At 64.5% G+C, this 55953-nt stretch carries 54 protein-coding genes, 3 tRNA genes and 1 pseudogene (1 of these 58 only partly in view); 34 read left to right on the top strand and 24 right to left on the bottom strand.

Annotation, left to right across the window (positions count from 1 at the left end; genetic code table 11):
• From ACRECS_RS17360 to ACRECS_RS17350, 3 genes and pseudogenes are all read left to right on the top strand, one after another.
• Nucleotides 1-818: the 3' portion of a Gfo/Idh/MocA family protein gene (locus ACRECS_RS17360; RefSeq protein ID WP_431584198.1), read on the top strand. It extends 337 nt beyond the left edge of the window; only the last 818 of its 1155 coding nucleotides appear in the window; its start codon lies off the left edge, out of view; it ends in the stop codon at nt 816-818.
• 837 nt (nt 819-1655) lie between these two features.
• Nucleotides 1656-1884: pseudogene (locus ACRECS_RS17355) on the top strand (DUF899 family protein); the annotation flags it as partial.
• Between the two features lie 40 nt (nt 1885-1924).
• The gene (locus tag ACRECS_RS17350; protein WP_431584210.1) at nt 1925-2071 is read left to right on the top strand and encodes a hypothetical protein; all 147 of its coding nucleotides are present in this window, start codon (nt 1925-1927) and stop codon (nt 2069-2071) included.
• A 575-nt stretch (nt 2072-2646) separates the two neighbouring features.
• Here ACRECS_RS17350 and ACRECS_RS17345 read toward each other — a convergent pair.
• The 5 genes from ACRECS_RS17345 to ACRECS_RS17325 all read right to left on the bottom strand — a co-directional run bounded on the left by ACRECS_RS17345 (nt 2647) and on the right by ACRECS_RS17325 (nt 5644).
• Nucleotides 2647-2722 (bottom strand) — tRNA-Thr (locus tag ACRECS_RS17345).
• A 49-nt stretch (nt 2723-2771) separates the two neighbouring features.
• Nucleotides 2772-3638: a hypothetical protein gene (locus ACRECS_RS17340; protein ID WP_431584197.1), complete on the bottom strand. Its 867-nt coding sequence runs from the start codon at nt 3636-3638 to the stop codon at nt 2772-2774.
• Complete coding sequence (locus ACRECS_RS17335) at nt 3622-3972, bottom strand: hypothetical protein (protein WP_431584196.1); 351 nt, start codon at nt 3970-3972, stop codon at nt 3622-3624. Before ACRECS_RS17335 ends, ACRECS_RS17340 begins: the two co-directional genes overlap by 17 nt.
• Nucleotides 3969-4319, bottom strand: coding sequence for an MmcQ/YjbR family DNA-binding protein (locus ACRECS_RS17330; protein WP_431584195.1), 351 nt, complete (start codon nt 4317-4319; stop codon nt 3969-3971). Before ACRECS_RS17330 ends, ACRECS_RS17335 begins: the two co-directional genes overlap by 4 nt.
• Nucleotides 4316-5644: a replication-associated recombination protein A gene (locus ACRECS_RS17325; protein WP_431584194.1), complete on the bottom strand. Its 1329-nt coding sequence runs from the start codon at nt 5642-5644 to the stop codon at nt 4316-4318. The genes ACRECS_RS17330 and ACRECS_RS17325 overlap by 4 nt, the downstream gene beginning before the upstream one ends.
• Before the next feature lie 270 nt (nt 5645-5914).
• Here ACRECS_RS17325 and ACRECS_RS17320 point away from each other — a divergent pair, with 270 nt between their 5' ends.
• Both ACRECS_RS17320 and ACRECS_RS17315 read left to right on the top strand, forming a co-directional pair.
• Complete coding sequence (locus tag ACRECS_RS17320; RefSeq protein ID WP_431584209.1) at nt 5915-6517, top strand: PadR family transcriptional regulator; 603 nt, start codon at nt 5915-5917, stop codon at nt 6515-6517.
• Nucleotides 6514-6831 carry a DUF2218 domain-containing protein gene (locus tag ACRECS_RS17315; RefSeq protein WP_431584193.1) on the top strand — a complete coding sequence of 106 codons (318 nt, stop codon included), beginning with the start codon at nt 6514-6516 and terminating at the stop codon, nt 6829-6831. The genes ACRECS_RS17320 and ACRECS_RS17315 overlap by 4 nt, the downstream gene beginning before the upstream one ends.
• Nucleotides 6832-6852: 21 nt before the next feature.
• Here the strand turns inward: ACRECS_RS17315 and ACRECS_RS17310 are convergent, their stop codons facing one another.
• Nucleotides 6853-8001 carry a glycosyltransferase family 4 protein gene (locus tag ACRECS_RS17310; protein WP_431584192.1) on the bottom strand — a complete coding sequence of 383 codons (1149 nt, stop codon included), beginning with the start codon at nt 7999-8001 and terminating at the stop codon, nt 6853-6855.
• A gap of 60 nt (nt 8002-8061) precedes the next feature.
• Here ACRECS_RS17310 and ACRECS_RS17305 point away from each other — a divergent pair, with 60 nt between their 5' ends.
• A complete protein-coding gene (locus tag ACRECS_RS17305) occupies nt 8062-8769 on the top strand; it encodes a glutathione S-transferase N-terminal domain-containing protein (protein ID WP_431584191.1) in 708 nt (235 codons plus the stop codon).
• Between the two features lie 3 nt (nt 8770-8772).
• On the opposite strand, the gene ACRECS_RS17300 is transcribed toward ACRECS_RS17305, so the two are convergent.
• Nucleotides 8773-9147, bottom strand: a complete 375-nt coding sequence (locus ACRECS_RS17300; protein WP_431584190.1) for a glyoxalase — start codon at nt 9145-9147, stop codon at nt 8773-8775.
• Nucleotides 9148-9188: 41 nt separating this feature from the next.
• Here ACRECS_RS17300 and radA point away from each other — a divergent pair, with 41 nt between their 5' ends.
• The 7 genes from radA (at nt 9189) to ACRECS_RS17265 (ending at nt 14731) form a co-directional block, all read left to right on the top strand.
• Nucleotides 9189-10562 (top strand): DNA repair protein RadA, encoded by a 1374-nt coding sequence (gene radA, locus ACRECS_RS17295; RefSeq protein ID WP_431584189.1) that lies wholly within the window; start codon nt 9189-9191, stop codon nt 10560-10562.
• A gap of 164 nt (nt 10563-10726) precedes the next feature.
• A complete protein-coding gene (locus ACRECS_RS17290) occupies nt 10727-11299 on the top strand; it encodes a CvpA family protein (protein ID WP_431584188.1) in 573 nt (190 codons plus the stop codon).
• Entirely contained in the window at nt 11296-11727 is a 432-nt protein-coding gene (locus ACRECS_RS17285; RefSeq protein WP_431584187.1) for an iron-sulfur cluster assembly scaffold protein, read from the top strand. The genes ACRECS_RS17290 and ACRECS_RS17285 overlap by 4 nt, the downstream gene beginning before the upstream one ends.
• Nucleotides 11727-13493, top strand: coding sequence for a cation:proton antiporter (locus tag ACRECS_RS17280; RefSeq protein ID WP_431584186.1), 1767 nt, complete (start codon nt 11727-11729; stop codon nt 13491-13493). The genes ACRECS_RS17285 and ACRECS_RS17280 overlap by 1 nt, the downstream gene beginning before the upstream one ends.
• A 13-nt stretch (nt 13494-13506) precedes the next feature.
• The gene (locus ACRECS_RS17275; protein WP_431584185.1) at nt 13507-13890 is read left to right on the top strand and encodes a diacylglycerol kinase; all 384 of its coding nucleotides are present in this window, start codon (nt 13507-13509) and stop codon (nt 13888-13890) included.
• Complete coding sequence (locus tag ACRECS_RS17270; RefSeq protein WP_431584184.1) at nt 13881-14393, top strand: hypothetical protein; 513 nt, start codon at nt 13881-13883, stop codon at nt 14391-14393. Before ACRECS_RS17275 ends, ACRECS_RS17270 begins: the two co-directional genes overlap by 10 nt.
• The gene (locus ACRECS_RS17265) at nt 14390-14731 is read left to right on the top strand and encodes a DUF423 domain-containing protein (protein WP_431584183.1); all 342 of its coding nucleotides are present in this window, start codon (nt 14390-14392) and stop codon (nt 14729-14731) included. The genes ACRECS_RS17270 and ACRECS_RS17265 overlap by 4 nt, the downstream gene beginning before the upstream one ends.
• 8 nt (nt 14732-14739) lie before the next feature.
• On the opposite strand, the gene aroB is transcribed toward ACRECS_RS17265, so the two are convergent.
• Nucleotides 14740-15852 (bottom strand): 3-dehydroquinate synthase, encoded by a 1113-nt coding sequence (gene aroB, locus ACRECS_RS17260; RefSeq protein ID WP_431584182.1) that lies wholly within the window; start codon nt 15850-15852, stop codon nt 14740-14742.
• Nucleotides 15849-16388 (bottom strand): shikimate kinase, encoded by a 540-nt coding sequence (locus ACRECS_RS17255; RefSeq protein WP_431584181.1) that lies wholly within the window; start codon nt 16386-16388, stop codon nt 15849-15851. Before ACRECS_RS17255 ends, aroB begins: the two co-directional genes overlap by 4 nt.
• 85 nt (nt 16389-16473) lie before the next feature.
• On the opposite strand from ACRECS_RS17255, the gene ACRECS_RS17250 reads away from it, so the two are divergent.
• From ACRECS_RS17250 to ACRECS_RS17235, 4 genes are read left to right on the top strand one after another with little or no spacing between them, the layout of a single operon-like run.
• Complete coding sequence (locus ACRECS_RS17250; protein ID WP_200887416.1) at nt 16474-16611, top strand: hypothetical protein; 138 nt, start codon at nt 16474-16476, stop codon at nt 16609-16611.
• Nucleotides 16592-18430: a hypothetical protein gene (locus ACRECS_RS17245; RefSeq protein ID WP_431584180.1), complete on the top strand. Its 1839-nt coding sequence runs from the start codon at nt 16592-16594 to the stop codon at nt 18428-18430. The genes ACRECS_RS17250 and ACRECS_RS17245 overlap by 20 nt, the downstream gene beginning before the upstream one ends.
• 20 nt (nt 18431-18450) lie before the next feature.
• The gene (locus ACRECS_RS17240; protein ID WP_431584179.1) at nt 18451-19383 is read left to right on the top strand and encodes a tyrosine recombinase; all 933 of its coding nucleotides are present in this window, start codon (nt 18451-18453) and stop codon (nt 19381-19383) included.
• Between the two features lie 13 nt (nt 19384-19396).
• On the top strand, nt 19397-20344 hold the full coding sequence (locus tag ACRECS_RS17235; RefSeq protein WP_431584178.1) for an acetyl-CoA carboxylase carboxyltransferase subunit alpha: 948 nt from the start codon (nt 19397-19399) through the stop codon (nt 20342-20344).
• A gap of 102 nt (nt 20345-20446) precedes the next feature.
• On the opposite strand, the gene ACRECS_RS17230 is transcribed toward ACRECS_RS17235, so the two are convergent.
• The gene (locus tag ACRECS_RS17230; RefSeq protein WP_034158221.1) at nt 20447-20614 is read right to left on the bottom strand and encodes a Flp family type IVb pilin; all 168 of its coding nucleotides are present in this window, start codon (nt 20612-20614) and stop codon (nt 20447-20449) included.
• Nucleotides 20615-20758: 144 nt separating this feature from the next.
• Nucleotides 20759-20941 (bottom strand): Flp family type IVb pilin, encoded by a 183-nt coding sequence (locus tag ACRECS_RS17225; protein WP_431584177.1) that lies wholly within the window; start codon nt 20939-20941, stop codon nt 20759-20761.
• 55 nt (nt 20942-20996) lie between these two features.
• Between ACRECS_RS17225 and ACRECS_RS17220 the strand changes: the two genes are divergently transcribed.
• Complete coding sequence (locus tag ACRECS_RS17220) at nt 20997-21425, top strand: (deoxy)nucleoside triphosphate pyrophosphohydrolase (protein WP_431584176.1); 429 nt, start codon at nt 20997-20999, stop codon at nt 21423-21425.
• 62 nt (nt 21426-21487) lie between these two features.
• Nucleotides 21488-22642, top strand: coding sequence for a sterol desaturase family protein (locus ACRECS_RS17215; protein ID WP_431584175.1), 1155 nt, complete (start codon nt 21488-21490; stop codon nt 22640-22642).
• Here ACRECS_RS17215 and ACRECS_RS17210 read toward each other — a convergent pair.
• Nucleotides 22639-23664, bottom strand: a complete 1026-nt coding sequence (locus ACRECS_RS17210; RefSeq protein WP_431584174.1) for a serine hydrolase domain-containing protein — start codon at nt 23662-23664, stop codon at nt 22639-22641. The two genes, ACRECS_RS17215 and ACRECS_RS17210, sit on opposite strands and share 4 nt — an antisense overlap.
• 97 nt (nt 23665-23761) lie before the next feature.
• Between ACRECS_RS17210 and ACRECS_RS17205 the strand changes: the two genes are divergently transcribed.
• The 3 genes from ACRECS_RS17205 to ACRECS_RS17195 all read left to right on the top strand — a co-directional run bounded on the left by ACRECS_RS17205 (nt 23762) and on the right by ACRECS_RS17195 (nt 28160).
• Nucleotides 23762-24484 carry a GntR family transcriptional regulator gene (locus ACRECS_RS17205; RefSeq protein ID WP_431584173.1) on the top strand — a complete coding sequence of 241 codons (723 nt, stop codon included), beginning with the start codon at nt 23762-23764 and terminating at the stop codon, nt 24482-24484.
• A gap of 6 nt (nt 24485-24490) precedes the next feature.
• Complete coding sequence (locus ACRECS_RS17200) at nt 24491-25813, top strand: hypothetical protein (protein ID WP_431584172.1); 1323 nt, start codon at nt 24491-24493, stop codon at nt 25811-25813.
• 94 nt (nt 25814-25907) lie between these two features.
• Nucleotides 25908-28160, top strand: coding sequence for a TonB-dependent receptor (locus ACRECS_RS17195; protein ID WP_431584171.1), 2253 nt, complete (start codon nt 25908-25910; stop codon nt 28158-28160).
• A gap of 108 nt (nt 28161-28268) precedes the next feature.
• On the opposite strand, the gene ACRECS_RS17190 is transcribed toward ACRECS_RS17195, so the two are convergent.
• Nucleotides 28269-28342, bottom strand: a tRNA-Cys gene (locus tag ACRECS_RS17190).
• Nucleotides 28343-28528: 186 nt separating this feature from the next.
• On the opposite strand from ACRECS_RS17190, the gene ACRECS_RS17185 reads away from it, so the two are divergent.
• The 10 genes from ACRECS_RS17185 (at nt 28529) to ACRECS_RS17140 (ending at nt 42921) form a co-directional block, all read left to right on the top strand.
• Nucleotides 28529-29197: a protein-L-isoaspartate O-methyltransferase family protein gene (locus ACRECS_RS17185; protein WP_431584170.1), complete on the top strand. Its 669-nt coding sequence runs from the start codon at nt 28529-28531 to the stop codon at nt 29195-29197.
• A gap of 15 nt (nt 29198-29212) precedes the next feature.
• Nucleotides 29213-30727 (top strand): TolC family outer membrane protein, encoded by a 1515-nt coding sequence (locus tag ACRECS_RS17180; protein ID WP_431584169.1) that lies wholly within the window; start codon nt 29213-29215, stop codon nt 30725-30727.
• 41 nt (nt 30728-30768) lie between these two features.
• The gene (locus ACRECS_RS17175; protein WP_431584168.1) at nt 30769-31251 is read left to right on the top strand and encodes a DUF2497 domain-containing protein; all 483 of its coding nucleotides are present in this window, start codon (nt 30769-30771) and stop codon (nt 31249-31251) included.
• A 730-nt stretch (nt 31252-31981) separates the two neighbouring features.
• On the top strand, nt 31982-34030 hold the full coding sequence (locus tag ACRECS_RS17170) for a prolyl oligopeptidase family serine peptidase (RefSeq protein WP_431584167.1): 2049 nt from the start codon (nt 31982-31984) through the stop codon (nt 34028-34030).
• A gap of 136 nt (nt 34031-34166) precedes the next feature.
• A complete protein-coding gene (locus tag ACRECS_RS17165; protein WP_431584166.1) occupies nt 34167-36842 on the top strand; it encodes a valine--tRNA ligase in 2676 nt (891 codons plus the stop codon).
• A 299-nt stretch (nt 36843-37141) separates the two neighbouring features.
• Entirely contained in the window at nt 37142-38599 is a 1458-nt protein-coding gene (locus ACRECS_RS17160) for an MATE family efflux transporter (protein WP_431584165.1), read from the top strand.
• Nucleotides 38600-38643: 44 nt separating this feature from the next.
• Complete coding sequence (gene hemB / locus ACRECS_RS17155; RefSeq protein WP_431584164.1) at nt 38644-39636, top strand: porphobilinogen synthase; 993 nt, start codon at nt 38644-38646, stop codon at nt 39634-39636.
• Nucleotides 39633-40169 (top strand): GNAT family N-acetyltransferase, encoded by a 537-nt coding sequence (locus tag ACRECS_RS17150; RefSeq protein ID WP_431584163.1) that lies wholly within the window; start codon nt 39633-39635, stop codon nt 40167-40169. The genes hemB and ACRECS_RS17150 overlap by 4 nt, the downstream gene beginning before the upstream one ends.
• Nucleotides 40166-40696 (top strand): GNAT family N-acetyltransferase, encoded by a 531-nt coding sequence (locus ACRECS_RS17145; RefSeq protein ID WP_431584162.1) that lies wholly within the window; start codon nt 40166-40168, stop codon nt 40694-40696. Before ACRECS_RS17150 ends, ACRECS_RS17145 begins: the two co-directional genes overlap by 4 nt.
• On the top strand, nt 40696-42921 hold the full coding sequence (locus ACRECS_RS17140) for a spermidine synthase (protein WP_431584161.1): 2226 nt from the start codon (nt 40696-40698) through the stop codon (nt 42919-42921). Before ACRECS_RS17145 ends, ACRECS_RS17140 begins: the two co-directional genes overlap by 1 nt.
• A gap of 1 nt (nt 42922) precedes the next feature.
• Here ACRECS_RS17140 and ACRECS_RS17135 read toward each other — a convergent pair whose 3' ends face one another.
• Nucleotides 42923-43453: a hypothetical protein gene (locus ACRECS_RS17135; protein ID WP_431584160.1), complete on the bottom strand. Its 531-nt coding sequence runs from the start codon at nt 43451-43453 to the stop codon at nt 42923-42925.
• An 85-nt stretch (nt 43454-43538) separates the two neighbouring features.
• Here ACRECS_RS17135 and ACRECS_RS17130 point away from each other — a divergent pair.
• Together ACRECS_RS17130 and ACRECS_RS17125 are read left to right on the top strand one after the other, a co-directional pair.
• Nucleotides 43539-43615, top strand: a tRNA-Arg gene (locus ACRECS_RS17130).
• A gap of 411 nt (nt 43616-44026) precedes the next feature.
• Nucleotides 44027-44545 (top strand): DUF3617 domain-containing protein, encoded by a 519-nt coding sequence (locus tag ACRECS_RS17125; RefSeq protein WP_431584159.1) that lies wholly within the window; start codon nt 44027-44029, stop codon nt 44543-44545.
• A 68-nt stretch (nt 44546-44613) separates the two neighbouring features.
• Here the strand turns inward: ACRECS_RS17125 and ACRECS_RS17120 are convergent, their stop codons facing one another.
• From ACRECS_RS17120 to ACRECS_RS17075, 10 genes are all read right to left on the bottom strand, one after another.
• Nucleotides 44614-46278: an FAD-dependent oxidoreductase gene (locus tag ACRECS_RS17120; RefSeq protein ID WP_431584158.1), complete on the bottom strand. Its 1665-nt coding sequence runs from the start codon at nt 46276-46278 to the stop codon at nt 44614-44616.
• Entirely contained in the window at nt 46269-47237 is a 969-nt protein-coding gene (gene corA / locus ACRECS_RS17115) for a magnesium/cobalt transporter CorA (RefSeq protein ID WP_431584157.1), read from the bottom strand. Before corA ends, ACRECS_RS17120 begins: the two co-directional genes overlap by 10 nt.
• Nucleotides 47238-47311: 74 nt before the next feature.
• On the bottom strand, nt 47312-48073 hold the full coding sequence (locus ACRECS_RS17110; RefSeq protein WP_431584156.1) for a 3'(2'),5'-bisphosphate nucleotidase CysQ: 762 nt from the start codon (nt 48071-48073) through the stop codon (nt 47312-47314).
• Entirely contained in the window at nt 48070-49992 is a 1923-nt protein-coding gene (gene cysN, locus ACRECS_RS17105; protein WP_431584155.1) for a sulfate adenylyltransferase subunit CysN, read from the bottom strand. Before cysN ends, ACRECS_RS17110 begins: the two co-directional genes overlap by 4 nt.
• Entirely contained in the window at nt 49992-50894 is a 903-nt protein-coding gene (cysD, locus tag ACRECS_RS17100) for a sulfate adenylyltransferase subunit CysD (protein WP_431584154.1), read from the bottom strand. The genes cysN and cysD overlap by 1 nt, the downstream gene beginning before the upstream one ends.
• A gap of 69 nt (nt 50895-50963) precedes the next feature.
• Nucleotides 50964-51182 (bottom strand): hypothetical protein, encoded by a 219-nt coding sequence (locus tag ACRECS_RS17095; RefSeq protein ID WP_431584153.1) that lies wholly within the window; start codon nt 51180-51182, stop codon nt 50964-50966.
• 75 nt (nt 51183-51257) lie between these two features.
• Nucleotides 51258-52514 carry an N-succinylarginine dihydrolase gene (locus ACRECS_RS17090; RefSeq protein ID WP_431584152.1) on the bottom strand — a complete coding sequence of 419 codons (1257 nt, stop codon included), beginning with the start codon at nt 52512-52514 and terminating at the stop codon, nt 51258-51260.
• Nucleotides 52514-53533: an arginine N-succinyltransferase gene (locus ACRECS_RS17085; RefSeq protein ID WP_431584151.1), complete on the bottom strand. Its 1020-nt coding sequence runs from the start codon at nt 53531-53533 to the stop codon at nt 52514-52516. The genes ACRECS_RS17090 and ACRECS_RS17085 overlap by 1 nt, the downstream gene beginning before the upstream one ends.
• Entirely contained in the window at nt 53530-54738 is a 1209-nt protein-coding gene (locus ACRECS_RS17080) for a hydrolase (protein ID WP_431584150.1), read from the bottom strand. The genes ACRECS_RS17085 and ACRECS_RS17080 overlap by 4 nt, the downstream gene beginning before the upstream one ends.
• A gap of 52 nt (nt 54739-54790) precedes the next feature.
• Entirely contained in the window at nt 54791-55732 is a 942-nt protein-coding gene (locus ACRECS_RS17075) for a DUF481 domain-containing protein (protein ID WP_431584149.1), read from the bottom strand.
• Between the last annotated feature and the right edge of the window lie 221 nt (nt 55733-55953).

Below are 55953 nucleotides of genomic sequence, written 5' to 3'. Positions count from 1 at the left end.
CAATCAAGCTGGTGTGTAGTGCCGCCATCCCGAGTCTGCGCGCGCCGCTTGGCATCCGCGTGATGCGCGCGGGCAAGGACTATCTGAGCGACAAGGCGGCGGTGACGACGTTGAAGCAGCTCGCCGATGTCCGCCGCGCGATCAAGGAAACGGGCCGCACGTTCGCGATCATGTATTCCGAGCGGCTCGAGGTGCCCGCGGCCGTCATGGCAGGCCAATTGGTCCATGATGGCGCGATCGGGCGGGTGATCCAGACGGTGAACCTCGCGCCGCACCGGTTGTCTGCACCGAGCCGCCCCGACTGGTTCTGGGATCCGGCGCGCAACGGCGGCATCCTGTCCGATGTCGGCAGCCATCAGGCGGACCAGTTCGTCTATCTGACGGGCAGCAAGCGGGCGCAGGTGCTGGCCTCGCAGACCGGCAATTTCGGCAATCCCGACCATCCCAAGTTCGAGGATTTCGGTGACATGATGCTGAGCGGCGATGGCGGTGCGGGCTATGTCCGGGTCGACTGGTTCACGCCCGACGGACTGCCGACTTGGGGTGACGGCCGCCTGTTCATCCTCGGCACCGAGGGCTATATCGAGCTGCGCAAATATGTCGACATTGCGGGGCGACCCGGCGGCAACCATCTGCTGATCGCGGACCGTAAGGGCACGCGATATCTCGATTGTTCGAAGGTTCCGCTGCCGTTCGGGCCGCAGTTCGTCACCGATATCGTCGAACGCACATCAGTGGCACAGGACCAAGACGGCGCATTACTCGCCGCCGAATTGGTGCTGACCGCCGAGGCGCGCGCGACACGTGCGGTGAGATGACATAAGAGCTTACATTGAACCTTATGGGTTTCAGAGATCGAGATGCCGGTCAGAGGCGATTGATGCTTTCACATGCGGCGTCGCAGACGCCCTAGTCGGCCGATTTCAGCCAATAGACACTGCCCGTATTGGCATCGACATCGGTAGGGGCGCCGCCATAAATGAGGTCGGTCGCGTCGTCGATCGGCGTGACGTTGACTCGTTCGATGTCTTTTCCCGGCGCGAGCGCGGTGGTTACCCAGGGCGTGGTGGCGGTGCGGACCGCGCACTGCAGGCCGCCCGAATCGGTGGCAAAATAGATGCGGACGCGGGTCGCGGTGCGCGTGAGGCCCAGGCCGGCGGCACGTCATTGTTCGCGGTATAGATCTTTTCCTTGTCGATCCAGGCACTGCCGTTCCAGCGGATACGCCAAACATCGAAATTCTTGAGGCCGCTGCCGTCGGTGGGACGGTAACGATAAGCAATCGTCGGCCGGTTGTTCGGATCGAGCGCGAGCTCACACTCTGCACGTCCTGCAAGGTCTGGTCTGTCGTGAAGGTCTCACCCGGCTGCAGCGGCAAGAAGAACAGCTTCGGGCTCGACGTCAGGCTGACGGGAACGGTGGCGGCAGTGCCGTCCATATAGGAGCAGCTATTGATCGCCGGATTGTAGCGCAGATAGCTGCCATAATGACGTAGTGCACGGGGTATTGTTTTCGCCCACTCCCAGACCAGGCTGATTGTTCCATCAGTGCCAAACGCCATGTCGTCGGGATAGACCACCGCTCCGGCGGTGTAGGCGAAGCCGCTGATCTTCGCCCAGCTATTGGCGACATTATTCCAGGGGTAGAGCTCGCCGGTGCCGTGGCTGGCCCTGGAAAAAGACTATCGATTCGTCGGTCCCGATGGCAATCCAAGCCTGCTCGACCTGTTCCAGGGCCGCCGTCAATTGATCGTGTACCGCGCCTTCTTCGAACCCGGCGTATCGCGCTGGCCGGGGCGCGCCTGCATCGGGTGCCATGGTCGCCGATCAAGTTGCCCATCCCGCGCACCTGAACGCTCGCGGCACGAGTCTCGCGTTCGTCTCGCGCGCGCCGCAATCGGACATCGAGCGGCTGAAGGCGCAAAATGGGAAATACCTGGAACTATCTCGATATCACCGCACTCGGTCGCCAAGAGTCATGGGAGGACTCACCGAAGGGCTATCCGCAAGACCCTCCTTATGATTGGTGGGTCTGGCACGACACCGGGGAGACCGAGCCGGAGCGCGACTGAGGGGGGCGAGGTTCGGGTTCACGGCCCCGGGGTGCGGAAATTTCCCCCGCATGTGAAATGTCTTGCCGTGGACCTGCCGCAACAGAAGGCGCGGAGTCATCGGAGGATCAAAGTGCAGCATCAGGCGCCTGCATAGCGACTCAGGTCATGCAGGCCTTTGCGCTGGCGGCACAGAGGCGGTTTTGTTTTTTCGACGATAAGAAAGAGCAAGCCGATATGGCACGGCGAGCGATGATATGCCTGACCCTGTGTGATGGTTGAATCCGTTCGCCACGAAACTGCGAGGACGGGCAAGCGGAGATATCGGACACCAGGAATGTCCCGAATCTCGGGCGCCACCCCGGCGAGCGAGTCGAGATATGGGACACTGGCGGGCTGAGATATGGGACACCGGATGTCGCATATGTTTTCGCCGGCGCTTCGGTGATCGGTTAAAAATAATTCATTATATATCAGGTATTTATATCAGATGTCTGGCATTCAGATTAAGGTGAGAGGAGATGTTGGCTCATCGAGCGTTATCGCTGCCGGCTTCGATCAGCGGTGGTCATCCGGATCGTGATGTCGACCGGGGATGGTGCCGGTTGCAGGAATCGAACCCGCGACATCCAGTTTACAAAACTGGCGCTCTACCAACTGAGCTAAACCGGCGTACCCCGGAGGCCTGGCCCCCGATGTGTCGTGTTCGGCGCTCAATGCGTCAGGGCACGCCAAAGGTCCAGCCCTCTGTGCGTGCAATTTCTTCAGTCATGGCGATTGGCTGCCACAAGTCGCGTCGATGCACATTGGCGCGAAGCCAGGCGGCGGTGAGGATCGCGTCGGTCGCGTGGTCGGTATAGCGGGCGAGCGGGACATGCGGTTTCGAGCCGATCGCGGCCAGCGCCGTGTCGAGCGCCGCTGCATCGCGCAGCTTGCTCAGGCCCTTGCGCAGCCCCGAAGCGCGGGCGGCGATCGCGGTGTATATCTCGACGATGCACGCGCCGCGTGTCGGGGCGGGGTCGAGCGGCCAGACCGGAATCGCCATGCCGAGATGGTGCAGCAAGCGCATTCCGGCAAAGCTTGCCTTGGCGACCTGTGCCGCGCCGATCGCGTCATAGACGGTGGTCGGCTTGCCGCCGCCATTGGCCTTGTGGTGCGCCTCGACGCGGCGCAGGTGCATGAAGTCCGCCTTGGTCCCGTCGGCCGCGCCGAGATAGAAATGCGTGCCGCGGCGGGTTTCGAGGAATGAAGCGGCGCCGAGATCGGCATCGGGGCTGTGCGCATCGACATAGGCCCAGAAATCGCGCGGATTGGTGGTGACGGATTCGCCGGGCAGATAAGCGCCGCGGTCGAGAAAGGGCGGTGAGAAGCTGAAATCGAATCCGACCAGCATTGGCGCGTCAGCGCGGGCGCGGAGCCAGTCGAGGATTTCGCTGCGCGACCAGGCTTTGCCTGGCGGATCGACGATCACCGGCGCGGCGTCGCCGGCCTCGCACAGCGCCAGGGCAATGCCGGGATGGCTGCTTCCTTTCGCGCCCGACCAGTCGATCGCCGCAAATTGGGTGAAATGATCAGGGACGGTCGCCACCGCGCTCCGCTCGCTGCGCCTTGGTTGCGCGGTCCCACCAGGCGCGTTCGATCAGTGTCTTCAGCCGCTCCGGGTCGGCGGCGTCGGCCCGCACCAGCACCGTTGGCCAGCCTTCATATTGTGGCGTCTGCCAGAAGCAGTCCGGGTCGGTTTCCTTCAGAACCTCGATCTCCTCGCGGGTGGCGCGCAGGACGAATGTGCCGGGCGAACGGCCCTGCGAGAGAAGCTGCTGCCCGCGAATTTGCGGCGAGGTCGACCCCTTCGCGCCAGGGCCCATCGCGACGCCGGGCAGCGACAAGGCAAAGGCAACGGCCTCATCCCAGTCGAAGCTCATTGCTTGACCTTACGCGGCTTCACTTTAGCTTTTGCGGCGGCCTGGTCATGTGCGCGTCCGATCATTGCCCGGACCCGCTCAGGATCGCTGCTGTCGTAGCGGACCAGCAGGCCGGGCCAGCCATGGTAATGTGGTGTTTGCCAGAAACTGTCGGGGTCGGTCTCGATCAGCATTTCCTTGGTGTCCCGATCGATTGCCAGCACGAAGGAGTCCGCCTCGCGGCCGGTATGGATGAAGGCGCGGCCATTGGAGGCGATCTTGACTGCCGGGCTGCCATAGCTGGTCGACATCTCGGTATCGGGCAGGGCGAGCGCGAAGGCAGTGACACTGTCCCAGTCGAGACTCACCGTCCGCTGTCCCTGGACCCGCCATCCTTCATTTCCTGCCACCAGGCCATGCGCTCGGCGATGCGCTTTTCCATGCCGCGGTCGGTCGGTTCGTAGAAAGTCTGCGGGCTCATCTCTTCCGGCCAATAGTTCGACCCGGAAAAGCCGCCCTCGGCATCATGATCATAGGCATAGCCCTTGCCGTAGCCGATATCCTTCATCAGCTTGGTCGGCGCATTGAGGATATTCTGCGGGGGCATCAGCGAACCGGTTTCCTTCGCGCTGCGCCATGCCGCCTTTTGCGCCACATAGACGGCGTTCGATTTGGGCGCGGTCGCGCAATAGAGGCACGCCTGGGCGATGGCGACTTCGCCTTCGGGACTGCCGAGGAAATCATAGGCGTCCTTGGCGGCAAGGCACACCACCAGCGCGTTGGAATCGGCGAGGCCGATATCCTCGCTGGCGAAGCGCGTGATGCGGCGCAGCAGATAGAGCGGTTCCTCGCCGGCGGTCAGCATGCGCGCGAGATAGTAGAGCGAGGCCTGCGGGTCCGAGCCGCGCATCGATTTATGCAGCGCGGAGATAAGGTTGTAATGGCCCTCGCGATCCTTGTCATAGACCGCGACGCGGCGTTGCAGGAACGCCGACAGACTGGCTGGATCGAGCGGCTCGGGCAGATCGACCGAGAACAGCGTCTCGGCCTGGTTGAGCAGGAAGCGGCCATCGCCATCGGCCTGGGCGATCATGGCCTCGCGTGCCTCGGGCGTAAGGGGCAGGGGGCGCTCCTCGACCTCTTCCGCGCGGTCGAGCAGCTTGCCCAATGCGGCCGCATCGAGCCGGTGGAGGATCAGCACCTGCGCGCGGCTGAGCACGGCGGCGTTGAGTTCGAACGACGGGTTTTCGGTCGTCGCGCCGACCAATGTGACGGTGCCGTCCTCGACATAGGGCAGGAAGCCGTCCTGCTGCGCGCGGTTGAAGCGGTGGATCTCGTCCACGAACAGCAAGGTGCGTTTGCCGATCCTGGCGTGCTCGCGCGCCTCGGCAAAGGCTTTTTTGAGGTCGGCCACGCCCGAAAAGACGGCGGAGATGGCGACGAAGCGCAGATCGACCGCATCGGCTAGCAGCCGCGCGATGGTGGTTTTGCCGGTGCCAGGCGGGCCCCACAGGATCATCGACGACAGGCGGCCGGCGGCAACCATCCGGCCGATCGCCCCCTCCGGGCCAGTGATATGCTCCTGCCCCACGACATCGCCCAGCGTGCGCGGGCGCAACCGGTCGGCAAGCGGCGCATTCTCCGCGATGGTCTCGCGGGCGGGGGGATCGAACGTCGCGAACAGATCGGCCATGCGCACAAAGATAGGGGCGTACGCGCGCGTGAACCACCCCGTTCGACACGAGGGCGCTTCCCCGGCGAAGGCCGGGGTCCAGTCGCAATGCAGAAGGGAACCGGCGTTGCGCTCCATTGCATCGGCCTTCCCGACTGGACCCCGGCCTTCGCCGGGGAAGCGAGGAAGTGAGATGCGAATCTCAATCAGCGTAACTTTTTTTCGCCTTCCTATTGCTTAAACTGTTTCAAGATATATCTTAGTGCCATCATGACATATGAAAGGTATATGATGTTCAATACGCAAAGAGGCGGCCGCCATGGCTGCATGGACGGCCATCACATGGGGCCGCGCGGCGGTTCGCGTCGCTGGGGTCCGTTCGAGGTTCGCTGGGAAGTCAGCGATGAGGGCCGCGGTCGTGGCCGGGGTCGCGGACGGATGTTCGATGGCGGCGAGCTCAGGCTCGTGCTGCTCAAACTGATCGCCGATCAGCCGCGTCACGGTTACGACCTGATCCGCGAAATCGAGGAACTGACCGGCGGTGCCTATGCGCCGAGCCCGGGCGTGGTCTATCCGACCATCACCTTGCTGTCCGACATGGGGCTGATCGAGGAACAGGTCGCCGAGGGCGCCAAGAAACTGTTCGCGGTCACCACCGCCGGCACGGCGCATCTCGAGGAAAACAAGGAACAGGTCGATGCCCTGTTCGCGCGGCTCGCCGAGGTCGGCGCGCAGCGTGAGCGGACCGATGTCGCCCCGGTACGCCGCGCGATGCACAATCTTCGCTCGGTGCTTCAGCATCGGTTGATGCGCGAGGATATCGAGGGTGATGCGCAGCATGAGATTGCGGCATTGCTCGACGAGGTCGCTCAGAAGATCGAGCGGCTGAAATGAGCGCGGTTGCTTCTGTCGCCTCGGTTCCGACCGTGAACGGAAGCCGCTACCTCCAACAATTATGCAAGCATTGGCAGCATAATCTGGAGGTGGCGTTCACTCCCGAGCATGGCACCGTGGTGTTCCCGAAGAATGCGCGCGGCGCCGACTGGCCCGGTGACGGGCTGGTAACGTTCGATGCCGGCGCCGAGGCGCTCGAGGTGCGGATCGATGCCAGCTCTCCTGGGCAACTCAACGGGTTGAAGGACGCGGTTGCACGTCACCTCGACCGCTTCGCCTTTCGCGAAGCGCCGCTGGCGTTCGACTGGAAGTAATCTGCGTCCTCGGGCGCGGAATCAACGACCGCGGCGCGCCATCACGTCGAGATAGGTGTCGATCACCGTCTGGTTGATCGCATCCCACTCATAGGCCGCCGCCCTGGCATGGCCCGCCGCGCCCGCAGCGTGGCGGGCTTCGTCATTCTGAACCAGCCGCGCGATCGCGTCGGCATAAGCGCCGACATCGCGGGGCGGCACGAGATAGCCGTTCACCCCGTCCTCGATCAGGTCGATCGCGCCGGTTGCGCGCGCTGCGACCACCGGCACGCCGGCCGCCATTGCCTCGAGCGTGACATTGCCGAAGGTTTCGGTCACCGAGGGGTTGAACAATACATCCATCGACGCGACAGCGCGGCCGAGATCGTCGCCGCGCTGGAATCCGGCAAAGGCGGCATTGGGCACGCGTTCGGCGAACCAGGTGCGCGCCGGGCCATCGCCGATCACCAGCACGCGGTGCTTCACGCCTCGCTCCTGCAGCGTCGTCACCACGTCGGCGAAGATATCCAGCCCCTTTTCCAGCACGAGACGGCCAAGAAAGCCGATCGCGACCTCATCATCGGCAATGCCGAGCGAGCGGCGCCAGGCGAGGTCGCGGGCACCCGGGCGGAAGCGATGATGATCCACCCCGCGCGACCAGATCGACACCGGCGTCGTCACGCCCCAGCTGCGAATCAGCGTCGCCACCGACTCTCCGGGAGTCACGACCTGATCGAACCGGTTATAGAAGCGGGTGAGCAACCGGATCATGGTCGGTTCGAGAAAGCCCAGGCCATAATAGCGCGGATAGGTCTCGAACCGGGTATGGAGCGAAGCGACCGCCGCGATGCCATGCCTGCGCGCATAGCTGACCGCACGATGGCCCAGCACTTCGGGCGCCGAGACATGGATCACATTGGGCGCGAATGCGGCCAGGTCGCGCCGAATGCTGGCGGGCAGGCCGCGCGAAATCTTATATTCGTCGCGGCCAGGAAGTTTCAGCGATGGCACGCTGACCAGATCGCCGGTTGGTGGGAAGGCGGGGCGGCGGCTGGTCGGCGAATAGACGCGCACTGTCACGCCCTGTTTCAGCAGATGCCCGACAAGCAGATTCAGCGCCTGGTTTGCCCCGTCGCGCGTATAATTATAGTTGCCGCTGAAGAGGGCGACGCGGAGGTCGGTTGCCTGCATAGCGGCGCGGCATAGCGAAGCCGGGGCCGCGTGACTATCTCCACCGCGAAGGAGACCTCCATGACCGATCTTGCCGACTTCCCGATCACGACCCGCTGGCCGGCGCAATATCCCGACCGCATCCAGCTTTACGGCCTGCCGACCCCCAATGGCGTCAAGGTATCGATCATGCTGGAGGAGATCGGCCTGCCCTATGAGCCACACCTTGTCGATATCGGCAAGAATGAGAGCTGGACCCCGGAATTCCTGTCACTCAACCCGAATGGCAAGATCCCGGCCATTATCGACCCCAACGGCCCGGGCGGTGTGCCGATCGGCCTGTTCGAGTCCGGCGCGATCCTGATCTACCTTGCGGAAAAGACCGGCAAGTTCCTCTCGGCTGACCCGGCCAAGCGCTACGAAACGATCGCGTGGGTGATGTGGCAGATGGGTGGGGTCGGGCCGATGTTCGGCCAGCTTGGCTTCTTCCATAAATTCGCCGGGCGCGAGTATGAGGATAAGCGGCCGCGCGATCGCTACGCGGCGGAATCGAAGCGGTTGCTGGGCGTGCTCGAGCAAAGGCTCGAAGGACGCGAATGGATCATGGGCGATGAGTATAGCATTGCCGATATCGCGACGCTGGGGTGGGTCAGGAACCTGGTTGGTTTCTATGAAGCTGGTGAGATCGTCGAATTCGATACGCTGAAGAATGTGCCGGCATGGCTGGAACGCGGCCTGGCGCGGCCGGCGGTACAGAAGGGGCTGACGATTCCGGCGCGACCGGCCTGATGTCTATCGGGGTGCTTCGGCGATGTGCCATAGCACCCCGGTTGGATCGGTGAGGAAGCCGACCTTCATGCCCCAGCTTTGCAGTACCGGCGCAGTGGGTTGCGAAGTGCCGAACTCCGCGACGAAGTGCTCGGGTCCGATGTTGCGCCACCATGAATCGACATCGGTGACTAGTAATTGAAGCATGAAATTGTCAGCCAGTTCCCTGACGTAGAAATTCTGCAGAATGAAGCCGAACCTGCCGCTTTCGAAGATCGCCACCTCGGCATCCGCATGGTTGATGGTGAAGCCCATGGCGGTGTAAAAGCGTTTCGACAGGTCGAAATCACGGGCCGGGACAAAGGGACGCAGCGCCAATATCTGGTACTCAGCTGACATATTTGTTCCCTTATCGTTCCAAGGGCGATAAGGTGTATCCTATGGCAAAACCTCAGAAACGCTATGTCTGCCAGGCCTGCGGATCGGTCTCGCATCGCTGGGCCGGGCAGTGCGCCGATTGCGCGGAATGGAACACGCTGGTCGAGGAAGCGGGCGGCACCGTCACGCCGTTCCAGGCCAAGCATAACCTCCAGTCCGGCGGCCGCGCCTTCCAACTGGTCGGTCTCGATGCCGAGATCGCCTTGCCCGAGCGGATGCCGAGCGGGATCGCCGAGCTGGACCGTGCGCTGGGCGGCGGCTTCGTCGAGGGGTCGGCGACCCTGATCGGCGGCGATCCGGGGATCGGCAAATCCACCTTGCTGCTGCAGGCTGCCGCGAAGATGGCGCTGGCCGGGCTGCCTGTCGTCTATGTATCGGGCGAGGAGGCAGCGGATCAGGTGCGGTTACGCGCGCGGCGGCTTGGCCTCGGCAATGCGCCGCTGCAACTCGCCGCTGCGACATCGACGCGCGATATCCTGACCACGCTGGGGCAGGGGCGACCGCCTGCGCTGCTGGTGATCGATTCGATCCAGACGATGCATTCGGACCTGATCGAGGGCGCGCCGGGCACGGTCAGCCAGGTGCGCGCATCGGCGCAGGAGCTGATTCGCTTCGCCAAGGAGCGCGGGACTGCGGTGGTGCTGGTCGGGCATGTCACCAAGGACGGCAGCATCGCCGGCCCGCGCGTGCTTGAGCATATGGTCGATACCGTGCTGAGCTTCGAGGGCGAACGCAGCCATCAATATCGTATCCTGCGCGCAATCAAGAATCGCTTTGGTGGCACTGATGAGATCGGCGTGTTCGCGATGGTCGCCGAGGGGCTGGCCGAGATATCGAATCCATCGGCTTTGTTCCTGACGCAGCGCGATGAGGGCGTGACCGGCACGACGGTGTTTCCGGCACTTGAGGGGACGCGGCCGGTTCTGGTCGAAATTCAGGCTTTGGTGGTACGGCTGGCCTCGGGGGCGACACCACGTCGTGCGGTGGTTGGCTGGGATTCAGGCCGACTGGCGATGGTGTTGGCGGTGCTTGAAGCGCGCTGCGGGCTGAGCTTTTCGACGTCGGAAGTCTATCTCAACATCGCCGGCGGGTATCGCGTGCAGGACCCGGCGGCCGATATGGCGGTCGCCGCGGCCCTGGTTTCCGCGTTGAGCGAGCGGCCAGTGCCGGTCGATGCGGTGGCGTTTGGTGAAATTGCGCTGTCGGGCGAGATTCGGCCAGTTGCGCATGGCGCTCTCCGCCTGAAGGAAGCGAGCAAGCTTGGGTTCGAGCGAGCGCTGGTTCCCGCTGCGGTGACCGACGACAAAAGCGGCCTGAAACTCGCCGGATTCAAGACGCTCGGGGCTTTCGTCGATCATATGCTCGGCCGTGGGTAGCGCCGACTGACTCTGCGCTCTATCTCCACCTTTCTGGGGACAATCACCCTCCGCTCGTTTCGAGCGACGTCGAGACATTTGTCACAAAAGCCGTGGCGCAGTTTTTCGACATCGCTCGAAACGAACGGTCAGGGCCGCGTGAACGTTAAGGGCATAAAGGCATAATGGGACTGACCGCACTCGACATTCTCGTGCTGATTGCCGTGATCGGTTCGGCCGGCCTTGGGCTGATGCGTGGCTTCGTGACCGAGATATTATCGCTGTTCGCCTGGGTCGCGATCGTTTTCGCGCTGAAACTCCTGCACATTCCGGTTTCTGCCATATTAGCACCGATGGTTGGCACGACTTCGGGTGCGGCGGTGCTGGCGTTTGCGATCATTGCCGGTGTGACCTACTTCGGCGGGCGGATGGTGGCCGGGGCGCTCGGCAACCGAACGCGGACGTCAGTGCTCGGACCGGTCGATCGCGCGCTCGGCTTTGGATTCGGCGCGATCAAGGGCCTGATCCTGGCCAGCCTGGTGTTCCTGCTCGTCGTGCTGATAACCGACACGATGAACGGCGGCCCATCGCATCGCCCGCTATGGCTGACCGAGTCGCGTACCTATCCGTTGCTCAACACGACCAGCGCCAGCATTGCCGATTTCGTTGATCGTCGGCGCAAGGGGGAGCCGGTGTTCAGCGACGGAGACAATATGACCGACAGCGCCACCAACACGGCCCGGGGAGCACGGCGATGAATGCGCCGCTCTACAATACCGAAATCCTGCGGCTGGCTGCGACCATCCCCTATCAGGACCGGTTGCCAGACCCGATGGGGTCGTCGGAAAAACGCTCGCCGGTATGCGGCAGCCGGGTGACGGTCGATGTCAATCTCGATGCGGCGGACCATGTCAGTGCGGTCGGCATGCTGGTTCGTGCCTGCGCGCTGGGACAGGCATCATCCTCGCTGCTGGCAGCGGACATTATAGGCAAGACGCCGGAGCAGTTGGCCACCGCCCGCGATGAACTGACCTCTTGGCTGGCGGGTAAGGGGCCAGTGCCGGGCTGGACTGGCTTCGACCTGTTCGTGCCGGCCTTGCCGCATACCGCGCGGCACGCCTCGATTCGTCTCGCCTTCGAAGCAGCCGCTGACGCTGCCGCCCAAGCCCTTGGGGCCGCGCGCTGATGGAGCACGGCGCGTCCCTGCTTCGCGACGGCGTGGTGTTGCTCGGCTTCGGCTTGGTCTTCGTGCTGATCTTCCGGCGCTTCGGGCTCGGCGCCACACTGGGCTATCTGGTCGCCGGCGCAGTGGTCGGGCCGCAATTGCTCGGCCTGGTCGGCGGCGCCGAATCGAAGATGGGCATTGCCGAACTGGGCATCACCCTGCTGCTGTTCATCGTCGGGCTTGAGCTGAACCCGTCGCGGCTGTGGCGGATGAAGCAGGAGATTTTCGGGCTCGGCTCGTTGCAGGTCGTGTTGTGCGGGCTCGCCATTTCCGCGGTCGTATGGGTTGGCACGCAGTCCTCGGTCGCGGCCACGTTCGCACTTGGGTTACCGCTTGCCTTGTCCTCGACTGCTCAGGTGCTGCCGATGCTGCAATCGGCGGGGCGTATGCGCACGCCGTTCGGGGAGCGCGCCTTTTCGATCCTGTTGTTCCAGGATCTGTCGATCGTGCCGCTGATCACGATCATCGCAGTGATGTCGCGCAATCCCGCCGATGCCGATGGCCCGCCGGGCTGGCTGCTGTTCATCTACACCCTGATCGCGATCGCCGGGCTGATCCTGGCCGGGCGTTTCCTGCTCCGCCCGCTGTTCCGCACCATCGGCAATATGGGCGAGCGCGAGATGTTCGTCTTTGCCGGGCTGTTCACCGTGATCGCCAGCGCGGCGGTGATGGAGACGCTTGGCCTGTCAACCGCGCTCGGCGCGTTCGTCGCCGGCGTGATGCTGGCGGATTCACCCTATCGCCATGAACTTGAGGCTGATGTCGAGCCGTTCCGTTCGATCCTGCTCGGGCTGTTCTTCCTGACCATCGGCATGCTGCTCGATCTGCACGCGATCGCCGAGCGGCCCTTCTTCGTCGCCGGGATGGCGCTGGCTCTGATCGCGACCAAGGCCGCGATCATCATGGGCATCGGATTGCTGTTCAAGATGCGCTGGCGCGAAGCGCTGGCGCTGGGCCTGTTGCTCAGCCAGGGCGGCGAATTCGCCTTCGTCCTGTTCGCACAGGCACAGAACGCATGGCTGATTAAACCCGAGGCGGCGAGCCTGTTCGGCGCGATTGTGACCCTGTCGATGGCGACCACCCCATTCCTGATGCGGATCACGCAGCGGATCCGCACCGAGCCGGTCAGGCTCGAGGATCGCGAAGGCCCGACCTCGGACGGCGCCAATGCACTGATCGTTGGCTATGGCCGGTTCGGCCAGACGGTCGGCCAGATGCTGGTGGCCCAGGGCATTCCGGTGACGCTGATCGACAATGATATCGAGATGATCGACGTGGCCGGCAATTTCGGCGCCAAAGTCTATTATGGCGATGGCACGCGCATGGATTTGTTGCGCCAAGCGGGTGCAGCGGAAGCGGAGCTGATCATGTTCTGCCTCGACAAGGATCAGATCGGCCCGGAAATGGTCGAGGCGGTGCACAAGGCCTTTCCCAAGGCGGAGATTTTCGTGCGCGCCTATGACCGCCGTGCGTTGCTGAAGCTGAAAGACGCGCCGACCTCGGGTGTGGTGCGCGAGGTGATGGAATCGGCGGTCAAGATGGCCAGGATGGCGATGCGCAGCCTGGGGATCGAGGAGGAGGAGATCGTCCGGACCGAGGATCATTATCGCGCTCGCGACAAGGAACGGTTGAAGGCACAATATGAGACCGGCGATCTCCGCGCCGCGCGCGACCGGATCATCACGCAGGATCCCCGGAGCGGCATCGACGAGTCCGGCTCGATATGACGACTCGTTTGATATGAAGAATCGTCCGCTGCGCGATCGGCTGAGCTTCGCGGTGGCGGGCTGGCAGGCGGCGTGGCGGCGCGAGCGCAGCTTCCGGACTCAGGTGTGCTGCGCGGTATTGGCGATCGTCGCGCTGCTGATCCTGCGTCCGTCGCCAATCTGGTGGGCTCTGATCGTGGTGACGAGCGCGCTGGTGCTGGCGCTCGAACTGATCAATTCGGCGCTCGAGGCGGTGATCGACCGGCTCCATCCGGAGATTCATCCCGAGATCAAGGCGGCCAAGGATATGCTGGCGGGCGCGGTGCTGGCGATCAGCGTCGCGGCCTTGATCGTCGCGATGGCGCTGGTCACCACACAAGCGCCGGCTTTGCTGGGGGAACTCGCGACATGGCAATGATGAGACTGGCTGCGATGATGACGGCGTGGCCGGTGCTGATTGGGCTGGTATTAGCTGCCCCGCTATCGGCCAGGGGGCGTGCCGGCGTCGCACCGGAATTTCGGCATATTGATGCGCGCACGATCAAATCCGCGCGATTGATCCTGTCCGAGATCTGGCCGGTCAGCGATTTGGCCAAGGGGGAGAAAGGGTATTACGCCAAGCGCAGCGACGGCGTTGTTCCCGTCCGCCGTGCAAAGACATGCTGGCTGACACGCGGGCAGATTGCCGTGACGATCGCTGCGCTGAAACGGGCGCGACCGCGCAGCGACGATCTCGACGTGCTCAGCGCGGACATTGCAATTCACTACCGAACCAGGGCGGGCAAGGAAATCGTTGCGGTGATCAGTGATCCCGACCCCGGCGAGCCGCTGCTGATTTTCTTCGACGATCGTCTGGCGACACTGAAACAATCCGATAGGGGCCGGATCAAACGCGTTGCGGCGCAAGCGGGGTGTGGATGACACAGATATTGATGATTCTGGCGGCGCTCTCGGGCGCATTCGCGGTTGTTGCGGGAGCGTTCGGTGCGCATGGCGCCAACGGTATCGCGGCCGAATGGTTGAAGACCGGCGCGCAATATCAGATGATCCATGCCGTCGCCGCGCTTGTGGCATTGCGGCTGGAGGCAAAGGCCCCGGCGGCGTTGTTCCTGCTCGGCGGCGCGATCTTCGCGATCACTCTCTACCTCATGGCGATAGGGCTGCCGCATTGGCTGGGCGCCGTCACACCTCTGGGCGGCTTGCTGCTGATTGCCGGATGGTTGTGGCTCGGCTGGATTGCGATGCGCAGGCCAGCCTGAGCGCCGCCTCAGGCCGACACGCGTTCCGCCTGAGCATTGAGGAATCGCGTCACGTCGTCCAGCTGAACGGATTTGTCGACAAAGGTTTGCCCGATGCCACGGGCGAGCAGGAAGGGGAGGGTGCCGGCATCCATCTTCTTGTCGTGCAGCATGTGCGCAACCAGAGTCGCGCCATCGGCCTGAATGCCGGCGGCGGATACGCTGTCGGGCAGTTCTACCGCCCGGAAATGTGCCGCGACGCGCGCGGCGTCCTGGCCCGGGCAGAGTCCCCGTTCCGCCGAATAGCCGAACGCAAGCGCCATGCCCGCAGCGACACCCTCGCCGTGCAGCAGTCTGTCGGAAAAACCCGCCTCGGCCTCCAGTGCGTGGCCGAAGGTATGGCCAAGGTTGAGCAGCGCGCGCTTGCCGCTGGTTTCATATTCGTCCTCGGCGACGATCCGCGCCTTGGCGGCAATGCTGTGGGCGATTGCATAAGTGCGGGCGGCGGCATCGCCGGTGAGCAGGGCGGCGGCATTGGCCTCGCACCATTCGAAAAAGCCGAAATCGTCGATCAGGCCGTATTTGACCACTTCGGCATAGCCGGCACGGACCTGTCGCAGCGGTAGCGTGTCGAGCGTGGTCGGATCGACCAGCACGAGTGCCGGCTGGTGAAAGGCGCCGATCAAATTCTTGCCGGCGCGCGAGTTGATCGCGGTCTTGCCGCCGACCGACGAATCGACCTGGGCGAGCAGCGTGGTCGGGATCTGTACGAAGCCGCAGCCGCGCTTGACGATGCTGCAGGCAAAGCCGACCAGATCGCCGATCACGCCGCCACCAAGCGCAATGACATGATCGCCGCGCTCCACGCCGAGATCGAGCAGGCGGTCGGTCAGCAGCTCCAGCGTCGCCCAGCTCTTGCTGCCTTCGCCCGGCGGCAGGACGATCGCTTCGCTCGCGACGCCGGCCGCGCGCAGTGATGCCTGCAGCGTGGCGAGATGCGGTCGGATATTTTTGTCCGTCACGATCGCCATAACCCGCCCGCGCGACAGCGGTGCGAGATGCTCGCCTGCCCTGGCGAGCAAGCCATTCTCGACGATCACCGGATAGCTTCTGGCGCCCAGCTCGACGGTAATCATGGTCATGAGCCGAGCGCTTTCAGGATTGCGTTGACGGTAACTTCGTGCGGCGCGTGGTGGCTTGGCACGCGGATCGGCGCCATCGCGTAGAACGGGTTGCGCACTTTGGCGAGCTCGATCAGCACGTCTCGCGGATTGCGGCCGCGCAGCAGCGGGCGGGAATCGCGGCGCTGCACCCGGTCGGCCAGCACATCGGCATTGGCATCGAGCCAGATCGCGATCGCCTGGTCGAGAATCAGTGCACGCGTATCATCGTTGATGAAGGCGCCGCCGCCGGTCGCAATGACCTTTGGCGTGCCGTCGATCAGCCGCGCGATGACCCGGCGTTCTCCGTCGCGGAAATGCGCCTCGCCGAATTTTTCGAAGATATCGGCGACCGACATGCCGGCCGCAGCCTCTATCTCATTGTCGGCATCGACGAAGGGGAGACGCATGCGCGCGGCGAGCCGACGGCCGACGGTTGATTTGCCCGCCCCCATCAGGCCGACGAGAACAATAGGCAGGCCGGTCCAGGGCTGAGGAGGTGAGTGGCTTTGCAACATTGCGCCGGGGCTATACAGCGACCCCGCGTCTGCGGCAAAAGGTCGCTGCTCTCGACTTGTAATTCGTTTTCACAGGGTTTTTTTCATGTCCCGCTTGATGGTTACGCTCATCGTCGTTCTGGTCGTACTGGTCGGCGGACTGTTTCTGCTGGCCGGCAGCGCCAAGGAAAAGGCGCCGGTTCGGGTCGAGAAGGTGGTTCCGCTTGCGAATCTCTCGAACTAGCGCTTCGCTCGGCGCACTGGCGGTCATGTTGCTCGGCGCGGGGATCCCCGCGCTGGGACAGGACAAGCCTGAATCGCTGCTGCCGCCCGGATTCAACGAGCCCGTCACGACGCCTGCGCCGGCACCCCCGCCGCGCCCGCGCCCGACCGCCGCCCCTGCGGCGCAGTCGCCGCGGCCGGCGGCTTCTCCTGTTGTGCCCGTCCCGGGCGTTCCCGGTGTCGTGGACCCCGATGCCCCGGACGCACCGGTGGCTGAAGCGACGCCAGCGCCGCTCGATCCCACCTTGCCGCAGGTCACGACGAGCGTGCGGTACGAAATGCCGGACTATGCCCGGCGATCGATGGCCAGTGTCGGCCCTGCCGGACCGGCTGAGGGTGCGCTCGGACCGACTGCATTCCGCGGCGCCGACGGCATCTATCTCGAAGCGTTGATGCGCTATCTCGATGCACCGGTCGCCTCGCGCTGGCTGTCGATCGGCCTGCGCCGTGCGTTGATGGCGCGAATCGACACGCCTGCGCAGGTCAATGGCGCCGATTTCGCCGCCGAGCGGGCCTGGCTGCTTATCCGCATGGGCGAATCGGTCGCGGCGCGCGCGCTCGTGCAGAGTGTCGATTCGGACAATTACACGCCAAAACTCTATCAGGTGGCGATGCAGGCGGCGCTGGCGACCGGCGACCCCGGTGCACTGTGTTCGCTGGCCGACCAGGGCGCCAAGGTCGCGCGCGAGCGCGCCTGGCTACTCGCCCCAGGTATTTGCGCAGGGCTGGCCGGATTGCCGGCCAAATCGACTCCGGCGCTCAACGCCGCCGAAAAGGCAGGCGTCGCGCGCGGCATCGATATTCTGCTCGCCAAGAAGGTCGCCGGTACCGGTTCGCGCGGCCGCCAGGCGATCACGATCGAGTGGGACGCCGTCTCGCAGCTGACCGCGTTCCGCTATGGCCTGGCGACCGCTACAGGCACGGAGATTCCCGACAGCCTGCTTAAGACCGCCGCACCCCATGTGCAGGCATGGCGTGCGCTGTCGCCGATGCTCGATACGCGCAACCGAATCGCACCGGCCGACTATGCCGCGGCGCGGGGCGTGCTGTCGAATGCGGCGCTGGTTGATCTTTACGGCGCGCTCGATGCGGAGGACGATCAATCGATCGCCGAGATCGGCGTAGCTCGCGATCTCCGCACCGCTTACAACGGTGCGACCCGGGCAGAGCGCATGACCGCGTTACGCACGTTGTGGGACGAACCCAAGACCGCCGATGGCCGGTTCGCGCGACTGATCCTGACCGCGCGTGCAGCGGCGCGCTTGCCGGCCGATACGGAAGAGGCCGATGTCGACCGGATCGTCGCATCGATGCTGACCGCGGGGCTCGACAGTTTCGCGCAGCGCTGGCGCAACCGTGCCGCGCGGGGCAGCGACGCCTGGGCGATGCTGGCGCTGGCCGAAACCGATACAGGCACGGCTTATCGCTATGGCGATGTCAGCGGCTATGCCGGGAAGAATGACAGCACTGGGTTGAAGCGGCGGATGTTCTTCGCCGGAATGGCCGGGCTGGGCAAGATTTCCGCTGCCGAGGCGGAGAGCGGCGCGCGGTCGCTCGATGTGCCGATCGGCAATGAAAATGGCTGGACCCGCGCAATCGACCGCGCCGCGCGGCAGAATCAGCCCGGGCTGGTCCTGTTGCTTGCGGCAATCGGGATGCAGACCAGCGACTGGCATGGGGTTCCGCCTGAAGTACTGTTTCGAAGTGTTAGCGCGCTTCGTGCGGTCGGCCTGACCGGCGAGGCGCGGATGATCGCCGCCGAGGCGATCGCACGGCTTTGACCGCGTCGATGGACCGCTCGATGCCCGATCGGGATCTGGTCGAGCGGTTCCTGGAAATGATGGCGGCGGAGGCCGGAGCGGCGAAGAACACCATCGCCGCCTATCGCAGCGACCTGATGCTCGCGTCAGAGCATCTTGAGGGGCGGCTGGCAACGGCATCGGCGAGCGATCTCGCCCGATTGGGCGAGCATTGGCTGACGCTGTCGCGGTCCAGCGTGGCGCGCAAATCGGCGGCACTGCGGCGCTTCTACGCCTTTCTCGCCGATGAAGGGCATCGTTCCGATGATCCGGGTGCGGCGCTGCCCCGGCCGGGCGCGCAGCGTGCGCTGCCCAAGACGCTCGGGCATGGCGATGTCGATCGGCTGTTCGCGGCGATCGCCGCCAGGATTGCGCGCGATCTGCCCGATCCGAACGATCTCCGGCTGCTCGCTCTGGTTGAGCTGCTTTATGGATCGGGGCTGCGCGCGACCGAATTGGTGTCGTTGCCGCGCAATGCCATCGCGCCTGACCGGCCGTATCTCATTCTGCGCGGCAAGGGCGGGCGTGAGCGGCTGGTGCCGATCTCCGACCGCGCGCGTGCGGCAGTAGCAGGGTGGCGCGACCTTGTTGCCACCGATCGCGCCTGGCTGTTTCCCTCGGGCAAGAGCCATTTGTCGCGCGTGCGCCTGTATCAGTTGCTGAAGGCGCTGGCGGCGGAAGCAGGCATTCCGCCGGACCGGGTCAGCCCGCATGTCCTGCGCCATGCCTTCGCGACTCACCTGCTTGAAGGCGGCGCGGATTTGCGCGCGCTGCAATCGATGCTCGGCCATGCCGATATCGCCACGACCGAGATCTACACCCATATCGACAGCGCGCGGCTGGTCGAACTGGTCAACAGTCGACATCCGCTGACCGATGCGAAGCACCGGTCCGGCGCGAAGGAGCGCGTTGACGTGAAAGGGCAGGGGGCTTAACCGACGCGACCTGATGGCAAGCTTCCTCGACTTCGAAAAACCGATCGCCGACCTGCAAGGGCGGATCGACGAATTGCGCGAAACCGCCGCCGACGGCACGGTCGATATCGACGCCGAGGTCGCGCGGCTGCAGGCCAAGTCGGACAAGGCGCTGCGCGACACCTATGCGCGGCTGACGCCGTGGCAGAAGACACAAGTCGCGCGGCACGGCGAGCGGCCGCATTTCCTGACCTATGTCGCTGGTCTGTTCGACGGCTTCATGCCGCTTGCCGGCGATCGCGCCTTTGGCGACGACCAGGCGATTCTCGGCGGTTTTGCGCAGTTCCGCGGGCAACGCGTGATGGTGATCGGCCATGAAAAGGGCGACGATACCGCCAGCCGCCTGCGGCACAATTTCGGCATGGGCAAGCCGGAGGGCTATCGCAAGGCGATCCGCCTGATGCAGCTGGCCGACCGGTTCGGCTTGCCGGTCGTCACTTTGGTCGACACATCCGGCGCCTTTCCCGGCGTCCAGGCCGAGGAGCGCGGCCAGGCAGAGGCGATTGCGCGCTCGACCGAGCAATGCCTGGCGCTTGGCGTGCCGATGGTCGCGGCGATCGTCGGCGAGGGCGGTTCGGGCGGTGCGATCGCGCTTGCCGCCGGCAACAAGGTGCTGATGTTCGAGCACGCGGTCTATTCGGTGATTTCGCCCGAGGGGTGTGCTTCGATCCTGTGGCGCACCGCTGACAAGGCGGCCGATGCGGCGGAGGCGATGAAAGTCACAGCGCAGGACCTGAAGGGGCTGGGCATCATCGATACGATCGTGCCGGAACCGCTGGGCGGCGCGCACCGCGACCCGACCATGGCGATCGCGGCATTGGGCGATGCCATCGGCCACGCTCTCGGGGAGTTGAGCGGCCTCGATTCCAAACAATTACGTCAGGTGCGGCGCGAAAAGTTTCTTGCCATGGGGCGACTCTAAAAATTAAGCTGACATCTCATTAACCATGTTTCTTGCGAGCAATAGAAAAAGGGCGACGGAACCGATGTTCCGCCGCCCAATTCTTTTAAGCTTCAGAAAAGTTCAGGTAGCCTTCATGTTCGACGACACGTTCGTGAACGTGGTCTTCAGCTGGTTGCCCAGGCCCTGCATCGCGGCAATTGCTGCGACTGCGATAAGAGCGGCAATCAGGCCGTACTCGATGGCGGTGGCGCCCTTGCTATTCTTGATGAAGTTACGAATCTTCTTCATTTCCGGTCTCCCTTGTCAGACTTCAGTTACCCGGCTGAACCGGAGAACCGGGACAGCAACCACAGGTTTAGAAGGGCTAGGTTGATGAAAGTTTAAGCCGGGCGGAAAAAACGCGTCGTGAATGTGATTGCAGGGAACTTTTTCTCACCCTGCGCGTGCGGTTTCCATTTTGGTGTTCACATTGCCCCACATGGAGGTGGTCGTGTTGGCGACCTCGACAAAGGCGGCGATCATGGTGATGACGACCAGCGCGGCGATCAGGCCGTATTCGATGGCCGTGCCGCCCTTACGATTTCCCGCCAGTCTTTTTATCGCGCTCATGATCATGCGGGTTCGCCCGTGCCAGATATAGACCCCCGATTTAGGGCAGGAGAGTTAATCAATGGCGAACGTCGTCATCGAAACAGCGGAATTGGTCCTGTTTCCTGTCGTTGCCGCTGCTCTGATCGATGATGAGGGCAGGGTTTTGGTGCAGCAGCGTCCGCCGGGAAAGGCGATGGCCGGGCTGTGGGAGTTTCCCGGCGGCAAGCTCGAACGCGGTGAAACGCCCGAGGCGGCGCTGATCCGCGAACTGCACGAGGAGCTCGGCATCACAGTCTCAGCGGCGAACATCGTACCGGGCGCCTTTGCCAGCGAAAAACTGGGCGAACGGCATCTGTTGCTGCTGCTCTATCTCTGCCGCGAGTGGAGCGGAACGCCGCGCGCGCTGGACGCGGTGGCGATCGACTGGGTCGCGCCGGCCGATCTCCACGCTTTGGCCATGCCGCCGGCCGATCTGCCGCTGATCGGCCTGCTTGAGCGACTGATCTGAGATGATGGCTTTTGTATAGAGGCTCGGCATATGATCGCGCGGATCGACGGGGAGCATAAGCAATGAAACGGGGACTGGTCGGCAATCTGCTGCGCGATCTCGAGGCGCCGATCGAGGCGCGCGGTTTTGGGACGGGCTGGTTCGCAGGGTTCTTCTCGCTGGTCTTCGCTCTCGCCGGACTCTGCTTTGTGGCCGCGCTGCGTTGGCCCGACTGGTTCGCGATGCCGCAGCTGGAGCTGGTTCGCGGCCAGAGCGGCTTTCGCGCCTTTGTCCATATCACATTGCTTGCCGCTTATGGCCTGGCGCTGCTCAGTCTGCTGCTCCGGCCGCGCAAGGCGCTGGGTGCGACCGCGCTGATCATTGCCTTGGTCGCAACGCTGCTCGGCGGCGCAGCGGTCCAGCCGGCCGAAAGCCACAATTGGGGGATCTTTTTCGGGATCGATTTCTTCGCGCTGAACATGATCGCGACGGGGCTGATGTTCGCCCCGATCGAGCGGATCTTCCCGCACCGCAGCGACCAGCGCCTGTTCCGCACCGAATGGCGCGAGGATCTATTCTATTATCTCGTCAGCTCGATGATGGTGCAGCTGATCACCTTTCTCGCGCTGGCGCCATCGACCTTCATCATGGCCTCGACCAGCAATTTCGGCCAGTTCCGCGCCTGGGTCGGCGGCCTGCCCTGGCTGGTACAGTTCGCCGCGGCGATGTTCCTGACCGACCTGATGCAATATTGGTTTCACCGCGCCTTTCACCGCTGGCCTTTCCTGTGGGGATTCCATGCCGTGCATCATTCGGCCAAGTCGATGGACTGGCTGGCCGGATCACGGATGCATTTCGTGGAGATCATCCTGCTGCGCGGCGTGACCTCGCTGCCGCTGCTCACCTTCGGCTTCGCGCCCTCGGTGATGCAGGCCTATGTCTCGATGGTCTATATCTATGCCTCGCTGGTGCACGCCAATCTGCGCGGCGATTTCGATACGCTCGGCAAGTTCCTCGTCACGCCGCGCTTCCATCATTGGCATCACGGGATCGAGGATGTCGCGATCGACAAGAATTTCGCGATCCACTTCCCCTGGCTCGACCGGCTGTTCGGCACGCATCATTTCCCGAAGGGCGAATGGCCCACGGGCTATGGCGTGGTGGAAGACGTGCCGCGCGGCTATCGCGCGCAGTTCGCCTATCCGTTCCGCAATCTGTTCAAGCGCAAAGCGAGTTAATCGGTTGCTTTCAGCAGCTTCAGGAAATCGACATCCGACCAGCGTTCGGCTGGATCTTTCGGCGGGTTCATCAGGGCGGCGATATTCAGCTCGGCCATGCGCACGATCGTCAGGCCGAGCGAGGGGATGACATAGAGCCGCTGATCCCCGGCGCCGGCCGCCAGTACGATATCGGCCGGCAATTCCGCCGCGCGGCGTCCGATATCGGTACCGGCGGTGATGGGGTCGGCCGCTTTCCCGACATGCGGCAGCCACCAGGTCAGGCCGTAAGCCGGATTGACCGTGCTGCCCTTGAACATCGCCGCAAAGCTCGCCGGATCGACGATCGGCTTGCCCGCCACCATGCCGCCGGCGCGGACGAACTCGCCGAATTTCGCCCATTCAGCCGCTGTGAGCACGGCGCCCTGCGGCAGCAGGGGATTGCCGTCGATGCCCTTGCGCCAGTCGGCATAGCGCAGGCCGATCGGATCGAGCACGCGCCGCTTGAGATAGGCGAGCACGTCATCCGATTGTCCCGCCGCCTTCAGCTTGCGCTTCATGATCTCGCCGAAGGTCTGCATCGGCGTCGGGCCGTAGAGAAAGCGCGTGCCCGGATCGGCGATGAGCGCGCCGTCGAGCGAGTCCCTGTAGGTCGGCGGCTTGCCGATCACACTCGACTGGCCGCTGGTCATCGACAGGATTTGCCGAATCGTGATCCTGCTCTTTTGCGGATCGTCCCGCCATTCGACCAATGTCGCCGCGGCCGGCTCATCGAGCGTGAGCAAGCCATCCTGCACCGCGGCGGCGGCGATGATGCCGACAAAGCTCTTGGTGCCCGACCAGAGCTCGTGAGGCGTGGTGCTGGCTCCTTGCGCGGTATCGCAGACCATTTTGCCACGATCGAGCACATAGACCGCCACGCCGCGGTGCGCGTCGGAATAGCGCGTCGCAGCGGCACAGGACGCGGCGTCGGGCTTCGCCGTCGCGGGCGCCGCAATCGTCATGGTGGCAAGCATCGTCGAGATCAGCAGATCCAGGCGCATGAGTCTCTCCATTACGAGTCGCTATATTATCGATAATATTGCATATGCCGGTGAATACGCGCTACCGATAAGTGATCAGCCGGGTATATCGAGGGCCATGACCGATAGCATTGCTTCCGAGCCGCCGCCGCAGGACCGCCTGATCGCTGACGCATTGATCGAGGACATTGTCGAGTGGCGGATCAAGCCCGGATCGTGGATCCGCGAGCGCGAGATCGCCGAGCGCTTCGGAGTCTCCCATGCACCGGTGCGCGAAGCGTTCCGCCATGTCGCCAATATCGGCTTCATCCAGGTGGTGCCGTGGCGCGGGGCGCATGTGATCGAGATCGACCGGCACGCGGCAACCGAAGTACTCGAACTGTGGAAGGCGATGTTCGGCGTGGTCTGCCGCATCGCCGCGACGACCATGTCGGATGAGGATGGTGAGGAGCTCTTGCGCCGGGTGGAGGCGTACCGCACGATCGTGCGGCAAACCGACAATACGTTCGAGCATCTCGCGGTATCGAACCGGGTCGGCGCCTTTATTGCGCGGCGCTGCGGCGCGGCGCTGGCGACCGATATGCTCGACCGGATCGCCCTGTTCGCGCGCTGGCAGCATCATGTGATCTCCGCGCAATATTTCAGCGAGAAAGGCGGGCATTACTCGGCCGAGCTGTTCAGCAAATTGTGCCGTCACATCGTGGCGCGCGAGCCGGATGCGGCCGACGATGCCGCCCGGGCGCTGCTCGGCTATCTGCAGGAAGGCTTCACTGCGCCGCTCGAAGAATATCTTGCGACGAAAAAGGCCGAACCCCCGAAGCGGCGCGCTCGCAAGGAGTGACAGCGAATGGCGGCACCGACGCGACGCGATGTTCTGACGGCGTCGGTGACGACGCTGATCGCTGCGCCGGTGGCGGCAATGACTAATCCGGGGACCAGCCCGGGCCCAGATGCCGATATCACTGATCGCCTCTCGGCCGATCTCGATCGCTATATCGGCTTCGGCAACAAGGCGTCGGGTGGCGCGGGCGATACCGCCAGCGGCGAATGGCTGCAGGCCGAACTGGCCGCCGCCGGCTTTCAGGTCGAGCGCCAGGCGATCACCGTGCCCTGGTTCGAGGTGCGCCATGCGTCGCTGACCATGGGCCGCGATTCGGCGCCGCTCATTCCTCAAGCGATCGTCGTGCCGACTGCGGCCGGCGGCGTCTCCGGGCCGCTGGTGCGGATCGACCCCGGCGCCGGCGCGAGCGGGCCGTTGAAGGGCGCGATCGCCTTGCTTGACCTGCCGTTCCAGCGCTGGTCGAGCGCCGTCGCCAAACCGATCCGCGAACCGGTGACGGCGGCCTTTGCCGCGGGCGCGGCCGGTGTGGTGATCGTCACCAATGGCCCGAGCGGTGAAGCGCTCGCACTCAACGCCATAGGCACGGTGCCGATGTTTCCCGGACCGGTGGGTGTCATCGCCCCGAAGCTGGCCAGGCCTTTCCTGGCTGATGCGATCGCGGGCAGGACCGCGACACTGCGGATCGACGGGGAGGGAGGGACACGCCCCGCTTTCAACCTGGTCGGACGGATCGATCGCGGTGCGGGCGACTGGATCGTGGTATCGACGCCACGATCGGGCTGGTTCGGCTGTGCGGGCGAGCGCGGCCCGGGCATTGCGGTGTGGCTCGCCCTGGCGCGCTGGGCGGGGCAGGCGGTGACGAGCCATAACCTGGCGTTCCTGTGCAACAGCGGCCATGAATATGAGAATCTGGGATCGGAACATGCGTTGCGCGGCGCCGCGCCGCCGCCCGACCGGACCCGATTCTGGCTCCATCTCGGGGCAAATGTCGCGGCGCGCGACTGGCATGAGCTCGGCGCGGGATTGCTCATGCCGCTGCCGAGCGCCGACCCGCAGCGTTTCCTGGTCACCAGCCCGGCACTGGTCGATGCCGCACGGCACGCCTTTGCCGGACAGCCCGGGCTCGAAATGGCCTATCCGTCCGGGCAGGGCTCGGCCGGCGAACTGACCAATATTCTCGCCGCGGGCTATACCAGCGTTGCCGGCATTTTCGGCGCGCACCGCTTCCATCACACCGCGACCGATGACGCGCGCTGCGTCAGCGCGGCGCTGGCGGCGCAAGTGTTCGACTCCTGCAGGGTGATGATCTCCGGAATTTTCGGGCTTTAGCGCGACAAACGCCAACTTCATTGACAAGCGGGGTGAGGAATCGTCTAAATTATCGATAATTCGAGCATGACTCGATATCGGCAAGGGGTGGACGATGACTCGCAAGGCAGTGCTGATGGCTTCGGCCGGATTGATTTCCGCAATTCTCCCGGCCGTCGGGCAGGCGCAGACAGCGCCGCCGGCCGAAGAGACTGTCGCCGCCGGGGATCAGGACAATCAGGGCGATGTCGTGGTCACCGCGCGCCGCCGCGAAGAGCGGCTCGCCGATATCCCCACCGCCGTCTCGGTGATCGATGCGGAGTCGCTGGCCAGCCGCGGTGGGGCGACCGATTCCCGCGAACTGCTTGCCGATCAGCCGAGCGTGCGCTTCAACAATCTCAGTTCGTCGATCAACTCGGAAATCTCGATCCGGGCCTCGTCGACTGCGCGGGCGACCAATGGCGACCCGAGCATCGGCCTGTACGTCAACGGCGCCTATATCGGCGGGGGCGGGGTCGGCGGGCGCTACTTCACCCGGCTCGATTTTCTCGATGTGGGACGGATTGAGGTGCTGCGCGGCACTCAGGGTGCCCTTTATGGCCGCAACGCGGTGGGCGGCGCGATCAACATCGTGTCGGCGCAGCCGCAGTTCGACACGTCGGGCTATATCAGGGCGCGCTACGACTTCGAGACCGAGGGCAAGCAGGTCCAGGGTGCGGTGAATGTCGCGCTGAGCGATTCGGTCGCGGTGCGCTTCAGCGGCGATGGCATCTCCCAAACCGGCGGCTTTTTCTACAATCCCGACCACGACACCTATTTCGATCGCCAGAAGGGCTATGGCGCGCGGGCGCAAATCCGGTTCAGGACCGGACCGCTCGACCTGACCCTGCTGGCCGAGCGACAGGATCTCGACACGCCGGCGGTCCATTACCAAATATCGATCGCGCGCGGCACGCCGGGCTATCCGAACGGCTATTCCCAGCCGAAATTCTCCTATGCCTGGAATACGAAGCCGCGCGCGACGCAGGATCACAACACCTATCAGGCGTTTGGCACGCTCGATCTTGGCGGCGCGACGCTCAGCGCGACGAGCTATTACCGCAACCGCAAGTCGCAATATGACCTCGACAATGACGGCATCGATGCCGAGAGCGTCGCCGCGGCGGTGGCCGCGGGAATCATTCCGCAGGCAACGGCGCGGCTGACCGACGTGTTTGGTGCGTCCTATGTCATCGACCGGACCAGGAGCTTCAATCAGGACCTGCACCTGAGCGGCACGGGCCTGGGCAGCAAGCTGACCTGGCTGATCGGCGGCGACGTCCTGATCCTCAACAGCGATTATCAGGTCACGACTTTCCGCACGCCGACCGCGCTCAACACCTCGACCGGCACGCGCGCGCCGGTCTCGCTGAGCTATAAGAGCTACGCCGCCTATGGGTCGCTCGGCTATGACCTGACCGACAGCCTCAACCTGACCGGTGAAGTCCGTTACACCAGGGATGACCGGTCGCTGAGCGCGCGGCTGTTCGACCGCGGTACCGGCGCCCCGGCTGGCGGCGCTGCGCGCGTCATCGACGTGCAGATCAAGCCCGACAATATCTCCTACAATGTCACCGCCGCGTACAAGGCCGGTGGCGGCGTGCTCGCCTATGCCAAAGTCGGATCGAGCTACCGCGCGGGCGGTTTCAACACCAATCTCGGCGATCCGCGCCAGCCCAATGTCATCCCGGCCGCGTTCGGCAACGAAAACTCGACCACCTATGAAATCGGCGTGAAGGGGGCGCCGGACCGGTCGTTGTTCTTTGCGTTCGCCGGCTATTACAACAACCTGAAGAACCTGATCGCGCAGCTCGATAATGGCTGCATCCTGACCAACCCGACCTGCCCGATCGCGGCGACGACTTTCCTGACCAATGCCGGCAATGCCAGATCCTATGGCGTCGAGGGCGAGCTGAGCGTGACTCAGCCGGTCGCCAATGGCCGCTTCCGCGCGTCGCTCAACGCGTCCTGGCAGGGCGGCAAGGTGACCAGCGGGCGCTATGACAATCTGCGGCTGCCGCAGGTGCCGGATTTCCTCGGCGCGGTGAATCTGAACTTCCGCCACGGCTTTATCGGGCGTTCGACGCTGGTCGCCAACGCGCTCTACTCGGTGCAGTTCGGCGGCCTGCAGGAATTGCGGGTCAATTCGGTCAAGCTCGACGATTACGACCTGATCAACCTGCGTCTCGGCATCGAGATCGACAAGGCAAGCTTCACCGTCTTTGCGAACAATGTCGGCAATGAAGTGTACCGCGTCGCGCGCGACACGACGATCAATCGCTACAGCACGCCGCGCGTGATCGGCGTGGAGGCGTCCTACCGCTGGTAGCTGAGCTCGGCCGTTGCGGGTCGGATAAGGGGGCAGGCGGCCCGACCCGGAGCGCCGGGCGGGCGGCTTTGCCGTGTCCACCGCATCTATGTGCCGGGGATTGTCGCTTGGAGGCCCGACCGGGAATCGAACCCGGGTGCGAGGATTTGCAGTCCTCTACGTCACCACTCCGCCATCGGGCCTCGATGCGAGCCGCGCGAAATGCACAGCGGGTGGGGTGCCTGTCAACCGCCACTGTGAACATTGCCGAGAAAATCAGCCAGACCGGGTGCAACGCTCGCTTGGCGCGGAGCCAGTCGCACGATACAAGCCGGCCAGATAAACAAGTGTATTGCGCGACTAAAACAGTTGTGCGACAAGGTGGCACAATGAAACTGACGGCACTCGACTCCGACCGCTTTACCGCCATGCGCCATGCGATGGTGGCGAGCCAGTTGCGCACCAACGCGGTCAGCGACCCGCGCGTGGTCGCCGCGATGGCGCGCGTCCCGCGCGAGGCGTTCCTGCCCGCCGAGGCGCAGGCGATCGCCTATCGCGACACCGCGCTCCCGCTGGGGCAGGGGCGCTTCCAGAACGTGCCGATCGCAACCGGACGGTTGCTGACCGAGGCCTATCTGCTGCCCGCGGACAAGGTGCTGCTGATCGGTGCGGCCGGCGGCTACACCGCCGCCGTGCTGGCCGAACTGGTCGCTGCGGTGGTCGCGGTGGAAAGCGATGCCGCGCTCGCCGCGCTGGCGCGTGAGGCACTGGCCGGCACTGCCGGGGTGACATTGGTCGAAGCGCCGCTCGAGACCGGACACGCCGATGGCGCGCCCTATGACGTGCTGATGATTGACGGCGCGGTCGAGCAGCTGCCCGAATCGCTCGTCGCGCAGTTGCGCGACGGTGGACGCGTTGTCGCCGGAATCGCCGATCGCGGCGTCACCCGGCTGACATCGGGCCGCAAGAGCGAAGGTGGTTTCGCATTGCTCGATTTCGCCGACATCGATTGTGTCCCGCTGCCCGGCTTCGCCCGGGCCAAGACCTTCACCTTCTGAAAGATGCCGCTGATTATGCGTCGGACCTATTTTCTCGTCGGAACCGCTCTGGCGTTGACCACCGCGCCTGTGTCGGCGGAAACGCTGCGCGACGCGCTGGTCAAGGCGTACAACACCAACCCGACGCTGTCGGGGGAGCGCGCCCGCGTTCGTTCGATTGACGAGAATGTTCCGATCGCCAAGGCGCAGGGACGGCCGTCGTTGAGCACGGATGGCGGGTTCAGCCAGAATGTCCTCCAGGGCCCCGGCGCGACGAGCGTCAACTCCCCTGAGCGCAGCCTCAACGCCAATGCCCGGTTCTCGGTGCCGCTCTACAGCGGCGGCGGGGTAAAGAATTCGGTGCGCGGCGCGGAAACCCGCGTCGAGGCAGCACAGCTCGGTTTGCGTGGGACCGAAGCCGATCTGTTTACGGCCGTGGTCGGCGCGTACATGGACGTTATTCGCGATGAGGCGATCGTCGGGCTGAACCAGCAGAATGTGAAGGTCCTCGACGTCAATTTGCAGGCGAGCCGCGATCGCTTTCAGGTCGGTGACTTGACCCGTACCGACGTCGCCCAGTCCGAGGCCCGCCTTGCCGTTGCGCGGGGCCAGCTGCAAACGGCGGAATCGCGCCTGATCTCCAGCCGCGAGAATTATGTCCGGCTGGTCGGCGATGTGCCCGGCTCGCTCGAAACGCCGCCCGCCATTCCCGGCACGCCGACTGCCTCGGACCAGGCGGTCGAGATTGCGCTGGATAATAATCCGAATCTGCTTGCGGCTCAGAAGAATCGTGATGCGACCGATTTCGACGTCAAGGCGGCGCGGGCCGGCCGTTTGCCCCGCATCAACGGCGTCGCGACCGGCAATTATTTCAACTATCTCGGTACGCTCGGCGACGGACTGAATGTGCCCGGCGGGATCGGGTCGCAGAATGGCACATCGGCGACTGCCGGTCTTTCATTCACGCTGCCGCTGTATCAGGGCGGCCTTCCCGGTGCGCAGGTCCGTCAGGCGCAGGAGCGACGCGGGCAGGCAATCGAACAGGTTACCGAAACCGAGCGAACCGTCATCGCCAATACCCGCTCGGCCTATGCGGTGTGGAAATCGTCGGAAGAGGTGATCGCCTCGTCCGAAGTGGCGGTGAACGCCAACAAATTGTCGCTTGAGGGCGTCCGTGCCGAGAACAGCGTCGGCAACCGCACGATTCTCGACATCCTCAATGCCGAACAGGAACTGCTCAACTCGCAAGTCACTCTCGTGACCGCGCGGCGCGACGCCTATGTCGCGCGTTTTGCGCTGCAGGCCGCCATGGGCCGGGCCGAGGCGCGCGACCTGGGCCTTGACGGCGGGCCGCTCTATGATCCGGTGACCAATTACAAGCGCGTGAGCGGCAAATGGAACGACTGGTCCGAGAATCCGGCGCCGCAGCCGATTGCCACCAGCACCCGGCAGACCAGGGCTCAGGGCTCGGAAGTCACGCGTCCGCTCGACCCGATCCTCGACGCGCCGGTTGACAGGGGTACCGCAAATCCCGCAGGTGAGCCGAAGTAGGACCGCTTTCGATGCGGTTGCTCGGGTTTTGAGGGTTGCCGATGGGGGATGTCAGCGCCGAACCGTCGATGGAGGACATCCTCTCGTCGATCAAACGCATCATCGCCGAAGAGGGCGACGCGGCGGTTTCCGCACGGACTGTGCGCAAGCCGGTTCGCCCTGGCGGGCCTGTCCCGCGAAGCGATGATGAAGATTTTGGTCATGGCGAGATTCTCGAACTGAGCGACCCGGTTCGCGCGGCGAACCCCGTCGCTGCGGAAATCCCCGTGGCGGAGCCTCAGGCTCAGCCCGCAGCCGCCGAATCGATCCTCTCGCCCCAGGCGACCCAGGCAAGCCGCGGTCCGCTCGAGGCGTTGTCGCGGATGGTGATCAAGCCTGAAGCACCGGGTTCCGACACGCTGGAGGGCATGGTGCGCGAGATGATTCGCCCGATGCTGCGCGAATGGCTCGATTCGTACTTGCCGGCGATGGTCGAGACGATGGTCGCGCGCGAGATCGCCCGCATCACGGGGCAACCCCGCTAAATCGGTTTCGAGCTGAGTTGCTCCACCACTCCCATTTACCCTGAGCCTGTCGAAGGGCACGCGCCGCGAATGGGCTTCGACAGCTCCGGATCAGGTCGGGCACCTATCCCCTTGCGACATGTAGTGCTGGATGAATCTACTCCCCTCCCTTCCAGGGAGGGGAGTTAGAAGAGCGCGCCGCACAAACCATAGCTTGCACGTCCAGACGACATAAAAACCGATCAGGCCCGGGGCGATTGCGCGTCAGCCCAAAGTCCCAGCGTGCAAGCGACCGGTCGCATGGAGCCCCGATGGGTGTTTGCCGACGGGGTTCCCGGCCGGCCGATTCAACTGCAAGTCCGGCTATATCAATATGCTGCCCATGAACCCTCTCAAAGCAGCTTCATTCGACCGGTTGACTCGGCACTCCCTGTTATGTCCTCCCGCGCTCCCTGTTCGGGCCGCGGCATCTCCCTGTTCCGTGCCGACGATCTCCCTGTTCCGAAATAACAGGGAGAATGGCAATCAAACCATTGATATTGATAGAGATTTTATCCAACAAAACACCCCGATTCGCGCCAAAAAATATGCCGCTCCCTGTTATTCTCCCTGTTATCGCTCATTAACAGGGAGCGGGTCTGCGATCGGTCGCTTGTTTGGATGGTGGTTCGATCTGTCCTGGCGGCATATCTCGCATTGGCCATGGCCGGGGCGTTGCTCAGGCGGCGTCATCTGCTCTATCGTTGCGTTCATGAAAATGATCCTGTCCGCGAGCCTGATCGCGATCGCTACAGCCTCCACGCCGGCCGCTGCCCGCCAACTCACCATCGACGACGTCACGATGCTCTCTCGCGTGTCGGCGCCCGATGTTTCCGCCGATGGCCACTGGCTGGTCTGGCAGCAGCGCGAGACCGATCTGGCCGCGGACAAGGGGCGATTCGACCTGTGGCGGCTCGACCTGACGAAAAAGGATGCGAAGCCCGAAAAGCTTGTCGCGGAGGCTGATGTCAACGAAACCGGCCCGCAGATCTCGGCCGACGGCGCGACGGTCTATTTCCAGTCGGACAAGGGTGGCGACGACGCGATCTGGTCCGTAGCGATCACGGGCGGCGAACCGCGTAAGCTCACGGGTTTTCAGGGTGGCTTTGGCGGGTTCAAGGTCGCGCCGACCGGCGACAAGGTGCTGGTCTGGGCCGATCGCCTGCCCGGCGCGCCGAGCCTTGAGCCGGCGATGATCAAGAAGGATCCGAATGCCGGCGCAGCGCGGACCTATGACCAGATGTTCGTGCGGCACTGGGATACATGGTCCGACGGCAGCCGCTCGCAATTGTTCGTGCTGCCGCTGACCGCCGAGGGCGCGAACGGCAATGGCGTGGCCATCGGTGGCAAGCTGGTCGGCGATGCGCCGTCCAAGCCCTATGGCGGCGGCGAGGAAGTGTCGTGGAGCCGCGATGGCAAGACGGTCTATTTCGCGCTGCGTGAAGCGGGCCGGATCGAACCGCTCTCGACCAATCTCGATATCTTCGCTGCACCCGCCGATGGCTCGGCGGCGCCGGTCAATCTGACTGATGCCAATGACGGCATGGACAATCTGCCGACCGTCTCGCCCGATGGCCGCAGCCTGGCCTATTTCGCGATGAAGCGTCCCGGCTATGAAGCCGACCGCCAGGTGCTGATGCTGCGTGATCTCGCCACCGGGCAGGTCCGCGCGCTGACCGAGGCCTGGGACCGCTCGGTCGCCTCGATCGCTTGGGCGGCCGACAGCAAGACCCTCTATGTCACTGCCGACGATACGCAGGAAACCCCGGCCTTTACGGTCGATGCGGCAAGCGGCAAGGTCACGCGCCTCACGCAACTGGGGCATGTGTCGGGCGTCGTGCCGACCGCCAAGGGCATCGTCTTCGCGCTGAACAGCCTGACTGCGCCGGACGATTTCTGGCTGCTTTCGGGCAAGAAGACCACCCGCCTGACCGCGGTCAATGCCGACAAGCTTGCCGGGATCGATCTGCCCGACGTGACGCGCTTCAGCTTTGCCGGCGCGAATAACGACACGGTGTGGGGCTATGCGGTAAAGCCTGCCGGCCTAGCCGCCGGCACCAAAGTACCGGCCGCCTTCATGGTTCATGGCGGACCACAGGGATCGAGCAACAATAGCTGGTCGTACCGCTGGAACCCGGCGGTGTTTGCCGGTGCCGGCTATGGCCTGGTTGCGGTCGACTTCCACGGTTCGACCGGATACGGCCAGGGCTTCACCGATGCGATCCGCAACAATTGGGGCGGCTGGCCGCTGGAGGATCTCCAAAAGGGCCTCGATGCGGCGACCGCCAAGTTCGGCTGGCTCGACGGCAATAATGCCTGCGCGCTCGGTGCCTCCTATGGCGGCTACATGATGAACTGGATCGCAGGGCAATGGCCCGACCGGTTCAAGTGCCTCGTCCAGCATGACGGCGTGTTCGACGCCCGCGCCATGGCGTACGAGACCGAGGAGCTATGGTTCGACGAATGGGAACATGGCGGCAAGGCCTATTATGAAGACCCCGCCGCGTTCGAGAAATGGAACCCGGTCAACCATGTCACCAGCTGGAAGACGCCGATGCTGGTGATCACCGGCGAGAAGGATTTCCGCATTCCCTATACCCAGGGGCTGGCGGCATTCACCGCGCTGCAGCGGCGCGGTATCCCGTCGCGGCTGGTGGTCAATCCGAACGAGAATCACTGGGTGCTGAAGCCGAAGAACAGCCGCCAATGGTATCGCGAGGTGCTTGGCTGGCTGGGGAAATATACCGGGAAGGCCGAATAGCCCCAACCGTCATGCCGGACTTGTTCCGGCATCCACCGTGCCGCAAACGCCGCGAAGATTGTTTTTGCGGACCGGTGGACGCCGGAACAAGTCCGGGGTGACGAACGATGGGAAACTTGGCTATGGCGCCCACACCATGACCGAACTTCCCAAAACCTTCGACCCCGCCGAAATCGAATCCCGCTGGTACGCCCATTGGGAGACTGAAGGCCTGTTCCGCCCCGATCGCCCCGGCGCGGAGCCCTGGACGATCGTCAACCCGCCGCCCAATGTGACGGGCAATCTGCATATCGGCCACGCGCTCGACAACACGCTGCAGGATATCCTTGCGCGTCACGCGCGGCTGAAGGGCAAGGATGCGCTCTGGGTGGTCGGTACCGACCATGCCGGCATCGCGACGCAGATGGTGGTCGAGCGCAACATGGCGCTGCACCAGCAGAAGCGCACTGACTTCACGCGCGAGCAGTTCGTCGAGAAAGTCTGGGAGTGGAAAGCGGAAAGCGGCGGGATCATCACCCAGCAGCTGCGTCGCCTCGGCTGCTCGATGGACTGGAAGAACGAACGCTTCACCATGGACCCGGGCTTTTCCAAGGCCGTGCTCAAGGTGTTCGTCGACCTTCACAATGAGGGCCTGCTCTACCGCGACAAGCGGCTGGTCAACTGGGATCCCGTTCTTAAAACCGCAATTAGCGACCTCGAAGTCGAGACGCACGATAAGAACGGGAGTTTTTGGCATCTTCGTTATCCGTTGGAGGATGGAAGTGGTTTTATCGAGGTCGCAACTACGCGGCCCGAAACGATGTTGGCCGACATGGCGGTCGCGGTGCATCCGACCGACGAGCGCTACGCGGCGCTGGTGGGAAGGAATGTTCGGCTGCCGATCACTGGTCGGCTGATCCCAATTATTGCTGATGAGCACGCCGATCCAGAACTCGGCTCGGGCGCGGTCAAGATAACGCCGGGGCATGACTTCAACGACTTTGAAGTGGGCAAACGGGCGGGAATCAAACCTGGCGAGATGCTCAATATGCTCGATGCCGAAGCGAAAGTGATTCAGACCTCTGACGGTTTGATCCCGGACGAATTTCTGGGCCTTCCTGCGCATTTCTCTCCGCACCCCAATGCGCGGAAGCTTGTTGTGGAGCGCCTTGAGGAGACCGGCTCGCTCGTTCGAGTGGAAGATCGCGTCGTTGCGACCCCGTTCGGTGACCGGTCGGGTGCGGTGATTGAACCTTGGCTAACCGATCAATGGTATGTCGACGCGGCAACGCTTGCCAAGCCGGCGATCGAGGCGGTCAAGTCGGGCGCGATCAAGATCGTGCCCAAGACCTGGGAGAAGACCTTCTTCAACTGGATGGAGAATATCCAGCCCTGGTGCGTGTCGCGCCAGCTGTGGTGGGGCCATCGCATTCCGGCATGGTTCGCCGAAGATGGCCGCATCTTCGTCGCTGAGGACGAGGCGGGTGCGCAGGCGCTGGCGGGTGAGGGCGTTGCACTCACCCAGGACAGCGACGTCCTCGACACCTGGTTCTCCTCCGCGCTCTGGCCCTTCGCGACGATGGGCTGGCCAGACGAAACCAATCCCACGCTGCACGGCCGCTATCCCAATGACGTGCTGATTTCCGGCTTCGACATCCTGTTCTTCTGGGACGCGCGGATGATGATGCAGGGCATGCATTTCATGAAGGAGGTGCCGTTCCGCACGCTCTATTTGCACGGTCTGGTCCGTGCAGCCGACGGCTCGAAGATGTCGAAGTCGAAGGGCAATACGGTCGACCCGCTCGGGCTGATCGACCAGTACGGCGCCGATGCGCTGCGCTTCTTCATGGCGGCGATGGAAAGCCAGGGCCGCGACATCAAGATGGATGAGAAGCGGGTCGAGGGCTATCGTAACTTCGCGACCAAGCTGTGGAACGCCGCGCGTTTCTGCCAGTCGAACGGCATCGTCGCGAGCACCACGCTCGAAGCGCCCAGGGCCGAGCTGGCGGTCAATCGCTGGATCATCGCCGAGACGATCCAGACGGTGCAGGCAGTCGATATCGCGCTGGCGGACTATCGCTTCGATGGCGCGGCCAATGCGATCTATCAGTTCGGCTGGAGCCGCTTCTGCGACTGGTACATCGAGCTGATCAAGCCGTTGCTTGGCCAGATGGACGCGCCCGCTTCCGGTCCCGAAGCGGACGAGACGCGCGCCGTCGCCGGCTGGGTGCTTGATCAGCTGCTCGTGCTGCTCCACCCCTTCATGCCCTTCATCACTGAAGAGCTGTGGTCGAAGATGGGCCAACGCGACACCGATCTGATCGTCGCCAAATGGCCGATGGCCGATGCGCGGTCGATCGACCCGGAAGCGAGCCGGGAGATCGACTGGCTGATCCGCCTGGTCAGCGAAGTCCGCGCGGCGCGTAACGAGCTGAATATCGCGCCCGGCGCGCGCATGAAGGTGTATGTCCGCGACGGTTCTGGCGCGACCTTCGATCGCCTCGCGCGGCAGACCGCCGTGCTTGGTCGCCTGGCCCGGGTCGATTATGTCGCCGGTGAGCCGGCCGAGGGTGGCGCGATCCAGATCGTGGTCGATGAAGCGACCTATATCCTGCCGCTTGAGGGCGTGATCGACCTCGACGCCGAACGCGCCCGCCTGACCAAGGCGATCGCGGCGGCGGAAAAAGAGCGCGACGCGCTGGCCGGAAGGCTCGGCAATGCGAGCTTCGTCGAACGCGCCAAGCCGGAAGCCGTGGAAAAGGCCAAGGCGGACCATGCCGACAAGGCTGCCGAAGCCGAACGGCTCGCGGCGGCGCTCGGGCGGTTGGGATGACTGGCTAGGGCACCGGACGTTTAATCCGGTCCCTCACGTCATTCTGGGGCGCTGGCGATCAAGGTTGATCGTCACCCCGGACGTGTTCGGTGCGGCGATGTGCCAGCGGCGATTCAACCATGGCCCGGGATCGGGCATGTCTTCCCTTGCCTGACTTATACCGGCGCAATTGCGTTGATGCTCTAAATCGGTATCCGGACTTGTTCCGCGGGCCGTCGTGCAGCATGGGCAGCCATGGTGGCGTTGCGACACAGCGGGGCCGGAATAAGCCCGGCATGACGACGGGGATGGGGTAGGCAATGGCGACACAACCGACCCGTCCAGGTCAGCGCGATCTGACCACCGGACCGATTCGCCGCACGCTGCTGCTGTTCGCGCTGCCGACGCTGGCGTCGAACATCCTGCAGACGCTCAACGGCGCGATCAATTCGGTCTGGGTCGGCCGCTTTCTGGGTGAAGGCGCGCTGGCCGCGACCTCCAACGCCAATATCATCATGTTTCTGACCTTCGGCGCGGTGTTCGGCTTCGGCATGGCGGCAACCATTCTGGTCGGCCAGAGCGTCGGCCGGCGCGATATCGAGGGGGCACGGCGTGCGTTTGGGTCGGCGGTCGGCCTGGTCGTCGGCGGCGCGGTGGTGATCTCGGCGCTCGGATGGATCTTCGCACCCGGAATCCTGCATCTGCTTGCCACGCCGGGCGACGCGATGCAGCTGGCGCTCGACTATCTGCGCGTCATCTTCCTCGGCCTGCCCGCCTCGATGCTGCTCGTCCTGCTCACCATGGGACTGCGCGGATCGGGCGATTCGATGACACCGCTCTGGTTCATGGGTCTGACCGCGCTGCTCGATACAGTGCTCAACCCGTTGCTGATCATCGGTGTGGGCCCGTTCCCGACGCTCGGTATCGCGGGCTCTGCGCTGGCGACGCTGGCGGCCAACCTCATTTCGGTCATTGCTCTGCTCTTTTACATTTATCGGCGCGACCTGCCGATCCGGTTGCGCGGGCCGGAACTGCGCTTCCTGCTGCCCGAGGCCGCCCTGGTGCGCACGATCGTCGGTAAGGGCTTGCCGATGGGCGCACAGATGCTGGTCATGTCGACTGCCGGCCTGACCATGGTCGGGCTGGTCAACCGGCTCGGCGTGGATACCGCCGCTGCGTACGGCGTGACGCAGCAGCTCTGGGGCTTCATTCAGATGCCCGCACTGGCGATCGGCGCGGCGGTCAGCGCGATGGCGGCGCAGAATATCGGCGCCGGCCGCTGGGACCGGGTGTCGAGCATCACCAATGCCGGGCTGCTCGCCAACTTCCTGCTGACCGGCGCGATGGTCGGTGCGGTGATCCTGTTCGACCGCCGGGTCATGGCGCTGTTCCTCGGCGACCACAGCCCGGCGATGCCGATCGCGCGGCATATCCAGCTGATCGCGAGCTGGAACTTCGTGCTCTTCGGTATGACCATGGTGTTGTTCTCGACCGTCCGCGCGAACGGCGCGGTATGGGCGCCGCTGCTGTCACTGATCGTCGCGCTCTATCCAGTGCGCATCGGCTTCGCCGTCCTCGCCAAGCCCTGGCTCGGCGCCGATGCCTTATGGTGGAGCTTTCCGATCGGCTCCAGCGCCACCCTGGCGCTGGCGTACCTCTATTATCGCTATGGCGGCTGGCGGCAGGGTATCCTCGCGGTGCCGCCCGACCCGGAGGAAACCGGCGAGCAGGCGCATGCCACGACCGAACCGGCCGGGCGCCAGCACCCGACGGGCTGAGCTTCGCTCTTGCGCGCATGGGCCTCATCCACCAAAAGCCGCGCATGTCTGCCGCCTATCCCGCACTTCGCCTGCGCCGTACGCGCGCTTCCGCCTGGAGCCGCCGGCTTCATGCCGAGACCATCCTCACGCCCGCCGATCTGATCTGGCCGCTGTTCATTGCCGAGGGGCAGGGGGTGGAGGAACCGATCCCGTCCCTGCCGGGCGTTTCGCGCTGGTCAGTCGATGGAATCGTTGCACGGGCCAAAGAGGCGCGCGATCTCGGGATTACTTGTGTCGCGCTGTTTCCGAACACGCCGCCGGCACTGCGTACCGATGATGGCCGCGAGGCGCTCAACCCGGACAATCTGATGTGCCGCGCGATCCGGGCGATCAAGGATGCGGTGCCCGAAGTGGGCGTACTGACCGATGTCGCGCTCGACCCCTATACCGCGCACGGCCATGACGGGCTGGTCGATGATGCCGGCTATGTCATGAACGACGCGACCGCCGGGATACTGGTCGGCCAGTCGCTCAACCAGGCGAATGCCGGGGCGGACATCATTGCGCCGTCCGACATGATGGACGGCCGTATCGGCCTGATCCGTGAAGCGCTGGAAGGCGATGGCCATCACAACGTCCAGATCATGTCTTATGCCGCCAAATATGCCAGCGCCTTTTACGGCCCGTTCCGCGACGCGGTCGGCTCGCGCGGGCTGCTCAAGGGCGACAAGAAGACCTATCAGATGGACTCGGCCAATGCCGAGGAAGCCTTGCGTGAGGTCGCGCTCGACCTGGCCGAAGGCGCGGACAGCGTGATGGTCAAGCCGGGCCTGCCGTATCTCGACATCATCCTGCGGGTGAAATCGGAGTTCCAGGTGCCGGTGTTCGCTTATCAGGTGTCGGGCGAATATGCGATGATCGAGGCGGCGGTCGCTGCCGGTGCGGGTGAGCGCGACACGCTGGTGCTCGAAACATTGATGGCGTTCAAACGTGCGGGCTGTTCCGGCGTGCTGACCTATCACGCGGCACATGCCGCGCGCCTGCTCCACGCATGATCGAGACCGAGCGCCTGATCCTGCGCTGGCCCGAACCGGCCGACCATGCGGCGCTGCATGCGATGTGGGCCGACCCTGCGGTGATGATCGACCTCGGTCCGATCAAGACCCCGGCCGATAGCGAGGCGGCGCTCGTGCGCCACGCCGGCTATCGGGACAGCCATGGTCTCGGCTTCTGGACCGTCGAACTGCGGCAGGACGGCAGCGTGATCGGCTTTTGCGGGCTGAAGCCCGGCGCCGGGGACACGCCGGCCGAAGGAGAAGTGGAGATCGGCTGGATGCTCGGCCCACCCTGGTGGGGCAAGGGCTATGCGCGCGAAGCGGCGATGGCGAGCCTCGACTGGGCCTGGACCAGACTGGCCGCGCCACGGGTCGTCGCGATCACCGCGGCGCGCAACCTATCCAGCCAGCGCCTGATGGCCCGGCTCGGCATGGCAAAACGCGGCGGGAATTTCGAGCATCCGGCTTTTGCCGAGGGTGATCCGTTGCGTGACAGTGTGATCTTCTCGATCGATCGCCCGGCAACGGCATGATTACCACCGAACGCCTGATCCTGCGCGCATGGCAGGACGATGATGCGGGCCCGTTCCATGCCATGGGCCAGGATCCGGAGGTCATGCGCTATCTTGGTCCGCCATTGTCGCGCGAGGATGTCGCAGCACAGATCGCGCGCCAGAATGCGTTGATCGATCAGACCGGCCATTGTTTCTGGGCGCTGGAGCGGCGCGAGGACGGTGCGTTTATCGGGTTTTGCGGGGTCAAGCTCGGGCCGCCGGGCACGCCGATCGCGGGGCAGCTGGAAATCGGCTGGCGGCTTGCGCGCGCCTTTTGGGGGCGGGGCTATGCGAAGGAAGCGGCACAGGCGAGCCTGGACTGGGTCTGGGCCAATCTCGACGCGCGCGAAGTCGCGGCGATGACCGTGCCCGGCAACAGCGCAAGCTGGGGGTTGATGGAGCGGCTCGGCATGAGGCGGATGGTCGAGGAGGATTTCGACCATCCCGCACTGGCCGAGGGCGATCCGCTCCGGCGCCACATTCTGTACAGGATCGATCGGCCCTGATGGCATTTCCGGAATTACCCGCCCGCTTTTCGCGGCCCCTGTTCGTGGTCGCGATCCTGGCCGGGTCGTTCCTGTTGTTCCTCGTCCAGCCAATGATCGCGCGCATGGCGTTGCCCCGCCTCGGTGGTGCACCGGCGGTGTGGAATTCGGCGATGCTGGTCTATCAGGCGCTGCTGCTCGGCGGATATGCCTATGCGCACTGGCTGGGCCGGGTCAGTCCGCGTAAACAGGCGGCGATCCATCTGACGGTGCTGGTCGCCGCGGCGCTGTGGCTGCCGATCGGGTTGATGTCGATGCAATTGCCGGCCGACGCACAGCCCGCGATCTGGGTGCCCTGGCTACTCGGCGCGTCGATCGGGCCGCTCTTCTTCGCGGTGTCGGCGCAGGCCCCCCTGCTGCAGCGCTGGTTCAGCATTTCGAGCAAGGGTGGTGACCCCTATGCGCTGTACGCAGCGTCGAACTTTGGCAGCTTTGGGGGGCTGATCGCCTATCCGCTGATCGTCGAACCCGAACTGGCGTTGCGGGGGCAGAGCGTGCTGTGGAGCGCGGGTTATGTGCTCGTCGTGATCCTGGTCGCGGCCTGTGCCTTCACCTTGCCGAAAAGAGCCGTAGCGGTTGCCGAGGAAGCCGCCGCGCCCAGCTCGCCGCCAACGCGCCGGCGCGTCGCACTGTGGATCGCGCTGGCGCTGGTGCCGTCGGGGCTGATGCTCGCGACCTCCACCTTTATCACCACCGATGTCGTCGCGATGCCGTTGCTCTGGGTCATGCCGCTTGGCCTGTATCTGTTGAGCTTCACCATCGCTTTTGCCGGCAATCGCACGCTTGCCGACGTGCTGACCCGGATCGCGCCGGTCACGATCCTGCTGTTCGGTGGCGTGATGGTCGGTGGTTATCAGGAACGGCCCTATCTCAACGCGGGTCTCGCGCTGGTGCTGTTGTTCATGGCCTCGGTCGCGCTACATACCGCGATGTATCGGCTGCGGCCGGCACCCGATCGGCTGACCGGTTTCTATCTCGCCATGTCGGTCGGTGGCGTGCTGGGCGGCGTGTTCGCGGCGCTGATCGCGCCTTTGGTGTTCGACTGGACCTATGAATATCCGCTGTTGATCCTCGCCGCCGGCGTTCTGGTGCCGCAATCCTTCCTGATCGATCCGGTTCGGCGCATCTGGCAGGGCCCGGCGCAGCGGCACCGTATCGCGGTCCTGGCGATCGCGCTGATTATGGCGCTGCTGGTGCTGGCGGTGATCAACAATGCTGCCAGTGCCGGTCCGGACGGCAAACCCACACCGCCTTTCGTGTTCCTCATCATCGTTGCGCTCGGGCTGATCGTCACTGGCGCGCGGACGGCGTTCGTGATCGTGCTGGCGGGGGCGCTGATGGCCTTTGGCGGGTATCGCTCGATCGTGATCTCGCTGGAACCCAATGCACGCGTCCGGAGCTATTTCGGCGTCTACACGGTGCGCGGCAACCCGACGGTCCAGCAGCTCGCGCATGGCACCACGGTTCACGGCACGCAGCTGATCGGTAGCGAACAGCGCGAACGCACGCCGACCGCTTATTATATCCGCCAGTCAGGCGTTGGACAGGCGATGATGGCGCTGCCGGTCCTCTATGGCGACAAGGCACGGGTCGGTGTTGTCGGATTGGGAGCGGGAACATTGGCCTGCTATGCCCGGCCCGGCCAGGACTGGCGCTTTTACGAGATCGATCCCGTGGTTGTCCGGATCGCGCGCGACACCGGCCAGTTCAGCTTCCTCTCGCGCTGTCTGCCGGACCCGAAGATCGTGATCGGCGATGCACGGCTCAGCCTTCTCGCCGAACCGACCGGCGGGTTGGACATCCTCGCGCTCGACGCTTTCTCGTCAGATTCGGTGCCGATGCATTTGATGACGCGTGAAGCGTTCGACACCTATGGCCGCGTGCTGGCGCATGACGGGGTGCTGCTTGTTCACATTTCGAACCGCTTCCTCGACCTTGAGCCCGTCGTATCATCGGCGGCGGTTGCGGGAGGATGGAGTGCTGCAAAGCTGCTCTATTTCCCAGGTCCCGGCGCCGGCCCGGCAGAAAGCGCGTCTGCATGGATCGCCCTGTCGCGCGATCCGGGCACCATCGCCACGCTGAAGGCCCGCGACGCTGCCTGGGTGCCGGTGCTGCGCTATCCGCATTTCACGCCGTGGAGTGACGATTATTCGACTATCCTGCCGCTGGTGAAAGGCCTGAGATAGGTCAGGCGGCGGGCATCGAGGCTTGCAGCGCTCCGATCTTCGCTGTCTGCATGTCCAGTTCGGCCTGTGCCGCGCCGCGAGCGGCTTCAAGCGAAGGGTAAGGTGGCTTGCCTTCCGCAGCACGTGCCATCGTCGCGTCTTCCAGATCGGTCAGCGCCGCCGATGTCGTGGCGCGGAACACGTCCAGCTCGGCCAGCGCGGTTTGTGCGTCGAGCCAGCGATCGCTGCCCACCGCCTGGCCTTGCGCTGCCTTGGTCAGTGTTTCTGCCCTGGCCGCGGCTGTCGCGAAATCCTTCTGTGCGGTGCTGATGGTTGCGCCGATCTCTGTGATTCGCCGGTCGAGCGCAGGATCCGGCTCAAGCGCGACCGGTGCGACCACCGGCTCGGCGTCGCCGCGCGATTCGATCGGGCGCGGCAGGAGCGAGGGGTAGGGGCCCCCGCGTCGTTCCGCGCAGCCGGTTGCGGCCAGGGTAAAACCCGCGAGCAAGGCGAGGCTGGCAAGGGGGCGGATAGGAGTTTGGCGCTGCGTCATCACTTATTGCTCTATGCGTCGCATCAAGCATGCGCAACGCACTTGCGCCCCGCGCATCACGCCTCTATGAGCCCCCTTCCAGTGCGCACCCGTAGCTCAGCTGGATAGAGCATCAGACTACGAATCTGAGGGTCGGGCGTTCGAATCGCTCCGGGTGCGCCAATTTTTCCACATGGTTAGATCAACCCCTTTGGGGGCCCCCACGCACATCGCGCGGAATCGATATGCGGTACGCTGCCGGCAAAGAGCTGTTGCGTCATATTCCAGCTTTTTTACCATATTCGAACAAATTTATAAATTATGGGAGCAAGAAATCGCTCCTGCATATTCGTTTCGATAAAGAAACGATCTAAGATACTTGCGACCCAGAAACATGAACTCACGAGTATCACCGACGAATGAGATAGAGTGTAACAAGATCTTCCGATCACGATAGGTTTCGTGTCCGTTGGCGGTTAATCTTGACGCTGAACTTGATCCATTGGATGAAATGGCGGCAGCTGAGAACTCCGATGAATCGGAACGGCCGCAAGGGTCGGCCCCCGCCGATCCGCCAACAGGAGCGAAATATCCATGCATACCCGTTCATTGTCAGCTTGCGCCGCGGTTGCCGGCCTCCTTCTGCTCGGCGCCTGCTCGGGCGGCACCAAGGCGGGCGATAGCGCCGCCAATACGGTCGACGCGGCGCCGGCCGCCCCGGCTGCCGCTAAAATGCCCAAGGCAGGCCTGTGGGAGCTCAAGACCACGTCGGCGGGCGTCGCGGTACCGGCGATGAAGGTTTGCGTCGGCGAGACCAAGCCCGGCGACAATCCCTTCGTGTCGAAGCAGCCTGGCGCGAACTGCGCGAAGAACAACGTGACGTCCAACGCGTCGGGTTACGATATCGATTTGGAGTGCACGCAGAACGGCATGACCGTCGCGACCAAGGGCAGCGTCACGGGCGACATGTCGAGCGCCTATAAGGTCGAAATGGCCACGTCGATGAAAGGCGCCAACCTGCCGCCTGCGGCGCAGAAGGAAACCAAGGTCGTCATCGAGGCGAAATATCAGGGCGCCTGCCCTGCGGACATGCAGCCCAAGACGGCTGGCTGATGCGGTGCGGGAGGGGGAGGTCTGCTTCCCCTCCCAAGCTGCGCTGAAGAGATGTTCTCTGCTCAGGGTCAGCCTCGCGCCAGATATTGATGGATTTGGGCGACCACCGCTGCCCCTTCGCCGATCGCGCCGCCGACGCGCTTGACCGATCCCGCCCGGACATCGCCGATCGCAAAGACGCCGGGGACGCTGGTCTGCAGCGTCAGCATATCCTGGCCGGTCGCGACAAAGCCCTTTTCATCCGGCAGCACGGCGCATTCGCCGAGCCATTCGGTCGCGGGATCGTCGCCGACGAACATGAACACGTTGCGAATCGGCGCTTCGATGCTTTGCCCCGAATCGCGATTCTTCCAGGTCACCTGCTCGAGCCCGGCGGTGCCGCCATCGAGCGCGACGACCTCGGTCCGGCTCATCAGTTCGATTCGCGGATTGGCGGCGATACGGTCGATCAGATAGCGCGACATGGTGGCGGCAAGCCCGTCGCCGCGCACCATCATCCGTACTTTGGCGGCATGGCCGGCAAGATAGACTGCCGCCTGTCCCGCCGAATTACCGCCGCCGACCAGGACGATTTCCTGCCGGCTGCAGAATTGCGCTTCGACCGGGGATGCCCAGTACCACACGCCGCGTCCTTCAAACTCCTCCAGCCGGGTCAGAGCCGGGCGGCGGTAGCGCGCGCCGGAGGCGATCACCACGCTGCGCGCGCGATAGACGCGGCCATCGTCAATATGCAGCCGGTGGATGCCATTGGCATCGCTGCATTCGAGCGTCCTGACACAGGCCGGAATGGCGATCTCGGCGCCGAACTTCTGCGCCTGGACGAAACCGCGCGCGGTCAGCGCGAGGCCGGTGATGCCGGTCGGGAAGCCGAAATAATTCTCGATCCGCGCGCTCGCCCCCGCCTGGCCGCCAAAGCCGCGTGCATCGAGCACCAGCACCGACAGGCCCTCGGACGCGGCATAGACCGCGCTGGCGAGGCCGGCCGGCCCGGCGCCGACGATCGCGACGTCATAGACGCACTGGTCGTCGGGCTTACCGATCATGCCCATGGCGATCGCGATGTCGGTATCGGACGGCGCGCGGAGCACGGTCCCGTCGGGCAGGATCGCGAGCGGCCAATCCGTGGGCCCCGGGTGAAGATGCGCGACGATATCCGCCGCTTCGTCGTCGGTCGCCGGGTCGAGCGAGCGGAAGGGCAGGCCGTTGCGGCGCAGGAAACCGGCGATCCGGACGCGGCCGGGATCCTCGCCCGGCGCGATCAGGATCGGGCCGCCCGCCGCCGCGTCGATCAGGCGAGTCCGCCGCAGGATCAGCGCGCGCATGATCCGCTCGCCAAGATCGGCTTCGGCAACGATCAGCGCGCGCAGGTCGGCGGGCTTGAGGATCAAGGCATCGACAGGCTCAGCGGCGTCCGCATCGACCAATGCCGGGCGGCCGGACAGGCTGGAGATCTCGCCGATCAGCGATCCAGCGCTATGTTCGGTGATCGGGCTGACATGGCCGGCGCCGTCATGCTGGACGATCGATACGCGGCCCGAGAGCACGACCAGCAGCCCGACGCCGCGTTCGCCGGTGGCGAAGAGCCGTTCGCCGGCCTGATAGCCGCGCTGGCCGCCAAAACGGGCGACACGGGCGATGTCGTCGGCCGACAGGATGGGATACATCTGTTCGCGCCGCTGGATCGGAACCAATGCCGGCGGCGTCTCGTCATGGTCCTCGGGCGTCACAGCCATTTGACGCGCCGGAACCGGACATAGAGCGCGGTACAGAGCGCGAGGATCACCGCGACGGTGACGAAATAGCCGTAGCGGGTCTTGAGCTCCGGCATATATTCGAAGTTCATCCCGTAAATGCCGGCGATCGCGGTCGGCACGGCGAGGATCGCGGCCCAGGCCGCGAGCTGGCGGGTGATCGCGCCCTGGCGCTGCTGTTCGAGCAGGGTGCTGACCTCGAACACCGAGGTCAGCACGTCGCGCAGGCCGCCGACCATATTCTCGACCCGCCGGACATGGTCGAGCACGTCCTTGAAATAGGGCTTGGTCTCGGCATCGATGCACGGCACGTCGAGGTTGAACAATTTGCTCGTCACCTCGCCCATCGGGCCGATCACGCGCTGGAACCGGATCACCTCGCGGCGCAGCGTGAACAGGCGCTTGGTGTCGTCGTACGACAGCGAGGCATCCATCGTCCGCGTCTCGATCTCGAGCACGTCCTCCTCGATCGTTTCGACGATCGGCAGATAGCCGTCGACGATGAAGTCGAGGATCGCGTGGAGGACATAATCGACGCCGTGGCGCAGCAGCCCCGGCGCAGCCTCGAGATGCGCGCGCAGGCCGCTATGTGCCCGGGCCGAGCCGTGGCGGACGGTGATGATGTGATTGGGGCCGACGAAGATCGCCGTCTCGCCATAGTCGATATGGTCGTCGTTGAGATGCGCGGTGCGCGCGACGACGAACAGCTGGTCGCCATAGACGTCGATCTTGGGCAATTGATGTTTGTTCTGAGCGTCCTCGACCGCCAGCGGGTGCAGGCCGAATTTCTCCTGCAGCGTGTTCAGTTCGGCATCGGTCGGCTCATGCAGGCCGATCCACACGAACTCCTTCTTGTCGCCGTGACACGGCGTTGGTTCGTCGATCTCGATCGGCCGGATCTTCTGGCCATCACGGTAGAGATAGGCGGCGATTACGCTCACGGGCACCTCGTTGGACGTCGCGATGCGCCGGAATTAGCAAAGCGCGTGCGAAACGTCGCGCGCGGAAATCGCACTTACCCGATGTCCGGTTGGGCGGCGCGAATAGCCGCCAGGACGCGGGGTGCCAGTTCCTCGCGGCAGATCAGCAGGTCGGGCAGCAGCGGGTCGACGCAATTATAGACCAGCGCGCTGCCGTCGATCCGCGAGGCATGCAGCCCGGCGGCCAATGCGACGGCCACCGGCGCGCAATTGTCCCACTCATACTGGCCGCCGGCATGGAGGTAGATGTCGGCGCGGCCCTCGACCACCGCCATCGCCTTGGCGCCGGCCGAGCCCATCGGGATCATTTCCGCATCGAGCGCCGCGGCCACGGCGAGCGCGATCTGCGGGGGGCGCGAGCGGCTGACCACCATGCGCGGACGCCCGCCGAGCGGCGGATAGTCGGGGGGTGTGTCGTCAGTGACGAAAACCTTGTGCGCAGCGGGCAGGGCGACCGCACCGGTGACCGGCACGCCGTCGATCGCCAGGCCGATATGCACCGCCCAGTCGTCGCGCTCCTCGGAAAATTCGCGCGTGCCGTCGAGCGGATCGACCACCCAGACGCGCCGCGCCGAACAGCGCGCGCGGTCGTCAGCGGCTTCTTCGGACAGGATGAAGTCGTCGGGCCGCGCGGTGCGCAGATGCGCGATGATCGCGGCGTTGGCGCGCTCGTCGCCGCGCTTGCCCAAGGTTGCGCCCGAGCAATCGCCCGTCGCGCAGAGGGTGCGGAGCAGTTCGCCCGCCTCCAGCGCCACGGCGCGGGCAAGTTCGGCGTCGGTTTGCGGCGTCTGTGTCAAAGGTCCGGACTCCACACGCCCATGATATGCTCGACGATCCGTTCGGCGGCGGCCTCCGGCGTCTCGCGGGTCGTGTCGACGCGAATCTCAGGACTGACCGGTGCTTCGTAAGGGCTGGAAATGCCGGTGAAATTGGCGATCGCGCCGCTGCGCGCCTTGGCATAGAGCCCCTTCACGTCGCGCGCCTCCGCCACGTCGAGCGGGGTGTCGATGAAGATCTCGACGAACTCGCTGTACGGCATCATGCTGCGCACCAGTTCGCGCTCGGCGCGGAATGGCGAGATGAAGGCGGTCAGCACGATCAGCCCGGCATCGGTCATCAGCTTGGCGACTTCGCCGACGCGGCGGATATTCTCGATCCGATCGGCATCAGTGAAGCCGAGATCCTTGTTGAGGCCGTGGCGGATATTGTCGCCGTCGAGCAGGAAGCTGTGGCGGCCAAGCGCGTGCAGCTTCTTTTCGACCAGATTGGCGATGGTCGATTTGCCCGACCCGGACAGGCCGGTGAACCAGAGCAATTTGGCAGTCTGCCCCTTTTGCGCGGCATGCGCAGCGCGGGTGATGTCGATTGCCTGCCAGTGGACGTCCTGCGACCGGCGCAGCGCATAGGTCAACGTGCCCGCCGCGACGGTCGCATTGGTCAGCTTGTCGATCAGAATGAAGCCGCCGAGATCGGTCGAGTCGGCATAGGGTTCGAACACGATCGGCCGGTCGGTATAGACTTCGGTCACGCCGATATCATTGAGGCCAAGCGTCTTCACCGACAATTCGGCCAGCGTGTTCACGTCGATCGCATGGCGCGGCTGCTGAATCGTCGCGCTGACCGTCTGGGTCGCCAGCTTCAGCCAATAGGCGCGACCGGGGAGCAACGGCTCCTCCGCCATCCACACCAGGGTCGCCTGGAACTGATCGGCGACCTGGGGCGGTGCCGCCGCCGCGGCGATCACATCGCCGCGCGAGCAATCGACTTCGTCAGCGAGCGTCAGCGTGACCGACTGGCCGGCAACCGCTTCACTCAGATCGCCGTCCATCGTCACGATCCGGGCGATTTTGCTGGTGCGCCCCGAGGGCAGGATACGGACCGCGTCGCCCGGCCGGATCGATCCGGTCGCGATCGACCCGGCAAAGCCGCGGAAATCGAGATCGGGCCGGTTGACCCATTGTACCGGCAGGTGGAACGGCCGCGCCTGCGCCGCGTCGCCTTCCAGATCGATTGCCTCGAGATGCTCGATCAGCGCCGGGCCACCATACCAAGGCATCGCGTCCGAGCGGCTGGCGATATTGTCGCCGGCCAGACCCGACAGCGGAATGGCGGTGAAGGTCTCGATCCCGATCGATGCGGCGAAGTCGGCATAGTCGGCCACGATCTGGTCGAACACGATCTGGCGGTAATCGACCAGGTCCATCTTGTTCACCGCCAGCACGATGTGGCGGATGCCGACCAGATGCGCGAGGAAGCTGTGACGCCGCGTCTGAGTCAGCACGCCCTTGCGCGCGTCGATCAGGATCACGGCACAATCGGCGGTCGAGGCGCCGGTGACCATGTTGCGGGTATATTGTTCGTGGCCGGGCGTATCGGCGACGATGAACTTGCGCTTTTCGGTCGCGAAGAAGCGGTACGCGACGTCGATCGTGATGCCCTGTTCGCGCTCGGCGGCGAGGCCGTCGACCAGCAGCGCGAAATCGATATTCTGGCCCTGAGTCCCGACCCGCTTGCTGTCGGCTTCGAGCGCGGCGAGCTGATCCTCGAAGATCATTTTCGAATCGTAGAGCAGGCGCCCGATCAGCGTGGATTTTCCGTCATCGACCGAACCGCAGGTGATGAAGCGCAGCAGCGACTTGCGCTGATGCAGCGCGAGATAGGCGCCGATATCGGCGGCGATCAGTTCATCCGGCCGGAAGGAGGAAACGGCAGTCATCAGAAATAGCCCTCCGCCTTCTTCTTTTCCATGCTCGCGCTCTGATCATGGTCGATCGCACGGCCCTGACGCTCGCTTGTAGTGGTCAGGAGCATTTCTTGAATCACGTCGGGCAAGGTCGCCGCGTCACTCTCGACCGCGCCGGTCAGCGGGTAGCAGCCCAGCGTGCGGAAGCGGATCGAGCGTTCGACCGGCACTTCGCCGGGGCGCAGCCGGAAGCGGTCGTCATCGACCATCAGCAGCAACCCGTCGCGCTCGACCGTCGGGCGCGGCGCGGCGAGATAGAGCGGGACGATCTCGATATTTTCGGCGAGGATATACTGCCAGATATCGAGCTCGGTCCAGTTGGATAGCGGGAAGACGCGGAAGCTTTCGCCCTTTGCCTTGCGCGTATTGTAGAGCCGCCACAATTCGGGGCGCTGGTTCTTCGGATCCCAGCGCTGATGCGCCGAGCGGAAGCTGAAGATCCGTTCCTTGGCGCGGCTCTTTTCCTCGTCGCGCCGCGCGCCGCCGAACGCCGCGTCATAACGGCCGGCTTCGAGCGCCTGTTTCAGCCCCTCGGTCTTCCACAGATCGGTGTGCAGGCTGCCATGGTCGAACGGGTTGATGCCGCGCGCCTCGGCATCGGGATTCTTGTGGACGATCAGCTTCATGCCCGCTGCCTCTGCGGCGCGATCGCGCAGCGCATACATGTCGCGGAATTTCCAGGTCGTATCGACATGGAGCAACGGGAAGGGCGGCCGCGCCGGGAAGAAGGCTTTCCGCGCAAGGTGCAGCATCACGGCCGAATCCTTGCCGACCGAATAGAGCATCACCGGGCGCTCGGCCTCAGCGACCACTTCGCGCATGATATGGATGCTCTCGGCTTCGAGGCGCTGGAGATGGGTAAGGGTGACGCTCATTGTCGCCCCAGATAGTGGCGAATTGCCGCGGCGCGATCAACTTATGCTGTTGGGCCTTAAAGCTGAGGGTCAGTCGGCCTGTTGCCGCTCGATCGAATCGAGGATCCGCGCACCCGCCATGAACACGGCGACCGGGCAGACCGAGAAGAGCAGCCAGCCGCCGACCCCGGGATATTGATGGAGGTAATGCACCCCGCGTTCGACCGCGCCGAGGCCAAGGCCATAAATGACCAGGAACGCCTCGAACTTGGACTTGATGACGAACAGTTTTGCGAATTTGGTCCACATGCCAAACGTCAAGCAAGCCGCGGACCAATGGCGGAAATGCGTGGTTTCGTTTTAACGGATATGGTTACCTGTTAATTAATCCGACATTCCAAGGTCATCGAGGCCCAGCGCCTCCAGGAGTGCCGCGCGGGCGCGTTCGATCGTGGCGATCAGCGCGGGATCGGCGATCATCGCCCCATCGATCCGCTCCGGCCAGTGCGCCGCGACCACTGCGGCGATGCGGTCGAGCTTCGCATTATCGACCAGGAAGCGCGGATCGACCGTCGCCGGGTCGCACACCACGCGCAGCCGCAGACAGGCCGGGCCGCCGCCATTGGCCATGGACTGGCGCACATCGACCACTTCGAGCTGGCGGATCGGGCCATTGCCCGCGACCATGTCCTGCAGCCAGGACCAGACCGCGGCATTCTCGCGCGCTTCCTCAGGCAGGATCAGCGCCATGCCGCCTGAGGGCAAGGTGACGAGCTGCGCATTGAACAGATAGGATGAGACCGCGTCGGCCAGGCTGACCCGCGCCGCCGGGACTTCGACGATCTCGACCTCGGGCAATGCCTCTCGCAGCTCGCGGTAGAAGCTGTCCTTGTCCTCGAACGCCAGTTCATGGGTGAACAGCACGCGCTCATTGGCGACCGCGACGACATCATTGTGGAACGCGCCGGCGGCGATCGCGGCTTCGGACTGGGCGACGAACAGGGTGCGCGCCGGATCGAGCCGGTGGCGCCGCGCGATGCTGGCGCTGGCCTCGCGGTGCTGGCGGGCGGGGAAGGGGCCGCCCGACACGCCATAGACGAACACCTCGACCGCTGGCCGGCCATGCTCGACGCAGAGCCGCATATGGTTGGCCGCGCCCTCATCGCCGAACGGCGCCGGCACCGCGTCATGCACGGCGAAGGCAGGGTCGGCAAAGGCGATGCGCAGCTGCGCCAGAGTGCCGCGCCATTCATGGCTGCGGTGCGGCATGGTCACGAGATTGGCGGCGCTGAGATGGCACCGCCCATCGGCCGTATCAGGCGCGGGCGAGACGGTCGCGGCATTGGCCGCCCACATCGCCGAGGCCGACAACGCCTGCGCCTGAAGATGCGGGGCGGCATCGGCGTAGCTGGTGGCGAGGCTCGCCAGCCAGTCATGATCGGGCCGTGCCAGCGGGAGCAATATGCCCTGAGTCAGGCCAAGCGCGAGATTGGCGCGCATCTTGGCGATGCCCTCGAGCGCGGCGGCGCGCGGTTGCGACACCTTGCCGGCATTGTTGGTCGCGGCGAGATTGCCATGGCTGAGCCCGGCATAATTATGGCTTGGGCCGATCAGCCCGTCGAAATTGATCTCGGTCAGCATCAGACGCGCCCCGCATAGCTGACCGCATCGCCCGGCCCGACGCCGAGTGCGGTGGCACAGGCCTGATCGATCGTGATACCGTCGTCGCCGGGGCGAATGCGCGCATGCGAGCAGCGGAAATCGGCCAGCCGGCCAGTCGCGACCAAAGCCGGCTCGCCGCCGCCGGCATCGTCCACGGCGAGGACTTTGGTTGTCACCGCTTCGCGGATGGTGCGGACATTGTCGGTCTTGGTGGTCATGGTCGGCCCACCGTCAAAAATGTCGACATAGCGTTCGAACGCGAAGCCTTCATTTTCCAGCATGCGCATCGCGGCGCGGCCGGAGGGGTGCGGCAGGCCGATCGCGGCGCGCGCGCTTTCCGACAGCATCGCGGTGTAGATCGGATGCTGCGGGAACAGGTCGGCGATGAACTGATGCCCGTGGATCGCATTGAACTGATCCGCGTCCTGGAAATTCATCCCGAAGAACCGCCCGGCAAGGCCATCCCAGAAGGGCGAGCCGCCGGCTTCATCAATGATGCCGCGCAATTCGGCGAGAATGCGGTCGGCAAAACGCGCGCGGTGATTGGCGATGAACAGATAGCGGCTGCGCGCGAGCAGCATGCCGAGCCCGCCGGCGCGTTCGCCGGGGTGAAGGAACAGCCCGCCGACTTCGCTGCATCCCTCAAGGTCGGTGGTCAGTGCGAGATTTTCGGCATGGAAGGTGCGGTTGAGCTCCTTGCTGTGCTGCGTGAGGGTGCTGAGCCGGTAGCTGTAAAAGGGAAAGCGCTGCCCGACCTGCGAGAAGAGCTGGCAGGTGCCGCGCACTTCGCCGGTGTCGACATTTTCCAGCACCAGCACGAACAGATCGTCGCCCAGCGCATCGTCATCACGGGCAAAGGCTTGGCCTGCACGATCGAGCTTGATCTGCAGCGAGGCGCGGTCGGGCGGCAAATTGGTGAAACCGCCCCCGGTCAATTTGGCCATTTCATAAAGCGCCTGCAGGTCCCCCTGACCGGCGGCGCGGATGCGAAAATTCATGAAAGTCCCCGTTCGGCGATACGCATGATGGTGAGGGCGGAGAGCGCGGCGCGCTCGCCCAGGCTGTCGATGATAAGGAATTCGTCGGGCGAGTGAATCGCCCCGCCGCGCGCGCCCATCGTGTCGACCACCGGCACGCCGCAGGCGGCGATGTTGTTGCCGTCGCACACCCCGCCGGAATGGCGCCAGGCGATGTCGAGGCCGAGATCGGCGCCGGCATGCTTGACCAGCTCGAACAGTTTCGCGGCACCGGCATCGATCGGCTTGGGCGGGCGGTTGAAGCTGCCATGGACCTCGATCCGGACATCATGTTCGGCCGCGACCATCGCCACCGCGCTGTCGATATGCGCTTTGGCGCGGGTGATCTCCTCCAGCGTGGCGGGGCGGAAATTGACTCGCAGGATCGCAAGGTCGGGCACGACATTGTTCGGCCCGCCACCATCGATCCGCGCCGGGTTGACCGCCAGCCGGGGGCTGCGCGCCTGAGTGAGGCGGAGCGCGAGATCGGCCGCCGCGACGATCGCGTTGCGGCCGTCATCGGGGTTGCGGCCGGCATGGGCGCTGAGGCCGTGCACGACGATCGAGAAATTGCCCGTGCCGCCGCGTGCGCCGGCCAATGTGCCGTCGGGCAGAGCGGGCTCATAGGTCAGCGCGGCGAGCTTGCCGTGGGCGGCGCGCGCGATCAGGCCGGCGGAGGAGAAGGAGCCGGTTTCCTCGTCGGAATTGATCACCACCTCATAGCCGATGCGGTCGCGCAGCGGCGACGCCTCGACCGATTTGAGCGCGGCGAGCATCAGCGCGAGGCCGCTCTTCATGTCGGCGACGCCCGGGCCATTGAGCGTGCCGTCGTCGCGGAAGGTCAGCGACTGGAACGGGTGGTCGACCGGATAGACCGTGTCCATATGGCCGGTGAACAGCATCTGCGCCGGTGCGTCGGGGCGGACCCTGAGATGGAGATGCTTGCCATGGGCGAGCGGGGTGACGGTGCCGTCGATGCCGACGCTTTCCGCGGCTTCGGGCTCGATCAGGGTGATGTCGCCGGGGAGCGCGGCGAACTCGTCGGCCAGCAGCGCCGCGACTTTTTCGAGGCCGGGAAGATTGCGCGTGCCGCTGTTGATGGTGCTCCAGCGTTCGACCTGCGCCAGCATCGGCTGGCTGCGTGCGACATCGAGCGCGGTTGATTCTGCAGTTGAAAGAACGGACATCGGCCTCGTCTAGCGAGTCAGGTCACCTCGCTCCACCCACTTTGGTTGCGGTTCAGAAACTATAGACGAGCGACGCGCGGCTGGTGGTGTCGGTGCCGACGCGCCCGATTGGCGGCATGCTTTCATATTGCACGCTGTAGGATAGTTTCGCGGCGAGCGGGCCGATCAGCTTGGCGTTGAGCGCGGTGGTGCCGGTGATGCTGCTGTTGAAATGCTGGATATAGGCCGAGGCGTCCTGGCTGAGCGTGATGGCGCGCGACAATTTCCAGTCGAAGTCGAGCGATCCGCGTGCGGCGATGCTGCTCTCGACCGTGGCATCGGTGTAATTGGTGTGGCGATAGGCCGGGCCCAGTTCGACATCCAGGGTCATGCCGGGCTGCTTGATCGCGCTGTAGCCGGCGCCGAGCGAGGCTGAATAGCGGTCGGTATAGCCGAGGAACCGGTCGCTCTCATATTGCGCCGCGCCATAGACATAGCCGCGCGGGCCGAATTTGAAATTGGGTTCATAGGCGGCGAGATAATGTTCGCGGCTGACCAGCCCGAGGCTTTCCTGATAGTCGGCGGCGACGCGGATCTTGTGGCGCCAGCGCAGCGTCTCGCGCTGCAGGTCAAGCGCGCCGCTCAGGCCGATATTCTCGGTATTGCCGGTGGTGAAATATCCGCCGACCTCGGCGCGGCCTTTCCAGAGATCGAAGGGGCCTGCCTCGCGCAGCTTTTCCTGTCGTTTCGCCAGCCGCTCGGCGTGCCACGAATCGACCATCGCGGTGATCGCGTCGGCATTGTCGGGGGCTGTGGCGCGGGCATATTTGACGATCGTCGCGACCTCGCTTTCATTGCCGGAGGCGAGGGCCGCGTCGAGCATCGCCTTTACCTGCAGCGGGATCGCCGCCGGATCGGCATTGGCCAGGAGCAACGGGGCGGCGAGCAGGGTGGGGAGGATGCGCACAGGCCGGGCATAGCGTCCAAACTGCTGTTCCGGAACCGGTTTCAGCAACAAAATATCGTTGGCTGAGGGCATTTGATCGCGGGGGCGATCATGTCTTTTGTGCTTATAGGTTGGGTAGAAAGAGGGTTCGCGCAGAGGCGCAGAGGGCGTGGAGGGCCTGTTGGGCGCGGCCATCAAACTCCTCCCCGGCACGGGGAGGGGGACCATGCGAAGCATGGTGGAGGGGGTGTGCCGGCAGCGTTTCGCTTGTGGATATCCCCCTCCACCAC

Source organism: Sphingomonas sp. (genome assembly GCF_050725575.1).
Taxonomy (GTDB): domain Bacteria; phylum Pseudomonadota; class Alphaproteobacteria; order Sphingomonadales; family Sphingomonadaceae; genus Sphingomonas.
Note: the sequence above shows the minus strand (reverse complement) of the source record. Positions and strands in the feature narration are given on the sequence as shown.

Bases quoted from the DNA above. Each gene is read 5' to 3' on its own strand.
- ACRECS_RS17350 (WP_431584210.1), top strand. From the start codon at position 1,925: ATGGGAAATACCTGGAACTATCTCGATATCACCGCACTCGGTCGCCAA.
- ACRECS_RS17335 (WP_431584196.1), bottom strand. From the start codon at position 3,972: ATGAGCTTCGACTGGGATGAGGCCGTTGCCTTTGCCTTGTCGCTGCCC.
- ACRECS_RS17325 (WP_431584194.1), bottom strand. From the start codon at position 5,644: ATGGCCGATCTGTTCGCGACGTTCGATCCCCCCGCCCGCGAGACCATC.
- ACRECS_RS17320 (WP_431584209.1), top strand. From the start codon at position 5,915: ATGTTCAATACGCAAAGAGGCGGCCGCCATGGCTGCATGGACGGCCAT.
- ACRECS_RS17315 (WP_431584193.1), top strand. From the start codon at position 6,514: ATGAGCGCGGTTGCTTCTGTCGCCTCGGTTCCGACCGTGAACGGAAGC.
- ACRECS_RS17310 (WP_431584192.1), bottom strand. From the start codon at position 8,001: ATGCAGGCAACCGACCTCCGCGTCGCCCTCTTCAGCGGCAACTATAAT.
- ACRECS_RS17305 (WP_431584191.1), top strand. From the start codon at position 8,062: ATGACCGATCTTGCCGACTTCCCGATCACGACCCGCTGGCCGGCGCAA.
- ACRECS_RS17300 (WP_431584190.1), bottom strand. From the start codon at position 9,147: ATGTCAGCTGAGTACCAGATATTGGCGCTGCGTCCCTTTGTCCCGGCC.
- radA (WP_431584189.1), top strand. From the start codon at position 9,189: ATGGCAAAACCTCAGAAACGCTATGTCTGCCAGGCCTGCGGATCGGTC.
- ACRECS_RS17290 (WP_431584188.1), top strand. From the start codon at position 10,727: ATGGGACTGACCGCACTCGACATTCTCGTGCTGATTGCCGTGATCGGT.
- ACRECS_RS17285 (WP_431584187.1), top strand. From the start codon at position 11,296: ATGAATGCGCCGCTCTACAATACCGAAATCCTGCGGCTGGCTGCGACC.
- ACRECS_RS17280 (WP_431584186.1), top strand. From the start codon at position 11,727: ATGGAGCACGGCGCGTCCCTGCTTCGCGACGGCGTGGTGTTGCTCGGC.
- ACRECS_RS17275 (WP_431584185.1), top strand. From the start codon at position 13,507: ATGAAGAATCGTCCGCTGCGCGATCGGCTGAGCTTCGCGGTGGCGGGC.
- ACRECS_RS17270 (WP_431584184.1), top strand. From the start codon at position 13,881: ATGGCAATGATGAGACTGGCTGCGATGATGACGGCGTGGCCGGTGCTG.
- ACRECS_RS17265 (WP_431584183.1), top strand. From the start codon at position 14,390: ATGACACAGATATTGATGATTCTGGCGGCGCTCTCGGGCGCATTCGCG.
- aroB (WP_431584182.1), bottom strand. From the start codon at position 15,852: ATGACCATGATTACCGTCGAGCTGGGCGCCAGAAGCTATCCGGTGATC.
- ACRECS_RS17255 (WP_431584181.1), bottom strand. From the start codon at position 16,388: ATGTTGCAAAGCCACTCACCTCCTCAGCCCTGGACCGGCCTGCCTATT.
- ACRECS_RS17250 (WP_200887416.1), top strand. From the start codon at position 16,474: ATGTCCCGCTTGATGGTTACGCTCATCGTCGTTCTGGTCGTACTGGTC.
- ACRECS_RS17240 (WP_431584179.1), top strand. From the start codon at position 18,451: ATGCCCGATCGGGATCTGGTCGAGCGGTTCCTGGAAATGATGGCGGCG.
- ACRECS_RS17235 (WP_431584178.1), top strand. From the start codon at position 19,397: ATGGCAAGCTTCCTCGACTTCGAAAAACCGATCGCCGACCTGCAAGGG.
- ACRECS_RS17230 (WP_034158221.1), bottom strand. From the start codon at position 20,614: ATGAAGAAGATTCGTAACTTCATCAAGAATAGCAAGGGCGCCACCGCC.
- ACRECS_RS17225 (WP_431584177.1), bottom strand. From the start codon at position 20,941: ATGATCATGAGCGCGATAAAAAGACTGGCGGGAAATCGTAAGGGCGGC.
- ACRECS_RS17220 (WP_431584176.1), top strand. From the start codon at position 20,997: ATGGCGAACGTCGTCATCGAAACAGCGGAATTGGTCCTGTTTCCTGTC.
- ACRECS_RS17215 (WP_431584175.1), top strand. From the start codon at position 21,488: ATGAAACGGGGACTGGTCGGCAATCTGCTGCGCGATCTCGAGGCGCCG.
- ACRECS_RS17210 (WP_431584174.1), bottom strand. From the start codon at position 23,664: ATGCGCCTGGATCTGCTGATCTCGACGATGCTTGCCACCATGACGATT.
- ACRECS_RS17205 (WP_431584173.1), top strand. From the start codon at position 23,762: ATGACCGATAGCATTGCTTCCGAGCCGCCGCCGCAGGACCGCCTGATC.
- ACRECS_RS17200 (WP_431584172.1), top strand. From the start codon at position 24,491: ATGGCGGCACCGACGCGACGCGATGTTCTGACGGCGTCGGTGACGACG.
- ACRECS_RS17195 (WP_431584171.1), top strand. From the start codon at position 25,908: ATGACTCGCAAGGCAGTGCTGATGGCTTCGGCCGGATTGATTTCCGCA.
- ACRECS_RS17185 (WP_431584170.1), top strand. From the start codon at position 28,529: ATGAAACTGACGGCACTCGACTCCGACCGCTTTACCGCCATGCGCCAT.
- ACRECS_RS17180 (WP_431584169.1), top strand. From the start codon at position 29,213: ATGCGTCGGACCTATTTTCTCGTCGGAACCGCTCTGGCGTTGACCACC.
- ACRECS_RS17175 (WP_431584168.1), top strand. From the start codon at position 30,769: ATGGGGGATGTCAGCGCCGAACCGTCGATGGAGGACATCCTCTCGTCG.
- ACRECS_RS17170 (WP_431584167.1), top strand. From the start codon at position 31,982: ATGAAAATGATCCTGTCCGCGAGCCTGATCGCGATCGCTACAGCCTCC.
- ACRECS_RS17165 (WP_431584166.1), top strand. From the start codon at position 34,167: ATGACCGAACTTCCCAAAACCTTCGACCCCGCCGAAATCGAATCCCGC.
- ACRECS_RS17160 (WP_431584165.1), top strand. From the start codon at position 37,142: ATGGCGACACAACCGACCCGTCCAGGTCAGCGCGATCTGACCACCGGA.
- hemB (WP_431584164.1), top strand. From the start codon at position 38,644: ATGTCTGCCGCCTATCCCGCACTTCGCCTGCGCCGTACGCGCGCTTCC.
- ACRECS_RS17150 (WP_431584163.1), top strand. From the start codon at position 39,633: ATGATCGAGACCGAGCGCCTGATCCTGCGCTGGCCCGAACCGGCCGAC.
- ACRECS_RS17145 (WP_431584162.1), top strand. From the start codon at position 40,166: ATGATTACCACCGAACGCCTGATCCTGCGCGCATGGCAGGACGATGAT.
- ACRECS_RS17140 (WP_431584161.1), top strand. From the start codon at position 40,696: ATGGCATTTCCGGAATTACCCGCCCGCTTTTCGCGGCCCCTGTTCGTG.
- ACRECS_RS17135 (WP_431584160.1), bottom strand. From the start codon at position 43,453: ATGACGCAGCGCCAAACTCCTATCCGCCCCCTTGCCAGCCTCGCCTTG.
- ACRECS_RS17125 (WP_431584159.1), top strand. From the start codon at position 44,027: ATGCATACCCGTTCATTGTCAGCTTGCGCCGCGGTTGCCGGCCTCCTT.
- ACRECS_RS17120 (WP_431584158.1), bottom strand. From the start codon at position 46,278: ATGGCTGTGACGCCCGAGGACCATGACGAGACGCCGCCGGCATTGGTT.
- cysN (WP_431584155.1), bottom strand. From the start codon at position 49,992: ATGACTGCCGTTTCCTCCTTCCGGCCGGATGAACTGATCGCCGCCGAT.
- cysD (WP_431584154.1), bottom strand. From the start codon at position 50,894: ATGAGCGTCACCCTTACCCATCTCCAGCGCCTCGAAGCCGAGAGCATC.
- ACRECS_RS17095 (WP_431584153.1), bottom strand. From the start codon at position 51,182: ATGTGGACCAAATTCGCAAAACTGTTCGTCATCAAGTCCAAGTTCGAG.
- ACRECS_RS17090 (WP_431584152.1), bottom strand. From the start codon at position 52,514: ATGCTGACCGAGATCAATTTCGACGGGCTGATCGGCCCAAGCCATAAT.
- ACRECS_RS17085 (WP_431584151.1), bottom strand. From the start codon at position 53,533: ATGAATTTTCGCATCCGCGCCGCCGGTCAGGGGGACCTGCAGGCGCTT.
- ACRECS_RS17080 (WP_431584150.1), bottom strand. From the start codon at position 54,738: ATGTCCGTTCTTTCAACTGCAGAATCAACCGCGCTCGATGTCGCACGC.